Annotated in this window: 50 protein-coding genes and 1 pseudogene (2 of these 51 running past the window's edge); 30 read left to right on the top strand and 21 right to left on the bottom strand. The window is 72.6% G+C overall.

Annotated elements, in window-relative coordinates:
• Together LQ326_RS03065 and LQ326_RS03060 are read left to right on the top strand one after the other, a co-directional pair.
• Window positions 1-1,447: the end of a multifunctional oxoglutarate decarboxylase/oxoglutarate dehydrogenase thiamine pyrophosphate-binding subunit/dihydrolipoyllysine-residue succinyltransferase subunit gene (locus LQ326_RS03065; RefSeq protein WP_308401848.1), read on the top strand. It extends 1,454 nt beyond the left edge of the window; the window shows 1,447 of its 2,901 coding nt (coding positions 1,455-2,901); its start codon lies beyond the left edge, outside the window; the stop codon is at window positions 1,445-1,447.
• Between the two features lie 1,183 nt (window positions 1,448-2,630).
• Window positions 2,631-3,635, top strand: a complete 1,005-nt coding sequence (locus tag LQ326_RS03060; RefSeq protein WP_234532064.1) for a GlxA family transcriptional regulator — start codon at window positions 2,631-2,633, stop codon at window positions 3,633-3,635.
• A 72-nt stretch (window positions 3,636-3,707) separates the two neighbouring features.
• Here the strand turns inward: LQ326_RS03060 and LQ326_RS03055 are convergent, their stop codons facing one another.
• The gene (locus tag LQ326_RS03055) at window positions 3,708-4,112 is read right to left on the bottom strand and encodes a nuclear transport factor 2 family protein (RefSeq protein ID WP_234532063.1); all 405 of its coding nucleotides are present in this window, start codon (window positions 4,110-4,112) and stop codon (window positions 3,708-3,710) included.
• A gap of 580 nt (window positions 4,113-4,692) precedes the next feature.
• Between LQ326_RS03055 and LQ326_RS03050 the strand changes: the two genes are divergently transcribed.
• On the top strand, window positions 4,693-6,153 hold the full coding sequence (locus LQ326_RS03050; protein WP_234532062.1) for an MFS transporter: 1,461 nt from the start codon (window positions 4,693-4,695) through the stop codon (window positions 6,151-6,153).
• A gap of 409 nt (window positions 6,154-6,562) precedes the next feature.
• The gene (locus tag LQ326_RS03045; RefSeq protein ID WP_234532061.1) at window positions 6,563-7,012 is read left to right on the top strand and encodes a DUF6884 domain-containing protein; all 450 of its coding nucleotides are present in this window, start codon (window positions 6,563-6,565) and stop codon (window positions 7,010-7,012) included.
• A gap of 201 nt (window positions 7,013-7,213) precedes the next feature.
• Here LQ326_RS03045 and LQ326_RS03040 read toward each other — a convergent pair.
• Window positions 7,214-7,522, bottom strand: a pseudogene (locus LQ326_RS03040) (aldo/keto reductase); the annotation flags it as partial.
• Between LQ326_RS03040 and LQ326_RS03035 the strand changes: the two are divergent.
• From LQ326_RS03035 to LQ326_RS02985, 11 genes are all read left to right on the top strand, one after another.
• Window positions 7,431-7,865: a hypothetical protein gene (locus tag LQ326_RS03035; RefSeq protein ID WP_234532058.1), complete on the top strand. Its 435-nt coding sequence runs from the start codon at window positions 7,431-7,433 to the stop codon at window positions 7,863-7,865. The pseudogene LQ326_RS03040 and the gene LQ326_RS03035 sit on opposite strands and share 92 nt — an antisense overlap.
• On the top strand, window positions 7,858-8,217 hold the full coding sequence (locus tag LQ326_RS03030) for a zinc ribbon domain-containing protein YjdM (RefSeq protein WP_234532057.1): 360 nt from the start codon (window positions 7,858-7,860) through the stop codon (window positions 8,215-8,217). The genes LQ326_RS03035 and LQ326_RS03030 overlap by 8 nt, the downstream gene beginning before the upstream one ends.
• 289 nt (window positions 8,218-8,506) lie before the next feature.
• The gene (locus LQ326_RS03025) at window positions 8,507-8,926 is read left to right on the top strand and encodes an ATP-binding protein (RefSeq protein WP_234532056.1); all 420 of its coding nucleotides are present in this window, start codon (window positions 8,507-8,509) and stop codon (window positions 8,924-8,926) included.
• A 48-nt stretch (window positions 8,927-8,974) separates the two neighbouring features.
• Window positions 8,975-9,388, top strand: coding sequence for an STAS domain-containing protein (locus LQ326_RS03020; protein ID WP_234532055.1), 414 nt, complete (start codon window positions 8,975-8,977; stop codon window positions 9,386-9,388).
• 334 nt (window positions 9,389-9,722) lie between these two features.
• Window positions 9,723-10,067: an ArsR/SmtB family transcription factor gene (locus LQ326_RS03015; RefSeq protein WP_234532053.1), complete on the top strand. Its 345-nt coding sequence runs from the start codon at window positions 9,723-9,725 to the stop codon at window positions 10,065-10,067.
• A 138-nt stretch (window positions 10,068-10,205) separates the two neighbouring features.
• Window positions 10,206-10,739, top strand: a complete 534-nt coding sequence (locus LQ326_RS03010) for an NADH-quinone oxidoreductase subunit B family protein (RefSeq protein WP_234532052.1) — start codon at window positions 10,206-10,208, stop codon at window positions 10,737-10,739.
• Entirely contained in the window at window positions 10,736-12,769 is a 2,034-nt protein-coding gene (locus LQ326_RS03005; protein ID WP_308401847.1) for a proton-conducting transporter transmembrane domain-containing protein, read from the top strand. The genes LQ326_RS03010 and LQ326_RS03005 overlap by 4 nt, the downstream gene beginning before the upstream one ends.
• Before the next feature lie 10 nt (window positions 12,770-12,779).
• On the top strand, window positions 12,780-13,739 hold the full coding sequence (locus tag LQ326_RS03000) for a respiratory chain complex I subunit 1 family protein (RefSeq protein WP_234532048.1): 960 nt from the start codon (window positions 12,780-12,782) through the stop codon (window positions 13,737-13,739).
• Window positions 13,736-14,416, top strand: coding sequence for a hypothetical protein (locus LQ326_RS02995; RefSeq protein ID WP_234532047.1), 681 nt, complete (start codon window positions 13,736-13,738; stop codon window positions 14,414-14,416). Before LQ326_RS03000 ends, LQ326_RS02995 begins: the two co-directional genes overlap by 4 nt.
• Window positions 14,416-16,011, top strand: a complete 1,596-nt coding sequence (locus LQ326_RS02990; protein WP_234532046.1) for a proton-conducting transporter transmembrane domain-containing protein — start codon at window positions 14,416-14,418, stop codon at window positions 16,009-16,011. The genes LQ326_RS02995 and LQ326_RS02990 overlap by 1 nt, the downstream gene beginning before the upstream one ends.
• Before the next feature lie 4 nt (window positions 16,012-16,015).
• Window positions 16,016-17,497: a hydrogenase large subunit gene (locus tag LQ326_RS02985; protein ID WP_234532045.1), complete on the top strand. Its 1,482-nt coding sequence runs from the start codon at window positions 16,016-16,018 to the stop codon at window positions 17,495-17,497.
• Window positions 17,498-17,964: 467 nt separating this feature from the next.
• Here LQ326_RS02985 and LQ326_RS02980 read toward each other — a convergent pair whose 3' ends face one another.
• A complete protein-coding gene (locus LQ326_RS02980; RefSeq protein ID WP_234532044.1) occupies window positions 17,965-18,954 on the bottom strand; it encodes an SLAC1 family transporter in 990 nt (329 codons plus the stop codon).
• Between the two features lie 295 nt (window positions 18,955-19,249).
• Between LQ326_RS02980 and LQ326_RS02975 the strand changes: the two genes are divergently transcribed.
• The 3 genes from LQ326_RS02975 to LQ326_RS02965 are packed head-to-tail and all read left to right on the top strand — an operon-like array spanning window position 19,250 to window position 23,007.
• Window positions 19,250-21,043: an FAD-dependent oxidoreductase gene (locus LQ326_RS02975; RefSeq protein WP_234532043.1), complete on the top strand. Its 1,794-nt coding sequence runs from the start codon at window positions 19,250-19,252 to the stop codon at window positions 21,041-21,043.
• A gap of 3 nt (window positions 21,044-21,046) precedes the next feature.
• Window positions 21,047-22,102, top strand: a complete 1,056-nt coding sequence (locus tag LQ326_RS02970) for a maleylacetate reductase (protein ID WP_234532042.1) — start codon at window positions 21,047-21,049, stop codon at window positions 22,100-22,102.
• Window positions 22,099-23,007, top strand: a complete 909-nt coding sequence (locus tag LQ326_RS02965) for an intradiol ring-cleavage dioxygenase (protein ID WP_234532041.1) — start codon at window positions 22,099-22,101, stop codon at window positions 23,005-23,007. Before LQ326_RS02970 ends, LQ326_RS02965 begins: the two co-directional genes overlap by 4 nt.
• Window positions 23,008-23,019: 12 nt before the next feature.
• On the opposite strand, the gene LQ326_RS02960 is transcribed toward LQ326_RS02965, so the two are convergent.
• Both LQ326_RS02960 and LQ326_RS02955 read right to left on the bottom strand, forming a co-directional pair.
• A complete protein-coding gene (locus LQ326_RS02960; RefSeq protein ID WP_234532040.1) occupies window positions 23,020-23,964 on the bottom strand; it encodes a helix-turn-helix domain-containing protein in 945 nt (314 codons plus the stop codon).
• Window positions 23,965-23,993: 29 nt separating this feature from the next.
• Window positions 23,994-24,881, bottom strand: a complete 888-nt coding sequence (locus LQ326_RS02955) for a LysR substrate-binding domain-containing protein (RefSeq protein WP_234532038.1) — start codon at window positions 24,879-24,881, stop codon at window positions 23,994-23,996.
• 83 nt (window positions 24,882-24,964) lie between these two features.
• On the opposite strand from LQ326_RS02955, the gene LQ326_RS02950 reads away from it, so the two are divergent.
• From LQ326_RS02950 to LQ326_RS02940, 3 genes are read left to right on the top strand one after another with little or no spacing between them, the layout of a single operon-like run.
• Window positions 24,965-26,167, top strand: coding sequence for a thiolase family protein (locus LQ326_RS02950; RefSeq protein WP_234532036.1), 1,203 nt, complete (start codon window positions 24,965-24,967; stop codon window positions 26,165-26,167).
• Window positions 26,164-26,835 (top strand): 3-oxoacid CoA-transferase subunit A, encoded by a 672-nt coding sequence (locus LQ326_RS02945; RefSeq protein WP_234532034.1) that lies wholly within the window; start codon window positions 26,164-26,166, stop codon window positions 26,833-26,835. The genes LQ326_RS02950 and LQ326_RS02945 overlap by 4 nt, the downstream gene beginning before the upstream one ends.
• Window positions 26,832-27,506 carry a 3-oxoacid CoA-transferase subunit B gene (locus LQ326_RS02940; RefSeq protein WP_234532033.1) on the top strand — a complete coding sequence of 225 codons (675 nt, stop codon included), beginning with the start codon at window positions 26,832-26,834 and terminating at the stop codon, window positions 27,504-27,506. The genes LQ326_RS02945 and LQ326_RS02940 overlap by 4 nt, the downstream gene beginning before the upstream one ends.
• A gap of 129 nt (window positions 27,507-27,635) precedes the next feature.
• On the opposite strand, the gene LQ326_RS02935 is transcribed toward LQ326_RS02940, so the two are convergent.
• From LQ326_RS02935 to LQ326_RS02920, 4 genes are all read right to left on the bottom strand, one after another.
• Window positions 27,636-28,328 carry an alpha/beta fold hydrolase gene (locus tag LQ326_RS02935; protein ID WP_234532031.1) on the bottom strand — a complete coding sequence of 231 codons (693 nt, stop codon included), beginning with the start codon at window positions 28,326-28,328 and terminating at the stop codon, window positions 27,636-27,638.
• A 351-nt stretch (window positions 28,329-28,679) separates the two neighbouring features.
• Window positions 28,680-29,645 (bottom strand): quinone oxidoreductase family protein, encoded by a 966-nt coding sequence (locus LQ326_RS02930; RefSeq protein WP_234532029.1) that lies wholly within the window; start codon window positions 29,643-29,645, stop codon window positions 28,680-28,682.
• Between the two features lie 219 nt (window positions 29,646-29,864).
• Window positions 29,865-30,788 carry an AraC family transcriptional regulator gene (locus tag LQ326_RS02925; RefSeq protein WP_234532027.1) on the bottom strand — a complete coding sequence of 308 codons (924 nt, stop codon included), beginning with the start codon at window positions 30,786-30,788 and terminating at the stop codon, window positions 29,865-29,867.
• Window positions 30,789-31,056: 268 nt separating this feature from the next.
• On the bottom strand, window positions 31,057-32,307 hold the full coding sequence (locus tag LQ326_RS02920) for an NAD(P)/FAD-dependent oxidoreductase (RefSeq protein WP_234532025.1): 1,251 nt from the start codon (window positions 32,305-32,307) through the stop codon (window positions 31,057-31,059).
• Window positions 32,308-32,680: 373 nt separating this feature from the next.
• Between LQ326_RS02920 and LQ326_RS02915 the strand changes: the two genes are divergently transcribed.
• On the top strand, window positions 32,681-34,054 hold the full coding sequence (locus LQ326_RS02915; protein ID WP_234532824.1) for a cryptochrome/photolyase family protein: 1,374 nt from the start codon (window positions 32,681-32,683) through the stop codon (window positions 34,052-34,054).
• A gap of 141 nt (window positions 34,055-34,195) precedes the next feature.
• On the opposite strand, the gene LQ326_RS02910 is transcribed toward LQ326_RS02915, so the two are convergent.
• The 7 genes from LQ326_RS02910 to LQ326_RS02880 form a co-directional block, all read right to left on the bottom strand.
• The gene (locus LQ326_RS02910; protein WP_234532023.1) at window positions 34,196-35,203 is read right to left on the bottom strand and encodes a MerR family transcriptional regulator; all 1,008 of its coding nucleotides are present in this window, start codon (window positions 35,201-35,203) and stop codon (window positions 34,196-34,198) included.
• A 153-nt stretch (window positions 35,204-35,356) separates the two neighbouring features.
• Window positions 35,357-35,953: an RNA polymerase sigma factor gene (locus LQ326_RS02905; RefSeq protein ID WP_234532021.1), complete on the bottom strand. Its 597-nt coding sequence runs from the start codon at window positions 35,951-35,953 to the stop codon at window positions 35,357-35,359.
• A 124-nt stretch (window positions 35,954-36,077) separates the two neighbouring features.
• Window positions 36,078-38,216, bottom strand: coding sequence for an MMPL family transporter (locus tag LQ326_RS02900; protein ID WP_234532020.1), 2,139 nt, complete (start codon window positions 38,214-38,216; stop codon window positions 36,078-36,080).
• A 193-nt stretch (window positions 38,217-38,409) separates the two neighbouring features.
• Complete coding sequence (locus LQ326_RS02895; protein WP_372496715.1) at window positions 38,410-38,994, bottom strand: MarR family winged helix-turn-helix transcriptional regulator; 585 nt, start codon at window positions 38,992-38,994, stop codon at window positions 38,410-38,412.
• 261 nt (window positions 38,995-39,255) lie between these two features.
• Window positions 39,256-39,702 carry an ATP-binding protein gene (locus LQ326_RS02890; RefSeq protein ID WP_234532019.1) on the bottom strand — a complete coding sequence of 149 codons (447 nt, stop codon included), beginning with the start codon at window positions 39,700-39,702 and terminating at the stop codon, window positions 39,256-39,258.
• A gap of 87 nt (window positions 39,703-39,789) precedes the next feature.
• On the bottom strand, window positions 39,790-40,149 hold the full coding sequence (locus LQ326_RS02885) for an STAS domain-containing protein (protein WP_234532017.1): 360 nt from the start codon (window positions 40,147-40,149) through the stop codon (window positions 39,790-39,792).
• 475 nt (window positions 40,150-40,624) lie between these two features.
• Window positions 40,625-41,059, bottom strand: coding sequence for a MarR family transcriptional regulator (locus LQ326_RS02880; protein WP_234532820.1), 435 nt, complete (start codon window positions 41,057-41,059; stop codon window positions 40,625-40,627).
• A 197-nt stretch (window positions 41,060-41,256) separates the two neighbouring features.
• Between LQ326_RS02880 and LQ326_RS02875 the strand changes: the two genes are divergently transcribed.
• Window positions 41,257-42,429 carry a PP2C family protein-serine/threonine phosphatase gene (locus tag LQ326_RS02875; protein ID WP_234532016.1) on the top strand — a complete coding sequence of 391 codons (1,173 nt, stop codon included), beginning with the start codon at window positions 41,257-41,259 and terminating at the stop codon, window positions 42,427-42,429.
• Between the two features lie 96 nt (window positions 42,430-42,525).
• On the opposite strand, the gene LQ326_RS02870 is transcribed toward LQ326_RS02875, so the two are convergent.
• The 3 genes from LQ326_RS02870 to LQ326_RS02860 form a co-directional block, all read right to left on the bottom strand.
• Window positions 42,526-43,050, bottom strand: a complete 525-nt coding sequence (locus tag LQ326_RS02870) for a MarR family winged helix-turn-helix transcriptional regulator (RefSeq protein WP_234532015.1) — start codon at window positions 43,048-43,050, stop codon at window positions 42,526-42,528.
• 141 nt (window positions 43,051-43,191) lie between these two features.
• The gene (locus LQ326_RS02865; RefSeq protein ID WP_234532014.1) at window positions 43,192-43,419 is read right to left on the bottom strand and encodes a DUF5133 domain-containing protein; all 228 of its coding nucleotides are present in this window, start codon (window positions 43,417-43,419) and stop codon (window positions 43,192-43,194) included.
• Between the two features lie 69 nt (window positions 43,420-43,488).
• Window positions 43,489-43,974 carry an ATP-binding protein gene (locus tag LQ326_RS02860; RefSeq protein WP_234532013.1) on the bottom strand — a complete coding sequence of 162 codons (486 nt, stop codon included), beginning with the start codon at window positions 43,972-43,974 and terminating at the stop codon, window positions 43,489-43,491.
• A 209-nt stretch (window positions 43,975-44,183) separates the two neighbouring features.
• On the opposite strand from LQ326_RS02860, the gene LQ326_RS02855 reads away from it, so the two are divergent.
• The 7 genes from LQ326_RS02855 (at window position 44,184) to LQ326_RS02825 (ending at window position 54,183) form a co-directional block, all read left to right on the top strand.
• Window positions 44,184-44,564, top strand: a complete 381-nt coding sequence (locus tag LQ326_RS02855; protein WP_234532012.1) for an STAS domain-containing protein — start codon at window positions 44,184-44,186, stop codon at window positions 44,562-44,564.
• A 302-nt stretch (window positions 44,565-44,866) separates the two neighbouring features.
• A complete protein-coding gene (locus tag LQ326_RS02850; RefSeq protein ID WP_234532011.1) occupies window positions 44,867-48,592 on the top strand; it encodes a HAMP domain-containing protein in 3,726 nt (1,241 codons plus the stop codon).
• 266 nt (window positions 48,593-48,858) lie between these two features.
• Window positions 48,859-51,288 carry a SpoIIE family protein phosphatase gene (locus LQ326_RS02845; protein WP_234532010.1) on the top strand — a complete coding sequence of 810 codons (2,430 nt, stop codon included), beginning with the start codon at window positions 48,859-48,861 and terminating at the stop codon, window positions 51,286-51,288.
• Between the two features lie 44 nt (window positions 51,289-51,332).
• Complete coding sequence (locus tag LQ326_RS02840; protein ID WP_234532009.1) at window positions 51,333-51,689, top strand: PRC-barrel domain-containing protein; 357 nt, start codon at window positions 51,333-51,335, stop codon at window positions 51,687-51,689.
• A gap of 27 nt (window positions 51,690-51,716) precedes the next feature.
• Window positions 51,717-51,890, top strand: a complete 174-nt coding sequence (locus LQ326_RS02835; protein WP_234532007.1) for a hypothetical protein — start codon at window positions 51,717-51,719, stop codon at window positions 51,888-51,890.
• Between the two features lie 68 nt (window positions 51,891-51,958).
• Window positions 51,959-52,426 carry a MarR family winged helix-turn-helix transcriptional regulator gene (locus tag LQ326_RS02830; protein ID WP_234532005.1) on the top strand — a complete coding sequence of 156 codons (468 nt, stop codon included), beginning with the start codon at window positions 51,959-51,961 and terminating at the stop codon, window positions 52,424-52,426.
• Entirely contained in the window at window positions 52,423-54,183 is a 1,761-nt protein-coding gene (locus tag LQ326_RS02825; protein ID WP_372496713.1) for an MFS transporter, read from the top strand. The genes LQ326_RS02830 and LQ326_RS02825 overlap by 4 nt, the downstream gene beginning before the upstream one ends.
• On the opposite strand, the gene LQ326_RS02820 is transcribed toward LQ326_RS02825, so the two are convergent.
• A complete protein-coding gene (locus LQ326_RS02820) occupies window positions 54,161-56,248 on the bottom strand; it encodes a xanthine dehydrogenase family protein molybdopterin-binding subunit (protein ID WP_234532003.1) in 2,088 nt (695 codons plus the stop codon). The two genes, LQ326_RS02825 and LQ326_RS02820, sit on opposite strands and share 23 nt — an antisense overlap.
• Before the next feature lie 13 nt (window positions 56,249-56,261).
• Window positions 56,262-56,856 carry the 3' portion of an FAD binding domain-containing protein gene (locus LQ326_RS02815; RefSeq protein ID WP_234532001.1) on the bottom strand. Its footprint extends 401 nt past the window's final position, so only the last 595 of its 996 coding nucleotides appear in the window; the start codon falls outside the window, past its right edge — the gene reads right to left on this strand; it ends in the stop codon at window positions 56,262-56,264.

Here is a 56,856-nt window from a genome sequence, read left to right as displayed (position 1 = left end):
TCTGGTCTGCTACCGGCGCCACGGCCACAGCGAGGTCGACGACCCGTCCATCACGCAGCCGGTGATGTACGACCGCATCGATGCCAGGGCGTCGGTGCGCACGCTGTACGCCGAGGCCCTGGTGGCACGCGGCGACATCAGCGAACGGCAGGTGGAGGGTGCCCGCCGCGACTACCAGGACCACCTTGAGAGGGCCTTCGCCGAAACCCGGACGCTGCCCGCGGCCCACCCCGCCCAGGACGTTCCCGGCTCCGGCACCGGTGCCGGGCAGGGCACCGCGCCGCGCGCACCACGCCGGGCGGCGACCGCGATCGGCGAGGCGACGATGCGACGGGTGATCGCCTCGCAGGCCGACCTGCCGCGGGGTTTCACCGTGCACCCGCGCGTCCTGCCGCAGCTCCACCGGCGTACGCGGACACTCGGCACCGGCACGGTCGACTGGGCCACCGCGGAGCTGCTGGCGATCGGTTCACTGCTGCTGGACGGCGTCCCGGTGCGGCTGGCCGGTCAGGACTCCCGGCGCGGTACCTTCGGCCAGCGCCACGCCGTCCTGACCGACCGGCGTACGGGTGCGGAACACACGCCGTTGCACTCCCTCGGTCCGCGGGCCGCAGGTTTCGCACCGTACGACTCGATGCTGTCCGAACTGGCGGCGCTGGCCTTCGAGTACGGCTACGCGCTGGCCCGCCCCGAAGCCCTGGTGCTGTGGGAGGCCCAGTTCGGGGACTTCGCCAACGGCGCGCAGACGGTCGTCGACGAGTACATCGCCTCGTCCGAGCAGAAGTGGGGCCAGCGCTCGGCAGTGACGCTGCTGCTGCCCCACGGTCTGGAGGGCCAGGGCCCGGACCACTCCTCCGCCCGGATCGAGCGCTTCCTCCAACTGTGCGCGCAGGACAACATGACCGTGGCCGTGCCCTCCCTGCCGGGCAACTACTTCCATCTGCTCCGGCAGCAGGCACTGGACGGCCGCAGGCCGCTGGTGGTCTTCACCCCGAAGTCGATGCTGCGGTCGAAGGCGGCCACCTCCGCCCCGGCCGAGTTCACCCAGGGCGGCTTCCGCCCGGTCCTGCCGGACGACACCGTGGACCCGGCCCGGGTCACGCGCGTGCTGCTGTGCTCGGGCAAGGTCTACTACGACCTCGATGCCCACAGACACGCCTCGGGCTCGACCGACACGGCGATCGTGCGCGTGGAGCGCCTCTACCCGTTCCCCGACGAGGAACTCGAAGCGGAACTCGCCCGCTTCCCTTCGGGCGCTGACGCGCGGTGGGTGCAGGAGGAGCCGGAGAACCAAGGCGCGTGGTCATTCGTCGCGGCGCGTCTGCACCGGCTGGCGCGGCGCGCTGTGGAGTGCGTGAGCAGGCCCGAGGCGCCCGCGCCCGCGGTCGGCTCGGCCCGCCGGCACGGTGTGGAGCAGAAGGCTCTCGTGGCGTCGGCCTTCCGGTGACCAGCGGCTCGCGCGGGCGATTTCCAGACCGCCATGTCGCGGCCACGGGAGCCGTCCGGGGCCCCACCTCGACGTCGTGGAACTGACCCCGGCACCGCATCGGGCCTTCGGCTCCCCGCGCGACCGGCCGCTGCGGGACGTCGGGCACGGGCCTGCGTCCGCGAGGCGGCACCACCGGCAGCAACCAGCCGCCGAACGCCGCGTCCGGCATGAAACGGTGCCGTGTGATCATCAGATACAGAATCGTGCAGGGGGCGGCACCCGGCACCGTTCAGGCCGACCACGGCACCCAGGCCACGTCCACCGCCGCACGTCCACCGCCGCACGTTCTCCGGTCAGCCGCCGGCCGAGCAGGGGCGCCCCGGCCCCCACGGTCGGCAGCGCCATCGGCGGCGCCCCGACGAACTGGGCCAGTACCGGATCACCGGCATGCGCCCGCAGTGTCCGCTGTCCGGCGGGGCTGCCGGCGAGCACGCTCAGCAGCAGCGCGGTCCCCGCCCGGACCGCGGTGGCGGCCTCGCCGAGCCCGGGGAGGCCGCCGCCGCGGCGACGATCCCCGTGCCCGTGACGGCCGGGAACCAGCCGGGACCGAGCCGGCCCCGCTCGCTGCCGTTCGCCTCCGCCGGCTGGTCGTGGACATCCACGGACGGTCTCCGGGCCGGGCCGGCCCGGGAGGGGACCGCTCGGCCGGTACTGGGGTGGGGTGTCACGGCGCCGAGTGCCTTTTCTTCTCGTGTCGCATTCGTCAGCGCCCACGGTCAGCGACGGTGACCGGCCGACCGGCCGGGCCGCACCCCGGCAGCTCACGGGACGCGGCCGAGACCGTCGGCCCGTCGGCGCCTTTGACGCAGTGGCGAAGCACAGCTCCCGCCGCAGAACAGCGCGCGCCATGACGCCCTCGCACCACGGCATCGAGCACCGTGCAGGCCCGCTGCCGCGTGCCGGCGGATGCCCCGATGTCCTTGTCGGAGCGTGTTGTGGCCGCATATGCGGGCATGACGAGACGGCAGGCGACCGCTGAACACGGGTGAGGCGCCGAAACCCGACGCCTCCATCCACACAACGGAACGCAGCATCATCCCGCGGAGACGCGGACGGCACCCGGCACGGGCGCGGGCGGGACGTCGCCGGGCGGATGATGGTGTCTTCCGCCGCAGGCCCCGATCCGTCCGGGAGGCGCACGATGAAGGACCCGCAGGCAGGCAGGAAGCCGCTCCTGGTGACCGTACTGGTCTTCCCCGGCGTACGCCTGCTCGACGTCACCGGCCCGATCGAGGTGTTCGCGACGGCCAACGAATTCGGCGGCCGCTACCGCGTGCGCACGGTCTCCCCCGACGGCGCCGACGTGGCCACCGCAGCCGGCACCGGACTGCGCGTCGACCTGGCTGCCGCCCAGGTGCGGGAGGCCAGCGACGTGGTCGTCATTCCCGGCGGCCCGGAGTGGCCCTCCCTCATCAAGGACGACGCCCTGCTGGACGCCATAGGGGCGCTCGACGCGCTCAGCGGTCGCACCGCGTCCATCTGCACCGGAGCCTTCCTCCTCGCCGCGGCCGGACTGCTCGACGGACGCAGAGCGACCACGCACTGGCGCTTCGCCGACCAGCTCGCTCTGCGCTACCCGCGGGTGACCGTGGAGCCGGACGCTCTGTTCGTGCGCGACGGTCACATCATGACCTCCGCGGGCGTCAGCTCGGGCATCGATCTCTCGCTCGCCCTGGTCGAGGAGCACCTCGGCGCCGATGCCGCCCGCGCCGTGGCCAAGGACATGGTCGTGTTCATGCAGCGACCGGGAGGCCAGTCGCAGTTCAGTGTCCGTACCCACACCCCGCGCGCGAGGCAGGAGATGCTGCGCCGGGTCCTGGACGCGGTCGCCGAGGACCCGTCCGCCCCGCACACCCTTGCCGCCATGGCACGCCGGGCGGGTGTGAGTGCCCGTCACATGACACGCCTGTTCCACGACGAGATGCACACGACCCCGGCCCGCTACGTCGAGCAGGTCCGCATGGAAGCAGCCCTGGCGATGCTGGAGGACAGCGACGACCCCATGGCCACGGTGGCCCGGCGCACCGGCTTCGGGTCGCCAGAGTCGCTGCGCCGGGCCTTCACGCGCAGCCTCGGGATCACGCCGGGGGCCTACCGGGCTCGCTTCCGTACCACGCACACGACAGGCGATGGCCGGCACGCCTGATGCTCCTGAGATATCCGGCCGGCACAGGCAGTCGCCGAACTCCGGCAGGCGGACCGTGCCGGACGAGGCCGATCAGGCCTCCGCGATGGTCCGCCCCGGCATCGGCTCTGCGAGCGCGACCCGCCACGCGGGCGTGCCGAAGGGACCGGCGAAGTACTGTGTCTCGTGCACGACCTGCCGGTCGGCGAACTCCATGACACTCACCGAGTACGACGGCACACCGTCGTAGGTGATGACACATTCGCTCACCCATACATCCGCGTGACCGGTGATGCGCAGGACGGTGAAGTGCCGGTCGGCCGGGTGCCCGCCGCGTTGCGCCGCGATCGTCTCACGGCCCCGGAAGCGTTCGCCCGACTGCGGATAGTCCAGCATCGCGTCCGCAGCGTAGATCGCGTGCTCGGCCTCGACGTCGCCTCGTTCCGAGGCCCGCCAATGCTCCTCGATCGCGGCCCTGATCTGGGACTCGGCGTCCACGGCACAGCCCCTTCCGTAATAGTGACAGCCTAGACATCTCCGACCGCAGCCGCCCGGGCGCCTTTGCGGACCATCTACCGCTGCCGTTCGCGGAACCGGGGGAGCCATCGCCCCCGAGTAGATCTCGATGACACCAACGGTGCCCGAGTGACGCCTGCCGCGCCCAGGCACAGCTGGGGACCGGGGATTGCTTCCGGGCGGGCCGAGGTGGGGCAACCGATCATCTCGACCACTGCACGCCACAACTCGTCGTCATGCCGTCCACGTCGCCGGGCTTCAGCAGACGGGGACGGCCTCCCGTCGACCGGGGGCCGGTGAGGCCGGGCCGGTCTCGTCGAACCGGTGGATCTCGTGGCACGAGGCGTCCTCATCCGACGGCGCGAATCCGGAGATCGGCGAAAAGCCTGCAGCGAAGACCTGATGTGCGCCTTCGCTGTCCTTTTCCGCGGCCACACACACCCGGGGCCTGCGAGTTGAACACCTCAGGAAAGTCCGTGGGCCGGGCAGGCTCGCGCCCTCGCCTCTCAAGGCGGTGTCCAGGGGCACGACGGCGGCCCGACCGAACAGAAAGCGATCAGTGATGACTCCGATCAGTCCCACCCCCGAACCGGATCCGCGCAGGTGGCGCGCGCTCGGGATCATCTGTCTGGTCCAGGTGATGCTGCTCCTCGACGTGACCGTGGTCAATGTCGCGCTGCCTCCCATCCAGCACGATCTCGGCTTCACGACCACGGGCCTGGCATGGGTCGTCAACGGCTACACCGTCACCTACGGTGGGCTGCTGATGCTTGGCGGGCGCCTCGGTGATCTGCTCGGCCGCAGACGCCTCTTCCTGACCGGCTTGGCGATCTTCGCGCTGTCGTCGGCGAGCGCCGGAGTGGCCCAGCAACCCGGTGTACTGGTCGCCAGCCGCTTCATACAGGGTGCCGGTGCGGCACTCGTCAGCCCGGCAGCCCTGTCTCTGGTGACGCTGCTGTTCACACAGCGGCAGGAAAGGGCACGGGCCATGGCCATCTGGAGCGGCCTGGCCGGAGTGGGCGTGGCCCTGGGAGTCGTGCTCTCGGGCGTCCTGACCACCATCGCCTCCTGGCGTTGGATTTTCTTCATCAATCTGCCCATCGCCGCCTTCGCGTTTCTCGCCACCTTCAAGCTCGTCTCAGAAAGCCGGGCCACCAAGCGCGGTCGGCCTGACGTCCTCGGCGCAGTGGCGGTCACCCTCGGTCTGCTCCTGGTCGTGTTCGGCCTCCTGGAGAAGGACAGCCACGCGTGGCTCTCGTTCTCCGTCCTGGGCCGCGTCGGGATCGGCGTGCTCTGCTTGATCGGCTTCGTGCTGGTGGAGGCCCACGTGGCGCAGCCCCTGATGCCCCTCGCGTTCCTGCGCTCACGCAACCGGAGCATCGCCAACGTCGTCCGCATCTGCTACTACGTCGGCTTCGCCACTCTCTTCTTCTCGCTGAGTCTGTATGTCCAGCACATACTGCGCTTCTCCGCGCTCGCGACCGGATTCGCCTTCGTACCGTTCGGGTTGGTCATTCTTTTCAGCGCCACCGTGATGGCGCCGCGCCTGCTTCCCCGGTTCGGTCCGCGGGCGCTGAACGGAGGAGGGCTTGCGGTCACCACGGTCGGCTACCTTCTCCTTGCCGGGCTGAGCAGTCACGGCACCTATGTGGCCGACGTGCTGCCCGGACTGATCCTGGTGCCGCTGGGAGGCGGCCTCGTCCTCGTCGGATCCACCGTCGCCGGAGTGGACGGCGCCACCGGTGAGGACGCGGGCATCGCCACCAGCATGAACAACGCGTCCATGCAGGTCGGCAGTGCCATCGGGCTGGCTGCCCTGGTCTCGCTGGGCACCGGCCACGCCGCCGTGCTGCAGCGTGCGGGCGCCGACCCGGCGACCGCTGCCGCGCACGGTTACGCCTTCAGCTTCACCATCGCCGCCGGCGTGACGGCCTTCGGCGCGTTCCTCGGCTTCCTCGGGATCCGCCCGACGCCGGCCGAGACTCCGACGGTGAGGGCCGACGCCAGGCAGCGCGTGGTCTGACTTGCCGCCGGCGGCCGAAGCGAGAGTCCGGGCCACGACGGACCCGGCGGAACGGCGCTGCCGCCGCTTGTCAGGGGGCAGAACGGGTCCACGCTCGAAGAGGCCGAGTGTGGACCGGGTGTTCGTGCGGCGGCTGCCCCGCCGGCGTGTGAGCTCCCGTCGGCTGCCTCTCCTGGCTCCTGGGGATCTGCGTGGACCTCGTCCTGCGGCACCGGCGGTGCTCGCGTACGAAACGGCGCCGGCTCTTCTCACGGGGGGCCGGGCCGGTCCGCCCCCGCTCTTCTCGAACTGCCGCTCCGCATCGCCGTCCCCCCACCCGGCCGCCCGGCAGGCGGGTGTCCACCAGGACACACCAGGCGCGCACCGGACCAGTACCGCTCACACCACAAGCGCAGACAGGACGACAGGCATGACCGCAAACGACCATCTCGACCACTTCACGCCACAACTCGTCGTCATCCCGTGCGGCAGCCGCAAACTGGGCTCGCCCGCACGCGCGGCGGACATCTACGTCGGCTCATATCACCGGGCATGCCGCAGGGCGGCCGACGCACTGCACCCCGACCGGCTGCTCATCCTCTCCGCACGCCACGGGCTCCTCGACCTCGACGACGTCATCGAGCCGTACGACACACCCCATGGCGCAGCCGACGCAGTAACGAGCCAGGTCCTTCTCGAACAGGCAACGACGCGGAACATCGTCCACCTCGACCCCGTGGTGGCCCTCGGCGGCGCACGGCACATCGACCTCCTGCGCGCCGTCTGGCCGCACGTCCGCACACCGCTGGCCGGAGCACGCGGCATGGGCGAGCAAATGGCCCGGCTTGCAGCAATACGCGACGGACGGGACTACACCTGACATGACGCCAGGTGCCGCGGCCGCACGGCCAGTCGACCTGGCAGCGGCCGCGGAACCGCACCGGCGTGGGCCAAGGCGGCGCGAGGACCAACCCCTGATGGCGATCTCCACGGCTCGGGAGACCTCGGCCGGCAGTGCGGTGTGACCTGCGGCCGAGTCGCGGTCTCCGTGGAACTCGCCGTGGCGCAGACCGGACGTGCGCCGCTGGGTTCTCGGCTGGGTTTCGCGGATGATCCAACGCCGCGAGCCACCAAGCTGGTTGGGGTCGTCCTGGTCCATCGGCATGACGAACTCGGTCGCCGGGAACACGTCCTCGCGACGGTCCTTGAGCGCCTTGCCGACGATCTCCTCCGAGACGCCGCCGGAGTAGACGTCGGCGGTGTCGACGAAGTTGATGCCGGCGCCGAGAGCGCGGTGGATGATCCGGATCGAGTCGGCTTCGTCCTCGTCGATGGTGCTCGCGGTCGGATTCCTGTCCGAGACCGAGCCCCGGCGAGGCCGCTTCGACATCGCCGGGGCAGCTCCGGCGACACGGGGTTCGACCCCGCTGGTTCTCGGCGTCGTGGACGCCGCCGGCTTCGGCTGGACCGCCCCCCGCACTTCGGTGCCGCTGGTGGCCGGCGTAGTGCTGGTCGGGCTCTTCGTCCGGGTGCAGCCGCGGCCGCGCGGCCGATCGTGCCGCTGCGGCTGTTCGCGAGCCGGGAGAGAGGTCCGGCGCCGGCCTCCCCGGCTGCTCTGTTTCTGTCTCGCCGTCCAGGTGCCCCGGCTCCTCCAGCGGGCCGCCCGGCCGCTGGTGCCGCTGCGCCCGGGCCTCCGGCCCGGGCAGGGCCGGATACGCTGGCGGAATGCTTGAGAATCCTCCTCCCTGCCCGAAGTGCTCCTGCGAGTACACCTACGAGATGAACGCCCTGGTGGTGTGCCCGGAGTGCGGCCACGAATGGGTCCCGGCCGAGACCGGCGCCGAAGGCGGCCACGGCCCCGGGGAGCGCGTCGTCAAGGACGCCGTCGGCAATGTGCTGCAGGACGGCGACACCGTGGTGGTCGTCAAGACGCTCAAGGTCAAGGGCAGCCCCACGGGACTCAAGGCCGGGACCAAGGTGCGCGGCATCCGGCTGGTCGACGGGGTCGACGGCCATGACATCGACTGCAAGGTCGACGGGTTCGGGGCGATGCAGCTCAAGTCGAGCGTGGTCAAGAAAGCCTGACAAGCCTGACCCGCGCCCCCCTGCCCCGGCCGGGCTGTCCGAGCCGTAGACTGATGCAGAATTGCATAATTTCGCAATTGCTTAGATGCTGGGTTGACCGTGCTCGCAGGTAGTCGCGGGTTCAGTCGTTCGTGTCCGCCCCCGGGGTGGGGCTCGCAGAGGAAACCGAGGGGCCGTGTCCGTTGCGCCGTATCAGGCCGAGGCCGGGGCCACAGCGCCGCCGTGCCGGAGACCTCCGGCATCCGCCCGGGCCATCGCCGGTTTCCGCCTCGTCCGACTGGAGGCATGAGTGTCCACGCGGCTCGCGGCCCTGCCGCACCGGCACGTGCTCACGATGCCCAATGACCCCACCGCCGTACGGGTGGCCCGCGAAACGGCCGAGCAGGTCGTGCTCGAATGGGGCATCGGACTGCGCCACCCCGCCGTGGACCCGGCCCTGCTCATCCTGAGCGAACTGGTCACCAACAGCGTTCGGCACGCCGCCGGCCTCTCTCCGCAGGTCACCGTGATCTACGCGGCGGGCACCGACTGCCTGGCCTTCGCCGTCCACGACCGCCACCCCTCCCAGCCGCCGCTGTCCGGGGCGGTCACCGGCGCCGGCGGCCTGGGCACCGTCATGGAGCTCGTCCTCACCCTGGGCGGCACCGCGGTCATCCGGGCGGACGCCGACGGCGGCGGCAAGAGCATCTGGATCACTCTCCCCCTCTGAACCGGACCACGGCCCCGACCGGCCATCCTCACAAGGAAGTTGACCATCATGACCATCGACTGGCGCTACACCGTCGAGGAGAACTTCGGCGTCCTGTCCGTCGCCGGCTACCTCGGGGCGGACGCGGTGCGCCGCTTCTCCGGCGCCGTCGGCTGGGCGCTGGCCCGCGGTACCGGCCCGGTCATCGTCGACCTGACCGAGCTGCGCAGCTGGTCGGCCGAGGGTCAGCTGGCCATCACCGAGGCCGCCCGCCGTCTCGCCGAGGCGGGCCGCGGCCTGGAACTGGCCGCCATACCCGCCGACGGGTCCCTTGTCCCAGCCGGCGACTGCCCGCCCATCCCGGTCCACGCCGACCTGCCCGCCGCCCTCGGCGCGCACAGCGCGCACCACGGGGAACGCGCGCAGGGACGCACGGGGTGGCGCACCACCGGATGGCCGGCCGCCGAGCAGACAGACAGCTGACTCCTCCGGCTCACCCGCGGCGCGACAGCGCCGTCACCCTCGGACACGGGCACGAGAGCGCAGGCGTCCCCCTCCGCGGTGACCGGACGACGCCGAAACCCGCGCAAAGCGTGATTCTCACGCGAACCTCCCTCACATGAAGTCAGTAATTGCTAACGTTGGCAATTACTGAGGTCATCACTGCTGAAACCAGTGGCTCTCGTCCCCGGTGCGGGTCCGGCCTGGCCGCTGCCGCAGGTGAGGACGGGCCGCATGTTGTCGCGAGTGGGTGGATTGGATGCGCCGAGGCCGGGCAGGGCGGGCCGTGCTGCTCCACGGGGGAGGAGACGCCCCGGTGAGCACGCCGCCGTACCGCCTGAAGGCCGGGTTCTTCGAAACCCTCGGGCACCCCGCGCGCATCCGCGTCCTGGAGCTCCTGAGCGAGCACGCGGTCGCGGAGATGCCGCCCGAGGTGGGCAGCGAGGCCGCACACCTCTCGCAGCAGCCGGCCGTTCCGCGCCGCGCGAACCTGGTCGTGACCCGCAAGGAGCGCTCGACCGTGCGCCACTCGCCGGCCGGCCCGCATGTCGCCGAGCCGCTGCGGGGCGCCCGCAGCATCCTGTCCGGCGTACCGGCCGGCCAGGCTGACCTCCCCGCCGGCCTGCGCGCGGCCCGGACCGAGCGGAAACCGCCGTCGTGACGACGGCCGTCGTACGGCGGCCGCCTCCCTCGGAGTCGACAGCGCTCCGTGGTACGGGAAACGGCCGCCTTCCCACCCCGGCGGAGATCCGCCGCCAAGGCAAGAGCACCAGGAAGACGCCGTAACTCCAGTCGCGGGGTGACCCACCAGGTCACCTGCGGACATGTCCTCACCGTCAGGGAAGGGCTCATGGGCCTGTTGCGCAAGATCCGCACCACCGGCCGGGTGGCCGAGCCGGCCCCGCCGCGCCCCGAGGCGGAACAGCCCTTGGCGGCCGGGGAACTGCGCGGGTCCGTGCAGGTGCGGTGTGTCGACGCCGGCTCCTGCAACGGCTGCGAGATCGAGATCGCCGCCGCCTTCAACCCGCTGTACGACGCCGAGCGGTACGGCGCCCGTCTGGTGGCCTCGCCCCGGCACGCAGACGTGGCGCTGGTGACCGGGCCGGTGACCCGGAACATGGCCGAGCCGCTGCGCCGCACGGTCGCCGCCATGGGCGAGCCGAAACTGGTGGTCGCGGTCGGGGACTGCGCGATCGACTGCGGGGAGTTCGCGGGCGGTTACGGCGTCGAGGGCGCCGTCGCCGATGTCCTGCCGGTGGACCTGGCCGTGCCCGGATGCCCGCCGGAACCGGACCAGATCGTGGCGGCGCTCAGGAGGGTGACCGGACGGTGAGCGTGATCCCGGCCGCCCTGGCGGCGGCCGCCGTACTGGCCGGGGCGGGCGCGCTGGCCGGGATCGTGCTGCCGTACCGGCTGCGGATCCCCGCCGTCGGAGTGCTGACCGCGGGCGTGGGGGTGGGCGGTGGCACGGCGGGGGTGGCCGCACTGGGCGGCAGCGGCTGGGCGGGCACCTTCCCCGGGGTGCTGCCGCTGGCCGGGGCGGCCGCGGCGGTGGACGCGCTGGCAGGGCTGTTCATAGCCGTGGCGGGGGCCGTCGTAGCGGCGGTCGCGGTGTACGGCATCGGTTATGCGGCCGGGCACGGGCCGCACGGGCTGGGCTCACGCACGGCGCAGGCGGTGCTGCCGCCCTTCGCCCTTACTTTGGTGCTGGTCCCGGTGGCGGCGTCGGTGTCCACGTTCCTGGCGCTGTGGGAGCTGATGGCCCTCGGCTCGCTGCTGCTGGTGCTCGCCGAACACCGGGAGCGGGCCTCGGTACGGCAGGCGGGCGTCTGGTACGCGGTGATGACGCATCTCGGCCTGGTACTGCTGCTCGCCGGGCTGGCGCTGTTCGCGGCCGGGGCGGGCGGGGAGACCTTCACCGCCCTGCGGGCAGGCGCGCACACCGTCCCTCCCGCGGTCCGGGGGCTGGTGTTCGTGCTGGTGGCGCTCGCGTTCACGTCGAAGGCGGGCGCGCTGCCGCTGCACGCCTGGCTGCCCCGGGCCCATCCCGAAGCCCCCAGCCCCGTCTCGGCGTTGATGAGTGCCGCCATGGTCAACCTCGGAATCTACGGCCTGGTGCGCACCGGCCTCGACCTGCTCGGCGGCGGACCCGCCTGGTGGTGGCTGGGGCTGATCGCGGTGGGCGGCACCAGCGCGGTGTACGGGATCCTGCAGGCCGCGATGGCCTCCGACCTGAAGCGGCTGCTGGCCTACTCGACCAGCGAGAACATGGGCCTGGTGCTGATCGGGGTGGGGGCGTCCGGGCTGTTCGCCGCCTACGGTGACCGGCCGCTCGCCGCACTGGCCCTGTGCGCGGCCCTGCTGCACGTGGTCAACCACTCCGCGTTCAAGGCCCTGTTGTTCTGCGCGGCCGGCTCCGTCCTCCGGTCCACCGGCCTGCGGGACCTGGACCGGCTGGGCGGTCTGCGCTCCCGGATGCCCGTCACCGCCGCCTTCTTCGCGGTGGCCGCGCTCGGTGCCGTGGCGCTGCCGCCGGGCAACGGGTTCATCAGCGAGTGGCTGCTGCTGCAGTCCCTGATCCACGGCCTTGCGGTGCCGGGCGTTGCGGTGGCGGTCGTCCTGCCCCTGTCGGTGGCGCTGATCGCCCTGTCGGCCGGTATCGCCGCCGCCGCGTTCGTCAAGGCGCTCGGGGTCGGCTTCTTCGCCCGGCCCCGCAGCGACCGGGCCGCCTCGGCCGAAGAGGCGCCCATCCTGATGCTGGCCGGGATGGGGCTGCTCGGGGCGGCGTGCGCGGCACTGGCGCTGGTGCCCGGGCTGCTGGGCGGCAGCCTGGACCGGGCCGTGGGCGCCACGGGGCTGCCGGGCGGCGGCGCGGTGTCGGGAGGCGGGCTGGAGGTGCGGCTCACCGGCATCTCCGCGGCGCTGTCGCCGGTGTGGGTGGTGGCCGCCCTTACCGTGGCGCTGATGGCGGCCGTCGGCCTGCCCCGGCTGTACGGGCGCAGAAGGCGCCGGGTGAACGCCCGGCTGTGGGACTGCGGTGGCGGCGCGCCGACGCCGCGCATGGCGTACACGGCGACCTCGTTCGCGGAGCCGTTGCAACGGGTCTTCGACGACGTCCTCGCCCCGGAGCAGGACCTGGACGTCACACCGGTGCGGGAGTCGGCGTACCTGGTGGAGCGGGTGCGTTTCCAGCGCCGGGTGTCCGACCGGATCGAACACCGGCTGTACGAACCGGTGTTGCGGGCGCTGAACACGGCCGGGCAGTCGGCCCGGAGGCTGGCGGGCGGCAGCGTGCACCGCTATCTCGGCTACGGCTTCGCCGGCCTGGTCTTCCTGCTGTTGGCATTGGCGGTGGGCTGGTGAGTGCGGACTGATGAGTGCTGCTGTCGGATACGCGGCCGTGGCCGGGCAGGTCGTCGTGGTCGGCGCCGGTGCGCCGCTGCTGACCGGGTGGATGCGGCAGGTCCGCGCCCGGCTGGAGGGCCGGGCCGGGGCGGGGGTGCTCCAGCCCTGGCGGGACACGCGGAAGCTGCTGCGCAAGGAGCCCGTCACCCCCGTCGGGACCGGGCCCGCCTTCCGGGCCGCCCCCGCCCTGCTGGTGGCGACCACGGTGGTCGCCGCCGCCCTGGTGCCGCTGCTGTCCACCGACACCCCGGTCAGCTCCCACGCGGACCTCATCGTGGTGGTGTCGCTGATCGCGCTGGGCACCCTGGCGCTGGCCCTGGCCGGGCTGGACACCGGCACCGCCTTCGGCGGGATGGGCGCCTCCCGGGAGATGACGGTGGCGGCGCTGGTGGAACCGACCATCCTGCTGTCGGTGTTCGCGCTGTCGATTCCGGCCGGCACCACCAACATCCCGGCCATCGTCACCGGCGCCGTCCACGAGCCGGCCCGTCTCACCTCCCCCGCGGGTCTGCTGGCCACCGCCGCCCTCGCGGTCGCCGTGCTCGCGGAGACCGGGCGGATCCCGGTCGACAACCCCTCCACCCACCTCGAACTGACCATGATCCACGAGGCGATGGTGCTGGAGTACGCGGGTCCCGACCTGGCGCTGGTCGAACTCGGCTCGCAGCTGCGGCTCACCCTGCTGCTCGGCCTGCTGTCCTCGCTGTTCGTGCCCTGGGGCATCGCCACCAGCGCCTCGTGGGCCGGCCTGGCCGTGGCCCTGGTGCTGTTCGCGGCGAAGCTGGTCCTGCTGGGCGCGGTGCTGGCCGCGGCCGAGGTGTTCTGGGCCAAGGTCCGGCTGTTCAGGGTGCCCGAACTCCTCGCCGGATCCTTCCTGCTGGCGGTCCTCGCGGTGGCCTCCTCGTACTTCCTGAGCGGAGCGTCATGACCGGCGGCCTGTTCACCCAGCTCCTCGACCTGGCGTGCGGCGCCTTCCTGCTGGCGGCCGTAGTGGTGCTGTGGCGGCGCGAACTTGCCGCGATCGTGCGGTACTTCGCCCTGCAGGGGGTGGCGCTCGCCGCGCTCGCCGTGCTCCTCGGCAGCCACGAGGCGCGCTGGGACCTGGTCGGTGTCGGGCTCGGTATCGGGGTGCTGCGGGCGGGTGTCCTGCCGTATCTGATGCGCCGTGCGCTGTCCGCGCTCAGCGCCGACGGCGTGCACAGCGAGGAGGTACGGGAGACCCAGCCCCTGGTCAACGTCGCCGCCTCCCTGCTGACCGCCGCGCTGCTGACCCTGCTGGCCTACGCCGTCGCCCGCCCGCTGACCGAACTGGACCCCACCCCGGCGACCCGCGCCCTGCCCGTCGGCCTCGCCGTGGTGCTGATCGGTTTCTTCGTGCTGGTCACCCGCAGGCGCGCCCTGGCCCAGGTGGTCGGCTTCCTGCTCCTGGACAACGGCATCACCGCCACCGCGTTCCTCGCCACCTCCGGGGTGCCGCTGATCGTCGAACTCGGCGTCTCCTTCGACGTGTTGCTGGCGGTACTGGTGCTGCAGATCCTCACCGCCCGGATGCGGGTGGCGTTCGGCACCACCGACATCGACGACCTGCGGGAGCTGCACGACTGATGAACGCCACCGCCTCCGCCCTGCTGCTGACCGCGCCCGCGGCCGTTCCGCTGCTGGTCGCCGGGGCGTACGCGCTGCCCCGGCCGCGCACCCGCCCGACCGTCGCGGCGCTCCCCGCGCGGCTCGCCGAGGCCCGGCCGGGGGTGTCCCCGCAGGGCGCCGTCCTGGTCGCTGAGGCCCCCGAGCCAGGTCAGGTGCCTCAGCGGCACGGGTGGGACCGGGCCGGTCTCGTCTCACCCGTCGCGATCCTCACGTGCGGGAGCCTGCTCGCCGCCGACGTCGTCGGGAACGGGCCGCGGACGGCGTACTCCGGCCTGCTGCGCGCGGACGCGCTGACCGCCTGGATGCTGCTGGTGGTCGGCGCCGTCGCCCTGATCGCCTGCGGCTCGGCACCCGCGTATCTCGCCGGTGAGCGGGCCGCCGGACGGGCGGCCGGGCGGACCGCGTGGCACTACCACGCGCTCGTCCACTCCTTCCTGGCCGCGATGTGCCTCTCCGTGGTGACCGCCAACCTCGGTGTGCTGTGGGTCGCCGTCGAGGCCACGACGATCGTCACCGCCTTCCTCGTCGGCCACCGCCGCACCCGGACGTCCGTGGAAGCCGCCTGGAAGTATGTGGTGATCTGCTCGGCCGGCATCGCGCTGGCCTTCCTCGGCACCGTCCTGATCTACTACGCGGCCCGGCAGGCCGGCATCGCGGAGGCGTGGGCGCTCGACTGGCCCACCCTCGTCTCGCGCGCCGACCGCCTCGACCCGGCCGTGACCCGGCTCGGCATCACCCTGGTCGTGCTCGGCTTCGGCACCAAGGCCGGGCTGATCCCCTTGCACGCCTGGCTGCCCGACGCCCACAGCCAGGCCCCGGCACCGGTCTCCGCGCTCATGTCGGGCGTCCTGCTGTCCGTGGCCTTCGCCGCGATCCTGCGCTACCGGGTCATCGCCGACGCCGCCCTCGGCCCCGGCTTCATCCGCGTCCTGCTCGCCGCCGTCGCCCTGCTCACCCTCGCCCTCGCGGCCGGTCTGCTGCTCGCCCAGCGCGACTACAAGCGGATGCTGGCCTACTCCAGCATGGAACACATGAGCCTGATCGCGCTGGCCGCGGCGATCGGCAGCCCGCTCGCCCTGTCCGCCGCGCTGCTGCACATCGCCGGACACGGACTGGCCAAGTCGGTCGCCTTCTGCGCCTCCGGCCGCATCCTGCAGATCACCGGCACGGCGCGGATCGGACGGGTACGCGGGCTGCTGGCCAGAGCTCCCGCGACGGCCGGAGCGTTCGGGCTCGCGGTAGTCGCGCTGATGGCGTTTCCACCCTTCAGCCTCTTCGCCTCCGAACTGGGCATCGCACGTGCCGGGTTCGCGGCCGGTGCCGGCCTCGCCTGGGCCACCGCGGCGGCCCTGCTGCTCGTCCTGGTCGCTTTCGCCGCGCTGGCCGCCCGCACGGCCCGGATGCTGCTGGGGCCCGGATCACCGGGCGAGGAGAGCCCGTCCGCTGTCGGGCCCCTGATGCTGGGCCTGGCCGCCTGCGCCGCCCTGGGCGTCACCCTCGGCCCGCTCACCGGTCTGCTGCACGACGCCGCCCACGCGATCGGAGGCCGGTGACGCGATGCGCGAGAGCCACCAGAGCAGCGCCGCCGCCCTGCCCCGGCATGCCGAGGACCTGCTCGCCCGGGGCCACCGGCTCGTGCTGGTCGCCGCGCACGTCGACCAGGACGGGCCACGTGTGGTGTACCTGTTCGCCTCCGGCCCGCCCGACACGCGGGTGGAGCTGAACGTCCGACTCGACCCCGACCGGCCGGAAGTGCCGTCGCTGGCTCATCTCTCCTTCGCGGCGGGCCGGTTCGAGCGGGAGATGCGCGACCTGTTCGGCATCGTCCCCCGGGACCACCCCCTCCCGCGCCGTCTCGTCCGGCACTTCCACTGGCCGCGCGGCTGGTACCCGATGCGCCCCGACGCCGGGCCTCCGCCCGCCTTCGGCGAGCAGGAGGGCCCGTACCCCTTCCTGGAGGTGGAGGGCGACGGCGTGTACGAGATCCCGGTCGGCCCGGTGCACGCCGGGCTGATCGAACCGGGCCACTTCCGCTTCTCCGTGGTCGGCGAGACCATCCTCAAGCTCAAGGCCCGCCTCTGGTTCGTCCACAAGGGCATCGAGAAGCTGTTCCAGGGCCGCAGCGTCGCCGCCGGCCTGCCGCTGGCCGAGCGCATCAGCGGGGACACGGCCGTCGGACACGCCCTGGCCTACTGCCTGGCCGTCGAGGAGGCCACCGGCACCGAGGTCCCGGAAGAGGCGCAGCGCGCCCGCGCGATGCTCCTCGAACTGGAACGGATCCACAACCACGTCGCCGACCTCGGCATGCTCTGCAACGACGTCGGACACGGCATCCTCAACGCCCACGCCCAACGGGTGCGCGAACAACTCCTGCGCCTCAACCGGGACATCACTGGACACCGGCTGCTGCGCGGCGGCGTCGTCCCGGGCGGCGCGGCCCTGCGCGCCCTGCCCGACCCTGCCCGGCTGAAGGCGATCGGTGCGGACATCCGCGAGATCACCGGCCTCGCGCTCGGTCACTCCACCGTCCGCGACCGGTTCACCGGCACCGCCACCCTGCACACCGCCGCGGCCCGGGAGATCGGCTGCCTCGGCTACGTCGCCCGCGCCAGCGGCATCGCCGACGACGCACGCGTGACGCACCCCTTCACCGCGTACGGTGAGCAGTTCGAGGTGCCCGTCCACGACGGCGGCGACGTGCTGGCCCGCTTCCTGGTCCGCGCCGAGGAGATCGACGTCTCCCTCTCCCTGATCGAGCACTTCGGCGACGGGCTCGCGGCCCCCATGGCCCTGCTGGCGCCCCCACCGGCGCCCGGCGCGGGCCCCCGCAGCGGAGTGGGCCTCGTGGAGGGCTGGCGCGGCACCATCGCCACCCGTGTCGAACTCGCACCCGACGCCACCCTGACCCGGGTCAAGCCCGTCGACCCGTCCTTCTTCAACTGGCCCGCTCTGCCGGTCGCGTTGGCGGACACGATCGTTCCGGACTTCCCGCTGGCCAACAAGAGCTTCAACCTCTCCTACGCGGGCAACGACCTGTAGTGGTTCACGCCCTGCGGGGTCGAATCGGGATCGAAACGCGGGGCGGCCGACGAGACACCGTGCGCCCGCGCAGCCGGTGGGCGGGCATGCGGGAGAAGCATGAGCGCAACCGGGACGCGCCGTTCCACGCCGGGTCGTTCGTGCGATAGCGAGGTACGTTGCCGTCGGCAACGGTGGTGACGGAGGGCTCGTCGCCCCTGTTGGCCCACGGGCCGCCGGGCACTCTCCGGTGCGGCGTCCGGCAGCGTCCCGGCATCCGTGTCGGGGCAGCGGGTGACGGAGTCGTGCGGGCCGGCCCCCGACGGACCGTCACGTCCCGCGCGCGGCCCGAAGCGTCTTGTCCCGGATCCGCGTCGGCCCCATGGAACGGCTCCCCCGCTCGGCCGCCGCTCCGCCCTCATCGGCGCGGTCGCCGCGTGAGGCCTGCCGAGCCGTCCGACGACGCCCGACGACGCCCGACGGGGACGTCAGCCGACGGGAGCCGGCACGGCAGCAGCAGCCGCCCTCGGAAGGAAGCTGCGCCGCGTCAGGCCGAGGACCGTGCGGGCCGCGAGAGCGGCCAGCGCCAGGGTGGCGACGGCCAGAGCGAGGTAGGTCAGCTCCTTCTGGCCGCGGACGTGCTCGACGTCCAGCCAGTGGACGCCATCGGTCAGGACCGCCGCGTACGAGAAAGAGAAGGCCCAGTGGCCGGGCCCGAAAGGTACGCGCAGATAGGTGCTGGTCAGTCCGATCTGCACCAGAACCATCAGGACCGCGTACCCGGCGAGGATCTCGGCGCCGAGATCGAGCCGGCCGCCGTTCATGGCGAACCACGCGTTGCCTGCGACCACGGGCGGCGCGACTTCGATCGCCATGGTCGGCAGGAGGGGAGTGGCCAGCATGGGCTGGGTGAAGAGCCGGAGCAGGAGGATCGATCCGAGGACGAACCAGCAGATCAGTCCGTAACCGAACATCACGTGTGCCAGCGTCGCCCACCCCAGGGCAGCGCTGCAGGCAGCCGCGACGAGGCCGCCGGCGACCGTGGGCAGGAAGTATCCGGGATGCCATTGCTGGAGTTGGGTGTCCGAGCGGATCCACAGACTCGTCAGCCACCCGCCCAGGGCCACGGTGAGTACCAGACTCACCGTGAAGACCACTTCGCCCGCGACTCGCGCGTGCGGTGCGAGGGCGACTCCCAGCATCATGGGCACGATCACGATCAGGGCGGTGAAGGGGCCGGTGGTCGGGTCCGCCACCTCCGTGCGCAGCCGCCCCTGGGAGACCACGTTGCGCAGATATGCCGCCAAGGTCACCAGCCAGGTCAACGCCGCGAGTATCCACAGGAATTCCGCCGGCCAGGCCGGTGCGGCAACGGTGTCCGCCGCAGTGCTCCACAGCTGGGCCAGGCCGGCGATTCCGAAACCTATACCGAAGAGATTGGGCGCAAGCCGGTACGGAGAGGCCTTCGTGCTCGTCATGGTGCCCCACTTCTTCCGGTGGGCTCCCTGACCGCGCGTTCGCTTCATGAGAGGCCGCGACGTGACAATACCTTCCTCACATGACTCCTGGCACCACGGCTGAGCCGCCGGGAGCAGCCGCCGCGCTCTGCGTCCGGGACCGCGGTGAAGGCGCCGCGAGCGGCCGCTTCTTTCACCGATCCGCCATGCCTTGGCGTTCCCGCCGACCTGAGCACCGAACCGTTCCCCGACGGCCCGGCCGATCCCACACTGGCATCGCCGGCGACGGGGCCGGTTCGATGAAAGGCTTCGCACGATGCCCATGTTCAACGACGGGATCTCCGAGACCGAACTGCCCACCGACGCGGTCGTGACCACCGACGTCGTGGTCGTCGGTTCGGGTCCCGCGGGCGCGTCCGCCGCGCTGCTGCTGTCCACCCTCGGCGTCGGCACGATCATGATCACGAAGTACCGGTGGACGGCCAACACCCCCCGCGCGCACATCACCAACCAGCGGACCATGGAGGTCTTCCGCGATCTCGGCATCGAGGAGCAGGTGCTGGCGGACGCCACCGAGCACGGCCTGGTCGGTGACACCGTCTTCTGCACGAGCATCTCCGGTGACGAGATCGGGCGGATCCACACCTGGGGCACCCGCCCCGACCGGGAGGCCGACTACCGGCTCGCCTCGCCGTGCCTGACCGTCGACATCCCGCAGACCTACCTGGAGCCGATCCTGGTCCGCAACGCGGCCCAGCGCGGCGCCCAGACGCGGTTCTCCACCGAGTACCTCTCCCATGTCCAGGACGCCGACGGCGTCACCGTGCAGGTGCTGGACCGGCTCACCGGCCAGGAGTACAGCATCCGCGCGAAGTACCTGATCGGCGCGGACGGGGCCAGGTCCAAGGTCGCGGCGGACATCGACCTGCCGTTCGAGGGCGCGATGGACATCGCCGGCTCGATGAACATCACGTTCAAGGCCGACATCACCCGTTACGTCGCCCACCGGCCGTCCGTCCTGTACTGGGTCATCCAGCCGGGCTCCAACGTGGGGGGCATCGGCGCCGGGCTCGTGCGGATGGTGCGTCCGTGGAACGAATGGCTGATCGTCTGGGGCTACGACATCGCCGAGGAGCCCCCGGTCGTCGACGAGCGGACCGCCAGGCAGATCGTGCGCAATCTGATCGGGATCCCGGATCTCGAGGTGGAGATCACCGGCACCAGCCTGTGGGGCAACAACGAGATGTACGCCACGCGCCTGCAGTCGGGCCGGGTCTTCTGTGCGGGCGACGCCGTCCACCGGCACCCGCCGAGCAACGGCCTGGGCTCCAACACCTCCGTCCAGGACTCCTACAACCTCGTCTGGAAGATCGCCGCGGTGCTCAAGGGGCACGCGGGACCCGGCCTGTTGGAGACCTACACCGCCGAGCGGGCACCGGTCGCCGAGCGCATCGTGAAGCGGGCCAACAAGTCCAGCCGTGAATTCGTGGACATCTTCGCGGCGTTGGGCGTCCTGGATGCCGAGACCGAGGCCGAGATGGCTGCCGCCATCGAAGAACGCAAGGCCAACACTGCTGCTGGCGCCGCCAAGCGGGCGGCTCTCGTACGGGCGATGGAACTGAAGAACTACGAGTTCAACGCCCACGGGGTCGAACTCGGCCAGCACTACACCTCGGCCGCTGTCCTCTCCGACGGTGCCGAACCGCCCGCCCCGGCCCGCGACGCCGACCTCTACTACGAGATGTCCACCGTCCCCGGCGCGCACCTGCCGCACGCCTGGGTCGGCGACAACGTCCACCGCCACGCCCTGATGGACCTGGCCCCCTACGACCGCTGGACCCTGCTGACCGGCATCGCGGGCGAGGCGTGGCAGGACGCCGCCGAGAAAGTCGGCCACGAGCTCGGCATCCCGCTGGGCGCCGTGGTCATCGGCCCCGGCCGGGAGGTCACCGATCTCTACTACGACTGGGCCAAGCTGCGCGAGATCAGCGAGAGCGGTGTCCTGCTGGTCCGGCCCGACAAGCACATCGCCTGGCGGGCGGCGGAACTGCCCGAGAGTCCCGCCGACGAACTGCGCAAGGCCCTGCTCTCGCTCCTGGGAAGGAACTGACCCGTGCGGTTCGTACATGAAACGCTGCCGCAGCGGGTGCGGTTCGCCTCCGGCGCCGCGGCCGAGGAGCTCGCCGCCGAAGTCGCCACGCTCGGCGCGCAACGGGTGATGGTGATCGCGGGGACGGCCGAGGCGGAACTGGCCGACCGCGTCACCGCCGGCCTTCCCGTCGTCCACCGGCACCACGACGTCGCCATGCACGTCCCGGTGGAGGTGGCGCGGCGGGCGCGGGCCGCCGCCGTGGAGCGGGAGGCGGACGCCCTGGTCAGCGTGGGCGGCGGCTCGACCACCGGCCTGGCCAAGGCGGTCGCGCTGACCACCGGGTTGCCGATCGTCGCCGTACCCACGACGTACGCCGGCTCGGAGGCCACCGCGGTCTGGGGTCTGACCGAGAACTCGGTCAAGACCACCGGCTCCGACCCGAAGGTCCTGCCCCGCGCGATCGTCTACGACGCCGCGCTGACCCTCGGCCTGCCCGTCGGACTGAGTGTCGCCTCGGGCCTCAACGCCCTCGCGCACTGTGTGGACTCCCTGTGGGCCCCGCGAACCGACCCCGTCAACCAGGCCCTGGCCATCGAGGGCGCCCGGGCCCTGCGCACCGGTCTGCCGCTGGTCGCCGCGAGACCGGACGCGCCGGCGGGCCGGGAGAAGGCACTGTACGGCGCCTACCTGTCCGCGGCGGCCTTCGCGTCGGCAGGCTCCGGTCTGCACCACAAGATCTGCCATGTGCTGGGCGGCATGTTCAACCTGCCGCACGCCCAGACCCATGCCGTCGTCCTGCCGCACGTCCTGGCCTTCAACGCTCCCGGTGTTCCGGACGCCGAACGGCGTCTGGCCGCGGCCCTGGACGCGCCCACCGCGACGGAGGGGCTGGCGCGGCTGTATGACGAGCTGAAGGCCCCGCACTCGCTGCGTGAGCTCGGCATGCCTGCCGACGGCATCGTCGAAGCAGCCCGGGCGGTGCTGGCGGCGGTCCCCGCCGGCAACCCCCGGCCTGTCACCCTTGATGTGATCACCGACCTCGTACGCAGGGCATGGGAAGGAGCCGAACCCCGATGACCGACGTCACCACCCCCGGCACCCCGGTATCCGCCGCGCAGCTGGAACGGGAGGCCGACATCACCCGCCGGGTGCTCGAGTCCTTCGACGGCTGCGCGGATCCTCGGCTGCGGCAGGTCCTGCAGTCCCTGGTCCGCCACCTGCACGCGTTCGTCCGGGAGGTCCGCCTCACTGAGCGGGAATGGGACACGGGCATCGAGTTCCTCACCCGCACCGGGCACATCACCGACGAGCGCCGCCAGGAATTCATCCTGCTCTCCGACGTGCTCGGCGCCTCCATGCAGACGGTCGCCGTCAACAACGAGGCCTACGGCGACGCCACCGAAGCCACCGTCTTCGGACCGTTCTTCGTCGAGAACAGCCCCGAGATCGCCCAGGGCGGCGACCTCTCCTTCGGCGCGGCCGGACAGCCGTGCTGGGTGGAAGGCACCGTCACCGACACCGCCGGAAAACCGGTGCCCGGAGCGCGGATCGAGGTGTGGGAGGCCGACGAGGACGGCTTCTACGACACGCAGTACGGCGACGAGCGGGTGGCCGCGCGAGCGCACCTGTTCACCGACGCCGAGGGCCGCTACCGCTTCTGGGGGCTGACGCCGACGCCGTATCCCATCCCCCACGACGGGCCGGTCGGGGGGCTGCTGGAGGCGACGGGCCGCTCGCCGATGCGGGCTTCGCATCTGCACTTCATGGTCAGCGCTCCCGCGCTGCGCACCCTGGTGACGCACATCTTCGTCAGCGGTGACGAACTCCTCGACAGCGACTCCGTGTTCGGTGTGAGGGAGTCGCTGGTGAAGGACTTCCACGAGCAGCCGCCGGGTACGCCCGCGCCGGACGGACGGGATCTGGGCGACCGGTCGTGGTCCCGGGTCCGGTTCGACATCGTGCTGGCGCCCGACGGAGGCTGAGAGGGCCGGGCGTCAGTCTCCGGCCCGCGCCCGGGCCTGACGGAGCACGTCGGTGGCGCGCAGTCCGAAGTGCTGCCGGAACCGGTGGGAGAAGTGGGAAGCCGAGCCGAAACCGCAGCGCGCCGCGACTTCGGCCACGGTCGTCCCACCTCCCCTCTGCAGCAGCGTCCGGGCGCGCTCGAGTCGACGGTGGAGGAGGTACTGGGGGACGGTCGTCCCGCCCGAGGCGAAGACCCGGGAGAGGTGCCGCTCACTGATTCCGACTCCCCGGGCGACGCGGCCCGCCGAGAGAGCCGGATCGGTCAGGTGCTCGTCGATGTACGCCTTGGCGACGGTCAGATGGACAGCTGTGAGGGACGGTGTCCGGCCGGTCACCACGGCGGCGAGCAGGTCCAGCAGGACGTCCTCGTCCACCCCGGCGGAGGTCTCCGGGCGCAGCGCCTGGGCGGCCAGGGTGGCGAGGGTCCTGGTCTGGGCGACGCCCTCGTCGACGACCAGCGGCTGCGGCAGGGACGCCGGCCCGCCGAGGGCGCGCCAGACGTCGTGGGGGACCTTGACCGCCAGCTCCTCCAGGCCGTGCGAGAAACCTCGCATGAACGGCCGGTCGGCGTCGCACACGAGCAGTTGCCCGGGATGCAGCAGCCGGACGCCGTCGTCGTGGTAGAAGAACGCGTCGCCGGCCACTGTCAGGTAGCAGGCCACGGCGTACGACGGGACGCGGCGGATCTCCGCTCGGGGCCGCTCGACGACGTGCGGGCTGCCGCTCACCCTGGCCACGTGCACCCTGGGGAGCTGCAGATTGATCTCCGTCGCGTCCAGGGCGGTGTCCTGCAGGGCACGGCAGCGCAGCCCTATGAGGGCCGTCGCGTTGTGCTCTTCCCACAGGGCGATGCGTTCGGCCTCGGGAAGACCGGCGGTACTGAAGCGCGCCGGAACCCCTGTCATCCCGCTCGTCATCCCCCCAGGGTAGGCATCGGGCGCTCGGATTACTCCGGGTCGTGGGCGCATCGTTCGATCACGGCGGAGACCTGCTCGACTGCGGGGGTGCTGCCCCGGGCGCGGCCGGCGAGCACCAGGTCGACGGATTCGTCCTCGGTGATCGGCACGTAGGCCACGCTGCCGAGGCTGAGGCTCTGGACCGACGCGGGGACGAGGGCGACGCCGTGTCCCGCTGCCACGAAGACGACCAGGGTGGCCGTCTCGCCGACTTCCATCAGCGAGGAGGGCTGGAATCCGGCACGCCGGCACGCGGCCAGGACCCGGTCGTACATGGAGGAGCGAGCGGGGTGGATGACGAAGGGTTCGCCGGCCAGGGCTTTCAGCGAGATGCTTCGTCGGTCCGCGAGCCGATGGTGGGAAGGCAGCACGGCCACCAGCGATTCGGAGCGCAGCAGCGTGGTGCGGATGTCCTCGTGGCCGGCCGTGCCGCGCAGGACGGCAAGGTCGTAGGTGCCGGCGCTCAGGCCTTCGACCAGGTCGGGGGTGAGGAGTTCGCCCCGGAGGTCCATGGTGATCCCCGGTAGTCGGGCGTGTACCGTACGTGCGACCCGCGGCAGCAGGTCGTAGGTGGCCGTGCCGATGAAGCCGATGGAGACGCGGCCCGCGCGGCCGGTGGCCAGTTCCGTCATGTGCCGTCGGGCCCGTTCCTCCTCGGTGGTCAGGAGGCGCGCGTGCTCGACGAGGTGCCGGCCCGCCTCGGTGAGTGCCACGTGCCGGGTGGAGCGGACGAAAAGCGCGACACCCAGGTCCTTCTCCAGCTGTTTGATCTGCTGCGAGAGCGCGGGCTGCGCCACGTGCAGGCGGGCGGCCGCACGGCCGAAGTGGCATTCCTCTGCCAGTGCCAGGAAGTAGCGGATCTGCCGTAGCTCCATCATCAGCTCATTTTATAAGCCACCGTTATCAAACGATCGTCATTAGGTCTTGGACTGGCTGTCGGATGGGCTCATAAGGTGACGATGTGAGCGACAGTTACCTCTATTCGGCGGCCCGGACTCCCTTCGGACGGTTCTCGGGCGCGCTCGCCCGGGTCCGGCCCGACGACCTCGCGGCCCACATCATCAGCGGAACGCTGGCCACCGTGCCGGACCTGGATCCGGCGGAGATCGACGACGTCGTCTGGGGCAACGCCAACGGCGCCGGCGAGGACAACCGCAATGTCGGCAGGATGGCCACCCTGCTCGCGGGACTTCCCACCTCGGTGCCCGCCACGACCGTCAACCGCCTGTGCGGATCGTCCCTGGACGCCGCCCTCATCGCCTCGCGCGCCATCGAGAGCGGCGACATGGACATCGTCCTCACCGGCGGCGTCGAGTCGATGACCCGGGCGCCCTGGGTGCTGCCCAAGCCCGAGCGCGCCTTCCCGGCCGGGGACACGGCCGCGGTGTCCACGACGCTCGGATGGCGCCTGGTCAACGAGCGCATGCCCAAGGAGTGGACGGTCTCCCTGGGCGAGGCCAACGAGCAGCTGGCCGACCGTTTCGCGATCTCCCGCGAGCGCCAGGACGAGTTCGCCGTCCGCTCCCACCGTCTCGCCGACGAGGCCTGGAACGAGGGTTTCTACGACGGCCTGGTCGTCCCCGTCACCCACGCGGACGGCACCGTTCTGCAGCGGGACGAGGGAATCCGGCCGGGGTCCTCCACGGAGAAGCTCGCCGCGCTCAAGCCGTCCTTCCGCACCGACGGCGTCATCACCGCGGGCAACGCCTCTCCGCTGAGCGACGGCGCCTCGGCGGTGCTGCTCGGCTCGGACTCCGCCGCGGACCGCATCGGCAGCGCTCCCCTCGCCCGCGTCGCGGGCCGCGGCGTGTCCGCGCTGGACCCGCAGATGTTCGGCTTCGCCCCCGTCGAGGCGGCGAACAGGGCACTCAAGCGTGCCGGCGTCTCCTGGTCCGACGTCGCCGCCGTCGAACTCAACGAGGCCTTCGCCGTCCAGGCGCTCGCGTGCATCGACGCCTGGGACGTCGATCCGCAGATCGTCAACACGAAGGGCGGAGCCATCGCCCTCGGCCACCCCCTGGGCGCGTCCGGAGGCAGGCTGCTGGGGACTCTCGCCCGCCGTCTGCAGGAATCCGGGCAGCGGTGGGGGGTCGCGGCCGTCTGCATCGGCGTCGGCCAGGCGCTGGCCGTCGTGCTGGAGAACGTCGCCGGGAGCAGCCGATGACCGCGCGGCTGTGCGCCGACGCCGACGACGCGGTCGCGGGTGTCCGCGACGGCTCGACTGTGCTCGTCGGGGGCTTCGGCATGGCCGGTATGCCCGTGGCACTGATAGACGCCCTGATCCGGCAGGGCGCCAAGGACCTCACCGTCGTCTCCAACAACGCCGGCAACGGCGACACCGGCCTCGCCGCGCTGCTTGCCGAGGGGCGGGTCCGCAAGGTGATCTGTTCCTTCCCCCGCCAGGCCGACTCGTGGGTGTTCGACGGTCTGTACCGGGCCGGAAAGGTCGAACTCGAGGTCGTTCCGCAGGGCACCCTCGCGGAACGGCTCAGGGCGGCCGGAGCCGGTATCGGCGCGTTCTTCTGCCCCACCGGCGCCGGCACCCTGCTCGCCGAGGGCAAGGAGACACGCGAGATCAACGGCCGCCTTCACGTACTGGAGTACCCCATCAACGGAGACGTCGCACTGATCAGCGCCCACCGGGCCGACGGAATGGGCAACCTGGTCTACCGCAAGACCGCCCGGAACTTCGGGCCCGTGATGGCCACCGCGGCCACCACCGTGGTCGTCCAGGTCCGCGAGACCGTCGAGACCGGCGCGATCGACCCGGAGACCGTCGTGACGCCGGGCATCTACGTCGACCGTGTGGTCAAGGTGGCTGATCACGCATGAGCCACACATCTTCCCGGGCACCTGGGCAGGGCCCGCTGAGCAAGCACGACATCGCCGCGCTGATCGCTCGCGACATCCCGCACGGCTCCTACGTCAACCTCGGTATCGGCCAGCCGACCCTGGTCGCCGACCATCTCTCCCCCACCGCCGGCGTCGTTCTGCACACCGAGAACGGCATGCTCAACATGGGACCCGCCGCCCACGGGGACGAGATCGACCCGGACCTGACCAACGCCGGCAAGGTCCCCGTCACCGAACTGCCCGGTGCCGCCTATTTCCACCACGCCGACTCCTTCGCGATGATGCGCGGCGGCCACCTCGACATCTGCGTGCTCGGCGCCTTCCAGGTCTCCGCACGCGGTGACCTGGCCAATTGGCACACCGGCGCCCCCGACGCCATCCCGGCGGTGGGCGGGGCCATGGATCTGGCGATCGGCGCGAAGCAGGTCTTCGTGATGATGGACCTTTTCGCCCGGGACGGAACGCCCAAGCTGGTGTCCGAGTGCAGTTACCCGCTCACCGGGCTCGCCTGCGTGAACCGCGTCTACACGGACCTGGCGGTGTTCGACATCACCGAGCACGGTGTGAGCGTGCGGCAGACCTTCGGCATCGAGGTGCACGACCTCGCCGACCGGCTGGGCCTGCCGCTCCTCACCGGATCGCCTCGGTAGCCCGCCTGAGCCGCGGCGGCCCGCTCGACAGCGGACAGGCCGGCCCGGCCTTGGAACGCCTCCCCGCCGCCGCACACCGGCCCCGGCCACGAAGCGGTCGAGTGCGGCGGCTGGGGGCGTTCCCCCGGTTCAGTCCAGGATCGCGACAGCGATCGTCTCCGCCAGCTCGGCCGGCATCGACAAGAACGCCGAGTGCCCCGACGGCAGCTGATAGGTCCTGCCCGCCCGCGCCGCCATTCCCTGCTGGAATGCCGGCGGGATCGCGTTGTCCGACTCACAGACGATGTAACGGGATTCCACGTCCTTCCAGGACGTGGCGGTCAACGGCTCGCTGAACGACCTGATGCTCTGCGGCACGAGCCGCTCGGCCGCCCAGGCCGCGTCGTCGTCCGTCACCCCGTTGTAGAAGTACTCCCGGTGCCCGGGATCCGGGGGCAGGGTGCCGGTGTCGCCGGCCGGAAGGGCACCGCCGGACTGGCCGGCCAGCGAGTCGCCTTCCTCGAACTGGAACGCGGCCAGGTACACCAGGTGGGAGACGTTGTCCGCGGCGGCGGCCGCCTCCGTCGCGGGGATCCCGCCGTAGGAGTGCGCGACAACGGCCACGGGCCCGGGGATCGCCGAGAGCGTCTCGCGGATGACGCGAGCGTCGTCGTACATGCCCGCGGTCTGCTCGGCCTGTGCCGACGCGCTCGGAAGGTCGACCGTCGCGACGTCCCACCCCCGCGACTCGAGTTCGGGGACCAGCTTCTCCCAGCACCAGGCACCGTGCCAGGCCCCGTGTACCAGCAGGATGGTGGGCTGACTGTAGGTGTCAGCAGACATGCGTCGTCCCCTCGGGTCGCTATTACCTGACGAATTCCATGAATCCGGCCGAAAGGATCCGCGTCAGTCATCGCCCGGCAGGCTTCACGAAGCGAATGCTGCGCCACATGGGGCGGCATCCTTCCAGCACTGGCCACGCTAGAGGGCCACGTGTGCTCCGTACATGCTCAGGAGTCCGCACCACATGTGCGTGCGTACCGGCCGACCGGCGGCGATCCACCAGGGGCCGCCCTGCGGTCCGCACACGCTCGGGCAGCCCGCCAGGAGCCGGACACGGCAGTGCGGAACGACGCCACCCGCCCGCCCCACCTGCGATGCGCGTCCGACGACTGCCTGCCGGGCAGGACGCCGTCACTCCGAGGTGATCCGCACGACGGTCTTTCCCGGGGCCGGGGCCGTCTGCCGGGAGATCATCTCGGGCACCTCCCGGAAGTCGTACACGCGGCCCACCGGTGTGCTCAGCGCACCCCTGTCCGCCAGGTCCGCCAGACGCTGCCAGACGACTGCTTCCGCTGCCGGGCTGCCAGGGGTGGCGAGGACACCCACGGCCGAGTAGTTGCGGAGCAGCATGTCCATGGAGTCCAGTGGCACCGGCTTCCCACTCGCCACGCCGATGAGCACCACTCGCCCGTTGCGCGCGATCGCCGCCAGCGCGGCAGCGGCCGTCTCGCCGCCCACCGGGTCGAAGACGACGTCCGCTCCGCGGCCACCGGTGATGTCCGCGACGCGGGCCGGCAGATCACCGGACCGGTGGTTCAGGACGTGGTCGGCACCATGGCGCTTGCAGAAGTCCAGCTTCTCCTGGCTCCCGGCGACAGCGATCACCGTCGCCCCGAGCGCTTTGCCGAGCTGCAGAGCGGCACCGCCGCTGCTGCCGGCGGCACCCAGCACCAGCAGCACCTCCCCGGCTTCGATCGGCGCTCGGTCCACCAGCCCCGCGTACGCCGTGCGGAACGCGATCGGGAATCCGCCCGCCTGCTCGGTGGTCATCCCCGCTGGGATCCGGATGGTGGATTCCTCGCGGAGATACGTGTACTCGGCGTATCCTCCCCAGCCGTCGAGAAACCCGGTGATGCCGGTCACTTGGTCACCGACGGAGAACCGTGAGCCTGACGGCACGGCGACGACCTCCCCGGCGGCCTCTTCGCCGAGGCCGAAGGGCGGATCCCCCATCAGCGGGAAATGACCTGCGGCCATCATCGCGTCCGGATATCCGGCCCCGGCCGCGTGCACGCGTATCAGCACCTGCCCCGGTGCGGGCTCGGGCCAGGTCATCCGCTGGAGTTCGACGGAGTCCGCCGGTGCGCCGAATCTCACCAGACGCCATGCTCGACCAGAAAACATCTTCGCGATCATCCCTTTTGCTCGTTCTTCCGGCATCAGCATCACACGACGCCGACACCTTCCTCACCGATTCCGTCCGCCGAATCAGATATACGGACGTACGGACACGAATTCCGGAGGAACAAGCATGTTCAGGAAAATCGTTGCCGCCGCTCACCGTCCCGCCCGCGGGAGTCCTTCGCGGGCGGGAAGTCACGGCAACCGGGCTTGCCTGTGATAACGGCCCGGGGCCATGCCGATGACGCGTTTGAACGCGTGGCTGAAGGCGCTTTCCGAACCGTAGCCGTAGCGCGCCGCGAGAGCGGCGACCGTGGGGTTGCCGGTGCGCAGTTCCCGTGCCGCCGAGCGGATCCGCCAGGTGGCGAGGTACTCGAGAGGCGGGGTGCCGACGAGGTCGCTGAACCGGGCCGCGAAGTGCGATCGCGACATACCTGATCTGGCCGCCAGTTCGGGCACGGTCCACGGGCGGGCGGGGAATTGATGCATGAGGGAGAGCGCGGTGCCGATGGCGGGATCGGCCAGAGCGGTCAACCATGCCCGGCCGGTGGGGCCCTGGGCCTCGACGTAACTGCGCAGCACCTGAACGAGAACGATGTGCGCCAGCCGTTCGACGATCAGGAGACTGCCGATCTTCGGGACGGCGGTCTCCTGACGGAGCATGCTCAGCGCGGTGCGGATGGCTCCGGCTTGGTCCGATTCCGCCGGAACGTGCACCAGTGGCGGCAGCACATCGAGGAGGACCGCCGCGTTCGCGGCGTCCAGGTGAAACCCGCAACCGGCGACAACCGAGTCCACGAGGCTGTCCGAAGGCCCGACACGAACGGTGTCGCCTTCCCTGAAGCCGGCGAAGACGTCACCGCTCGGTTGTGCCGGGACCGCGGGATCGCTGGAGAGACGGTACGGACGCCCGTTGCCCAGCAGATAGCAGTCGCCTTCCACCGCTCGGACGGGCGAGGCTCCTTCGGTCTCCACCCAGCACGCGCCCTCCAGGACGGCTCCCAGTTTGATGTGCCGATATCCGGCGAAGGAGATCCCCCACGCACCTACCGCTTCCAAGCGCGCGAAGTCGGCGCTGCGCATGTCCAGAAGTGCGAGGACATCGTTGAGGGGGTCCATCGGTTCCCTTGTCGGCGTGCGGCGGAGCCTCGGCGATGAGACTTCGAAGGAGGTGGGCAGGGACAGTCGGACAGGATATGCCAGTAGCGACTCCCGGCGATCCGACGGAAGACCTGAGCGGGAGAAATCAGTCGGACAATGCGCGGGGCTCCACGATGTGTGCGCCGTCGTCCGAACTCATCCGGGAGCCAGCCAGAAGTACCCATGAGGAATTCGGTACGAGGGACTGAGAGGGAACACGCGATACGGTGAGAGCCGCGTTTCGCGCTCAGCTTCCGCCGAAGTCCTCCAGTACCTCGCGGGCCGCCCGCGCGCCGGAGGCCAGCGCGCCCTGGACGGAACCCGTGCCGCGGTGGTCCCCGCAGACGTAGCGGCCGGGCCCGGTGCGGCAGGTCCGGGTCAGCGGCCAGGGCGGCGGCATGGCGGGCAGCGCGTTCTCCACGGTGCGCGCGACCAGCAGGTCCCAGGCGCCGGCGTCGGCACCGTACATCTCGGACAGGGCCGCGACCACGGCCGCCCGCACCGGCTCGGTGCCGCCGCCCAGCACCGAGGTGGCGACGAGGGCGCTGCCGCGCGGGGCGTACTCGGGCGCGACGTCGCTGAGGACACAGGTGTTCAGTACGCGGCGGCGGGTGTCGACCAGCAGGACGGGAGAACCCAGTGGGGAGCGCGGGGCGACGTGGTAGTACGTGGTGACCGTGCGGTGGCCGGGGACGGCCAGGCCGGGCAGCAGCCGCGCGGCGGCGCCGGCCCCGGTCGCCACGACGACGGCACGCGCCGGCAGCTCCGTACCGTCTGCCGTGACCACCCCCCGGCCGGCGAGCCGGGCCACGGGTGTGCCGAGCCGCACGGTGCCCTCGGGCAGGGCCGCGGCCAGGGCGCGCGGGACGCACTGCACCCCGAAGGCCGGCAGGCACAGCGCACCGCGCAGCATGCTGCGCCACACCAGGTGGAACACCCGGCTGGAGGTCTCCAGCGAGTCCTCCAGGAAGACGCCGGAGAGGAACGGCCGGAAGAAGCCCTCCGTGAACGGAGCGGAGAAGCCGGCGTCGGCCAGGGCGGCGCGGGTGGTGCGTTCGGGCGCCTGCTTGAGCATGCGGGCCGGGGCGAGGGCGTCGCGGGCGCCGAGCACGGCCAGGGCCGCCAGGTCGCGCGGCCGGGCGAACCGCCCGGACAGCAGCGACGCCACCGCGTCGGGGCGGCGGCGCGGGTCGGCCAGCAGCACCCGCCGGTCACCGGTGTGCACCAGGACGCCCGGCAGGAAGGGGCGCGGGTCGAGGAAGCGGGCGGGCAGACGGCGGCGCAACTGCGGGTAGGCCGGGTTGACGACCTGGAAGCCGCGGTCCACCGTGAAGCCGTCCAGGCGGTCGGTCCGCATCCGCCCGCCCACCGCGTCGCCCGCCTCCAGCACCCGCACGCGGAGCCCGGCGGCGGCGAGGTCGCGGGCACATGCCAGCCCGGCCACCCCGGCACCCACCACGACGACGTCCGCGACCACGGATCCGTCCGCCACGGTCACCACCTCTCCTCGCTCCTCAAGGGCCTGCCGCCCTGTCGCCCTGTCACCCGGTGGCGCCCGCCGCGCCGGGCGCCACCGGCCGTCCCGGAGGTGCGTCACTCGCCACGCCGCCCGCAAGCCCTCGTACGCCCGGCCGGGGGCTCGGGGCGGCGCGCCCGAGCGCCCGACGGATTACGCGCGGACCGTCGGCCAGGTGGCGACGCCGCCTCACGCACCGGCGCCCGACGCCTTCCCCGAAGTGCTTCCCCGTCGGGCGCCACCGCGGATGCGCTCGCACCCGAACGGGGGACTGTCGGCGACCGGCCGCATCCGGCACCGGCCGACGGGCCGAAACCATCCGAGAGTGACCCCACCCGAAGCGGAAGTGAGCCCTATGCAGACCTCGGTCGTCGTCTTCACCTGCGATCTGCGCCTGTCGGACCACCCGCCGCTGCGCGCGGCCCTGCACGGAGGAGGCCGGGTGGTGCCCCTGTTCGTGCGTGACCGGTCCGTGGACGGAGCGGGCTTCGCCGCGCCGAACCGGCTCGCGTTTCTCGCCGACTGCCTGCGGGACCTGGACGCACGGCTGCGGGAGCGGGGCGGCCGGCTGGTGCTGCGCGAGGGCGACACGGTCACGGAGGTGTGCCGGGTGGCCGCCGAGGCGGACGCCGACGAGGTGCACATGGCGGGCGACGTGAGCGCCTTCGCGCACGCGCGCGAACGGCGGCTGCGCCGGGCGTTGGAGGCCGCCGGGCGGCGCCTGTACGTGCACGACACGGTGTGCACCGCCGTGGCGCCGGGCGCGGTGACACCGGCCTCCTCCGACCACTTCGCGGTGTTCACGCCGTACTACCGTCGCTGGTCCGTACAGGCCCTGCGGGACGTGCTGGACGTGCCGCGCGCGGTCACCGTGCCGCAGGAGGTCGGCTCCGCCCCGCTGCCCGAACGCGGCGGCGTGAGCGGGGTGTCGCCGGGGCTGTGCGCGGGCGGCGAGACGGAGGGACGGCGCAGGCTCGCCGCATGGCTGCGCTCCGGCGTGGACGCCTACGAGGAACGGCACGACGACCTGGCGGGCGACGCCACCTCCCGGCTCTCCCCCCACCTGCACTTCGGCACACTGTCACCGGTCGAGGTGGTGCACCGGGCCCGCAGGGCCGGCGGCGCGGGCGCGGAGGCGTTCGTACGGCAGATCGCCTGGCGCGACTTCAACCGCCAGGTGCTCGCCGCCCGCCCCGAAGCCGCCGCACGCGACTACCGCACCCACCGCGACCGGTGGCGCGTCGGGAAGGACGCGGAGGCGGACGCCGAGGCGTGGCGGGCGGGCCGCACCGGCTACCCGGTGGTGGACGCGGCGATGCGGCAGCTGCGCCACGAGGGCTGGATGCACAACCGGGGCCGGCTGCTGACCGCGAGCTTCCTCACCAAGACGCTGTACGTCGACTGGCGGGTGGGCGCCCGGCACTTTCTGGACCTGCTGGTCGACGGGGACGTGGCGAACAACCAGCTGAACTGGCAGTGGATGGCGGGCACGGGCACCGACACCCGGCCCAACCGGGTTCTCAACCCCGTCGTCCAGGGCAGGCGGTACGACCCGGACGGAGCATATGTGCGGCGCTGGGTGGAGGAACTGGCGGACGTGGCAGGGGCCGTCGTGCACGAGCCGTGGAAACTTCCGGCGCTGGAGCGCGCGAGGACCGGCTACCCCGAGCCGGTGGTGTCCCTGGCTGAGGGCCTGGCCCGCTTCAAGCGGGCCCGGGGGCGCTCCTGAAGTCCGCGCGGGGGACGTTCGCCGGGCCGCCGGCACCACACGCGACGCCTCGTGCATTCCGTGCGGCGCGGGGCGCCGCGTCCCCCGCCGAGGACAGCCCGCGGTGGAAGGCGGGGCAAGGACGGGGAGACGCCCATTCGCTCACCCCGCGGTGCACAGCGCGCGCAGCGCTTCCACCGCCTGCGCCAGTCCGGCCGGCCTGAGCACTCCGTCCGGCTGAGACCTGCTCCAGCCGGGGCCGCCCAGCAGCACCGCCGGACCGCGCCGCGCCCCCTTCATGCCCCAGCGCAGCCCGGCGACGTGCCGGGCCAGGGCAGGGGCCGCCCGCGCGCGCTCCTGGGCCCACAGCACGACCGCGACCGGGCCGAGCCGGCGCACGGCCGCGTCCAGCGCCTCGAAGGGCACCGCGGCTCCCAGCATGCGTACCGGCAGACCCTCACGAGCGAGCGCCGCGTGCAGTGCCTCCAAGGGGAGCGTGTGCTGTTCGCCCGGCACGCAGGCGAGCAGGACGCAGCCGGCCGCCGGGGCGGCCACCGGGGCGGCGGGCGGCGCGCTGCGGCGCAGCACGGTGGAGACATGCCAGGCGAGCAGGTGCTCCACCTCCACGTACCGGTCCTCGGACGAGGCCCAGCGGCGTCCCACGGCGTGCAGGGTGGGAACCATCACCTCCTGCCAGGCGACCACGACGCCGTAGCGCTGGACGGCGGCGGTGAGCTGCTTGTCGAGGGCCGGCGCGTCCAGCCGTACGGCGGCGCGTGCCAGCCCGCGGCACTCCTGGCGCACGTCACCGAGGGGCAGCGCACCGGCGACCCGCGACCGCCCCGCGGGCGGTGCGGGTGCTGAAGCAGCGGCGACGTCCGCCGCGGGGAGCGGGCCGGCGGCGAACGCACGGGCGGCGCGGGCCGCATCGGCCGGCGGGACGCCGGTCGCGGTCAGGCGGCACATCTCCTCGACCGTCGCCACGTCCGCCGCCGTCCAGCGGCGGTGCCCGCCCTCGGTGCGTGCGGTCGGCCCGATGCCGTAGCGGCGGTCCCATGAACGCAGGGTCATGGGGGAAACACCGAGGCGGCGGGCCAGCACCCCCGTGGTCAGACCGGCGTCACCCGCTACGGCGGGTGGCTTCGGCGACGGCTGCGCGGCGGAGTTCACGGCGGTTCGGACATTCCCTTCCTTCTGATCTTCCTGATCCTCCTGGTCTTCCTGGTCTTCCTGGTCTTCCTGGTCTTCCTGGTCCTCTCGTCTTCCCGGTCTCCGGCGAGCCGGAGCAGGCTTCCCACGCTCGACTCGCCCTCGAACGGCCGGTCAGCGTGCTCGCTCCGCGGCCTCGAAGTCCAGGCTCCGCCCCAGGCGCAGCAGGCCGCGCCGGGCATGACTCTTGACCGTACCCAGCGGCCAGCCGGTGACGTGGGCGATCTGGGGCTGCGTCAGGTCACCGTAGAAGGCCAGGCACAGCACGCGCCGCTGGGCCTCGGGAAGGCGGCCCAGTTCCCGGGTGACGTCCACGCGGTTCAGCACCGCGTCCTGCGCGCACGACGGGTCCGGCGAGCGGACCGGCTCGCGCGCCGCCGCGGCGGCGGCGTCCGCGCGCCGGGCGCGGGCGGACAGCGCGTCGGCGATCTTGCGCCGGGCGATGCCCACGAGCCAGGCGGGCAGCGGCCCCCGGCCCGGACGGTAGCCGTGGCGGCCGCGCCAGGCGGCGAGGAACACCGTCTGGGTGACGTCCTCGGCCTCCGCGCCGTCGCCCAGCGACTGCCGCGCGAGGGACAGGACGAGGGGAGCCCAGCGGCGGTAGACCGCCTCCAGGCCGCCCTCGTCGCCTGCCGCGAAACGCAGGGCCAGATCGTCTTCCGGGTCCGGCACGGGCACGGGCGGGACTTCGGTCACGGCGAACGCGGTCATGCGGCTGCTCCTTGCGCGGGCTGGCTCCCTCCCCGTCACCGTCCGCCCGGCACCCCGGCGGCCTCAAGTCGCATCGGATCTGCATCGATTCTCGCACCGGGACCCTCTGCCTGGTCGGCGGCCGTCAGGAGCCGCCCTCCCGCCGGAGGACGGCCCGGCGGCGCCGGCCCTGAGCCAGTGAGCGGCCGTCCGGCGCCTCGGGCCCGGCGCCGGGCCGGGTGGGCCACCACACGCGGTCCCCGGCGTCCCGCACGAGCGCCGGCACCAGCAAGGAGCGCACCACCAGGGTGTCCAGCAGCACGCCGAAGGCGACGATGAAGGCGATCTGCACCAGGAACGCCAGCGGAATCACACCCAGCGCGGCGAAGGTGGCGGCGAGCACCACCCCCGCGGAGGTGATGACCCCGCCGGTGGTGACCAGCCCGCGCCGGACACCTTCGCGGGTGCCGTGCCGCAGGGTCTCCTCGCGGACCCGGGACATCAGGAAGATGTTGTAGTCGACGCCGAGGGCGACCAGGAAGACGAACCCGTACAGCGGCACGGACGGATCGGTGCCGCTGAAGCCGAACAGGCCGTGGAAGACCAGCGCTGCCACGCCGAGGGTCGCGGTGAAGTTGAGGGCCACGGTCAGCACCAGCAGGACCGGCACAGCGAGGGAGCGCAGCAGCAGCACGAGAATGGTCAGGATGACGGCGAGCACCACCGGGACGATGACGGTGCGGTCGCGTTCGGCCGCGCGCAGGGTGTCGTACTGCTGCGCGGTGTAGCCGCCGACGAGGGCGTCCGCGCCGGGCAGTGCGTGCAGCGCGGTGCGCAGCCGGGCCACGGTGTCGCGGGCGGCCCGGGTGTCGGGAGCCGCCTCGGCGGTCGCCTCGAACCTGACCCGGCCGTCCACCGCGTGCGGATCCGCCGCCGGGCGGCCCTGGGCACCGGTCGCGGTCACCGCCGCGACGCCGGCGGTGTCGCGCACGGTGCGCTGCACGCGGTCCCCGGAGGCCGCGTCGGCGAGGACCACCACGGGGGTGCCCGCGCCGGCCGGGAAATGCCGGGCCAGGGTCTGCTGGGCGGCGACGGACGGCACGTGCCGTACGAACGTCTCGTCCAGCGGCACGCCCCGCAGGTCCAGGGTGAGGGCGCCCGCCGAGCAGACGAGCAGTCCGGTCAGGGCGAGCGCCCACACCCGGCGCGGCGCCCGGTCGACCAGGCGGGCCACGCGCTGCCACAGTTCGGTGGCAGCGGCCCCGCTCTCGGGTCTGGCGGGCCAGTAGGCGCGGCGGCCGAGGAGGGCCAGGACGGCCGGCAGGAAGGTGAGCGCGCTCAGCACGGCGCAGACGATCCCGACGGCTCCGACCGGACCGAGGGCCCGGTTGTTGGTGAGGTCGCTCAGCAGCAGGGCGAGCAGACCGAGGGCGACGGTACCGGCGCTGGCGAGGACGGCCGGAGCCGAGCGGCGCACGGCGGCGCGGGCGGCGGCGTAGCGGTCCCGGCCCGCGGCCAGTTCCTCCCGGCAGCGGGCGGTGACCAGCAGCGCGTAGTCCGTCGCGGCGCCGATGACGAGAATCGAGAGGATGCCCTGCATCTGACCGTCGACGCGCACCAGGCCGTGGTCGGCCAGCGCGTAGACGACGGCACAGGCCAGCCCCAGGGCGAACACCGCCCCGGTGATGACGGCGAGCGGCAGCAGCAAGGAGCGGTAGACCAGCAGCAGGATGACGAGGACGGCGGCCAGGGCGACCGCGAGCAGCACCCCGTCGATGCCGGAGAAGGCGTCCGCCAGGTCGGCCTGGGTCGCGGCCGGACCGGCCAGCCGCACCCGGGTGCCGGGCACCTTCTCGGCCGCCGCCCGCACCCGTTCCAGGGTGGGTGCGAGCCGGTCGCCCAGATCGGGGCGCAGCGGCACGACGGCCTGGAGTGCGGCACGGTCCCGCGAGGGCAGGGCCGGGGAGGGGGATCCGGCCGTGCCGGGTGTGCCGGCGAGGGCGGCCACCGCCGCGGTGGCCGGCCGCCGCTGCCCGCTGACGTCCTGCCCGCCGTCGGCGGTCCACACCACGATCACCGGCAGGGTCTCACGCTGCTGGAACGCGGCTTGCTCGCGCAGCACGCGGGTCGACTCGGCGCTGCGCGGCAGGAAGGCGGCCTGGTCGTTGGTGGCGACTTCGCCGAGTCGTCCGGCGAAGGGTCCCAGCAGGGCCCCGACCACCAGCCATACGGCGATCAGAGCGAACGGGACGAGCCCACGGGTTCGGCGGTGCGGGGGCCTCATGTGACTCCTCAGAGCTCCTCGGGGCGGGCGACAGAAGAAAACTCGACGGTAAACAATCTCAATGATTGAGCTATGTGTACCGCCGGGCTGTCTCACCACTGCTTCTCCGGCCGCGGGCAGTCCGGATGCAGGTGTCACCGCTCTCGGTTGTCACCGCTCTCCGTTGCCGGCGCTCACGGTGCGGACGGCCGCCTCAGCGGCCGACGGGCTCCCCGGGTACCTGGGCGAGGGCGTCGTTCAGCGCGGTCAGGAAGCGCAGGGCCACGGCCAGCTCGTGGTCGTCGAAGTCCGCTCCGGCCCGGCGCAACGCGTCGGCGAGCGGGCGGAAGTGGGTACGGGCGGCGGCGCGCGCGTCGGCCGCGTAGTACAGGTGCACCACCCTGCGGTCGCTGTCCTCGCGCACCCGGCGGACGTGTCCGGCACGCTCCAGCCGGTCGACGCAGGCGGTGACCGCGCCCGAGGTGAGGCCGAGCAGCGCACGCAGCCTGGTGGGGGTCATCGGCTCGGGAGCGTCGAGGATGGCGGCCAGCGCCTGCACGTCCGTGGCGTGCAGGTTCTGCCGCGCCGCGTACTGCTGGATGACCCGGCCGACCTCACCGTGCATGCGGCGCAGCTGCACCGCGAAGGCCGGCAGGTCACCCGGAAAGGCGGGGAGGTCACCGGCGGAGGCGTCGGCGGCGGGGGGATCGGCGGCCACGGTGTGCGGGGCCGCGTGGGCCGCGCCCGCGGTTCCTCCGCGTCGCCGCGCCGGGTGCCCACCGCTCGTCTCCGTGCTCACCGGCGCATCGTACCGGGGTGCTTGCGGGTCACGACCGGGGCGCATCGGCATCGGTACGGCGGCCGGACACCGCGAAGCGAGGCGGAGCCGAGGAGACGACGGCGGGCTGATCCCGGTGCCCGGCGACCAGGGCCGACGGCCGCTTCGGGAAGGAGAGCGCCGCCGTCACGCAGCGCCCGGAGCGGCTGAGCCGCGAGAGACCGGCGGCCCCGGATGCTCTTCTGCCGGCTTGCCGCAGGGCCCCGGCGAGGGGCCCGGCCGCTACCTGTCGCCGCGCAGCTCCAGGAGGGCCACGACCCGTTTTCCCGGTGGTGCGGGAACGGTCCGCACCTGGCTGCACAGCCGTCGGACCAGACGCAGGCCGTGACCGCCCACCCGGGCCGGGTCGTCCTCGCGCAGGGCGGGCGGGGACGGCGAACAGTCGCGGACGGCGATCAGCAGGCGTTCCGCGCCGGGCTGCAGTTCCAGGACCAGGTCCGCCGGGCCGGGTGCGTGCCGCACCGCGTTGGTGACGAGTTCGCTGACCACGAGCTGGGCATCCTGGCTCGGCCGGTCCTCGGGACGGAGTCCGTGACGGGCCAGAAAGGCACGTACCGCGCATCGCGCATCGGCGACGGACGTGCGGGCTCCGCCCCACGCAACGCCGCACCGGCCCGGTCGTGCAAGGGGTTCTTCATCCGCTTCCTGCTTCCTGCTCGGGACGGCCATGGCTGTGTCTCCGGCGGGTGTGGTCCGTGTCGTGTGTGCACACCGGGTACCGCTGATTCCGGGTTCGACTACCCATGACGGCCTTCTTCATGAGGAATCCGCGCCGTCTCCGCCGGGACGGGCGTCGGTGACGGTGAACAGCTCCCGGGTGCCGCTGATCTCCAGGAGCCGGCTGACGGCGGTCTGCAGGGGGCCTACCAGCACCAGGGTCCTGCCGTCGGCCTGGTGGCGGTGGCGGGCCCGGATCAGCGCGTTGAGCAGCATGCTGTCGGCGAAGGTGACCTCGGCGAGGTCCACCGCCGTGACGGGCATCGCCGCCCGGTCGGCCGCGTCCCAGGCCCGCTCGAACTCACCGGCGTCGTCGTAGTCGACCTCGCCCCGCACGGTGACCACGAAGGTCTGCTCACGGCGGTCGACGCGCACGCTCAGACAGCGGGCCGAATGCATGGCGCCATCCTCACGTCACCGGTGCCGGACGGACGGACGGGGCCGGAGCGCGCGGCCGGGCCGCCTCGCACCGGCGTCGCCACGGGCGGGGCGGGGATCGTCATGCGGTCCGTCCCGGGGGGTATACGGATGGCTGCGAGACTCGCCGGCAGGCGCACGCCACCGTCCGAGGGCGGTGCGTGGCCGGCCGCCACGGTCGTGGGCCGGGACACCCTTGCGGTCACTTCCGGGGCGGTGGCGTTCGAGACGTACGGCACGGTCACCGCCGGCCGTGCCGACAGGAGGTGGCCGAGGGATGTGAGGGCAATCCGAAGAACAGTTGCCGTTTGACAACAATAGCCATGAGGCAAGAGAGTAGCCGCGTCGGACGTACACGGGGAAGGACCTGTAATGATCCGGTGGGCGGAGAACCGCTCCGAGCGCCGCCCGCCACCGTCGTGAAACGGTGGGGGGCACCGGTGCCGTGAACGCTCTTTCAGGCGGTCCGGCTGCCGGAGTCCGGAGCCTCGTCGGGTATCTGCGTGGCCGCGGTCGCGCAGAACGCCTCCAGGCCCTCCAGCAGGGCGACACGCTTGGCAACGGGCATGTCGGCCAGCACCTTCTGCAACTCGCTCTCCCGGCGGGCGCGCAGATCGGCGAGGAAGAAGCGCCCCCGGGCGCTGAGATGGAGCCGTACCTCGCGCCGGTCCTCCGGGCTCGCCACGCGCTCCACGAAGCCCGCGGCCTGCAGCCGGTCACACAGCCGGCTGGTTGACGGAGGGGTGGAGGCGAGGAACTCGGCGAGGGTGCGCAGATTGATGCCGTCGTGGTGCTCGAGGATGTGCAGCACCCGCAGCTGGGAGGCGGAGGTGGGCGCGGTCGAGGCCCGCCCCCAGACGACCTCCAGCAGCTCGACGGCCCGCGTGGTCACGCGTGCGACCTCGTCGGGCTCTGGGCGGCGGCGGAAGGCAGTCACGGTCACACTCTCGCAGGCACTGGGGCGCTTCTCAGCCTACTAGCAGCCGACGCCGGCCATGGACCCCCGGGACGACAGACGCGGCTCTTCGCGGAGCCCGGCCTCGGCCGGACCCCCACCTCGTCAGGAGAAGGAATGGTGCACTCACCGTCGTGAACAGATTCAAGACCGCCGAACACGCCCTGCGCACAGCGGCTCCCCACGAATTGCTGGACGCCGTCCGCGTCGTGCTGAGCGAGCGATACGACGTGAAGGACGTCGAGCTGTTCATGGCCGACTACGGCCTGACCGTGCTTCAGCCGGTGTCGGGAGCGGCGCACGACCTGGCATCGGTCCCGGTGCACGGCAGCCCGGCCGGCCGGGCCTTCGGCTCCCAGGTGCCTTACCGCGAGGACGGCCGGGGCCGGCCGGCACGGGTCCATCTGCCGGTGAGCGTGCGCGGCGACCGGCTCGGCGTGCTGTCCGTGACGCTGCGGGACGGCGAGGCGGCGCCCGACTGCGTCCCGGAACTCGCCGAGCTCGCCGACGCGCTGGCGCACGAGGTGGTGGTGGCCGAGCGCGACACGGACCTGTATCTCCAGGCCCGGCGCAAGGACCGGCTCACCCTGGCCGCGGAGATGCAGTGGCACCTGCTCCCCGGCCGCTCCTGTTCCCGGCCCGAGTACGACCTGGCCTGCCAACTGGAGCCGGCCTATGCCGTCTTCGGCGACAACTTCGACTGGTCCGCCACGGCCGACCGGCTGATGGTGTACGTCACGAACGGCATGGGCGAGGGGATAGAGGCCGCCCTGCTGACCAGCCTCGCCGTCAACGCCCTGCGCAACGCCCGGCGCGCCGGCATCCCCATCGCGGACCAGGCGGCCCTGGCCGACCAGGCCGTCTACGCCCACTACCAGGGCCGCAGCTACCTGTCCGTCCTGATGCTGGACCTCGACCTGGCGACCGGCCGGGCGAGCGTCGTGGACGCCGGCTCCCCGCGGTTGCTGCGGCTGCGCGGCGGCACCGTCGAGCACGTGCCCTTCGAAGCCCAGCTGCCGCTGGGCATGTTCGAGGAGACGGACTACGTGGCGCAGGACTTCACCGTCGAACCCGGGGACCGGCTCATCTTCGTCAGCGACGGTGTCCACGCGGTCCACTCGCCCAAGGGCGAGGCATACGGGGAGCGGGCGCTCGCCCGGGCCATCCAGTCCACTCGGCTGCTGCCCGCCGCCGAGGTGCCGCGCGCCGTGCTGCGCGAGCTGGCCGGTCACCGCGGCGAGGCCACCGCGGCGGAGGACGACGCGTTGGTCGTCTGCCTGGACTGGCGGGGGCGGCAGCCGTCGTGACCTGACAGCCGCCGGCCCGGGAGAGCCCAGGCCGGCGGTGCGGGGTGGCGCCGTGGGGGTACGGCCGTCTCGTCGCGGCCGGCACGGTACGGCACGTCAGGATCCGGTGCCGTCCTCTTTTCCCGTGCCGGCCTCCCGTTTCCCCGTCCCGGCGTCCTGCGCGTCGAGGAACCCCTGAAGACCTCGGCCGAGGGCCTCCCGCCCGGCCGGTTCCATGGCGCCGAGCACGGCGGCCAGTCTCCGTGACCGGCGCCACGCCACTTCCTCGAGCGCCTGCCGGCCCTGCCTGGTCAGGCGCAGTCGCACCACACGCCGGTTGCGCGGATGCGACTCCCGCTCCAGCAGACCGGCGGCCTCCAGCCGGTCGCAGAGCCGGCTGGCGGTGGGCGGCCCGATGTCCATGGCCCCGGCCAGAGCGGTCAGGTTGAGTCCCGGATCCCGTTCCAGGGTCTGCAGGGCGCGCAGTTGGTGCGGTGACAGCCGCGGACTCGCGCCCTGCGCGGCGGCCTCCCACAGGTTCGCGAGGCTCTCCACGGCGTCGGCCATCGTCCGGGCCAGCGCCAGGGGGCCGTCCCGCGGCCCGCCCCACGGGCCGTCCCCGGAACCGTTCAGACCAGTCACGAGGCATCGCCTTCAGACATCGCCCGCATGCGGGTACCACCCCCGTTCCCTCGCGGTACCCGGCCGGCGGCCGGACCAGCCCCCAGAGTCCTCGGCCTCCACAGCATCTGCACGGCCCTGTGCGCCCGCGCGGGCAGCCGGTCAGGCGGAGAGCAGCGAGTCGTCCTCGACGCGGGCGCCGGGCAGGCGGTACCGCGCCACGACGAGGGCGGCGTCGACGTCACTGGTACCGGTCGCCACACACAGCGTGTAGGCGATGTCGGCCATCCGGCGGCGTACGGTCTCGTCGCCCTGGTCAGCATGGAGGGTGCGCAGCGCCTCGTACTGCTCGATCAGGTCCGTCAGCACCGCGGGGTGCGCCATGAGCATCGCAAGCCTCCTGCATGTCAGTGGTTCACGTGGATCACGCAAGGGCCCGGCTGCCCCGGTCCGGGCGCTTCATTCCTTCGGCGGCCGGTGGCCCGGGGCCGCCCGGCCCCCGCCACGAGCCGGCCCGCCGAAACCGAGCAGCGGATCGTCGAAGAGCGCGAGCCGGGCGGTGACACACTTGCCCACGGGCTCACGGCGCGCCTCGAAGCCCTGCACCACCGCGAGCACGATCTCCAGACCGTGCTGGCCCACCCGTCCGGCGTCGGCGGCCCGGGCCAGCGGCAGCGTGGGCTCGCTGTCCCAGATCTCGATCTCCACCATGCCGTCGACGACGCGCAGGCGCAGCAGCACCGGTCCGGGCGCGTACTTCAGCGCGTTGGTGACCAGTTCGCTGACCACGAGCTGCGCCAGGTCCATGGTGCGTGCGGTGACCGGCAGCCCGTGGTCGGACTGGACCCTGGTCAGGAACTGCCACGTCCGGTCCCGCGCGCCGGCGATACAGCCGGCCGCCCCGTCCAGCGCGATGGTGACGTCGGCAGGTGCGGGATCCGGCATCCGGGAACACTCCTCGGGCGGGACAGGCTCCGCCCTGCCGATGACATGCGATACCCCGTTCATGGGCGCGCGTCTACCCGGTACTCGCGACCGTATGCCTGCGCCGCCGGAAGCCGGCCGGGGCGGCGGGTGCATCACCCCGGGAATACGGGGCAGCGTTGGCTACAGGAAGGGGGCACAAGCCCGGACCGAGGGTGTGAGGGACGGAAGTGGCAGACAACGCAGGCAACCAGGAAGCAGTGGAACGCGGCCAGTTGTCCGTGGTCCGCACGGATGTCGACGGCATCGTCGTGCTCGGCCTCCGCGGCGAGATCGACTACCAGAGCGTGGGCGCCCTGACGCGGGGGATGCCTCCCGTGGATCCCGCCACCGGCTCCGGCGCCCGGGTGGTCGTCGACCTGAGCGGGGTCACCTTCATGGATTCCAGCGGGGTCAACGCGCTCGTCGCCGCCCACCACGCCACCCGGGCCGCGCGGGGATGGCTGCGGCTGGCGGGCGCCCACGGCGCGGTACTGAGGACCATGCGGCTGGTGGGACTCGAGTCCGTCACCCCCTGTCACCCGACCGTCGAGGAGGCCCTCGCGGCGTGACGCCCGAGGCGTCCTGACCGGCGCGGTCCGCTCCCGCGTCGGCGCCGTCCCACCCGCGGGCGAAATTCGTTCGGGTACCCCTCCTTCGCCTTGTCATGCCGGTTGTTCCGGTGCTTTTCCGGCGGGCCGCGGCTTTCCGGCCGGGCTTTTGTTGTCGCACGACAACTGAGTTAGTCTGCGGTCGATTTCCCGTCGGCCGGAGCCGTCGAACGGCGTCGCCACCGGTGGTGGGGCCGCGCGGCGCCGGCCTGGTCCCGGGTCCTCGGGGCGCGGGGAGCCTGCGAAGCGGAACGAGGGTGGGGATGACCGGCACTGCGATGGACGCCCAGGTGCGGGGCGGCCCGCGCGAGCAGGAGCTCCGGCAACTGCTCGCCGGGCTGACGGCGGTACGCGACGGTGACTTCGGCACCCGCCTGCCGTCCGACGGATCGGGTCTGCTCGGGGACATCGCCACGGTGTTCAACGGCATGGTCGACCAGCTGTCCGTGTTCACCTCGGAGGTGACCCGGGTCGCGCGCGAGGTGGGCACCGAGGGCACGCTGGGCGGTCAGGCCGAGGTGCCGGGGGTCTCCGGCACCTGGGCGGACCTGACCGAGTCGGTCAACGCCATGGCGGGCAACCTCACCACGCAGGTCCGCGACATCGCCCAGGTGGCCACCGCGGTGGCCAAGGGCGACCTCTCCCAGAAGATCGACGTGCCCGCGCGCGGCGAGATCCTTCAGCTGAAGGAGACCGTCAACACGATGGTCGACCAGCTCTCCGCCTTCGCCGACGAGGTCACCCGCGTCGCCCGCGAGGTCGGCAGCGAAGGGCGGCTCGGCGGCCAGGCCCAGGTGCCCGGGGTCGGCGGTGTCTGGCGCGACCTCACCGATTCGGTCAATTTCATGGCCGGCAACCTCACCTCCCAGGTCCGCAACATCGCCCAGGTGACGACCGCGGTCGCGCAGGGCGACCTCTCCCAGAAGATCACCGTCGACGCCCGCGGCGAGATCCTCGAACTCAAGAACACCATCAACACCATGGTCGGCCAGCTCTCCGCCTTCGCCGACGAAGTCACCCGGGTGGCGCGGGAGGTGGGCACCGAAGGGCGCCTCGGCGGGCAGGCCGACGTCAAGGGCGTCAAGGGCACCTGGCGCGACCTCACGGACTCCGTGAACTTCATGGCGGGCAACCTCACCGCGCAGGTCCGCAACGTCGCCCAGGTGGCCACCGCGGTGGCGGGCGGCGACCTGTCGAAGAAGATCGACGTCGACGCCCGGGGCGAGATCCTGGAGCTGAAGACCACCATCAACACGATGGTCGACCAGCTGTCCTCGTTCGCCGCCGAGGTCACCCGCGTCGCCCGCGAGGTCGGCAGCGAGGGGCGGCTCGGCGGCCAGGCCGAGGTGGAGGGTGTCGAGGGCACCTGGAAGCGGCTGACGGAGAACGTCAACGAGCTGGCCGGGAACCTCACCCGGCAGGTCCGCGCGATCGCGGAGGTCGCCAGCGCCGTCGCCGAGGGCGACCTGACCCGCTCGATCACCGTGGAGGCCTCCGGCGAGGTCGCGGAGCTCAAGGACAACATCAACGCCATGGTGGGGTCGCTGCGCGAGACCACCCGGGCCAACCAGGAGCAGGACTGGCTCAAGACCAACCTCGCCCGCATCTCCGGTCTGATGCAGGGCCACCGCGAGCTGCCCGTCGTGGCCGAACTCGTCATGGACGAGCTGACCCCGCTGGTGTCGGCCCAGTACGGCGCGTTCTACCTCGCGGAGGACACCGAGCGCGGGCACGAACTGCGGCTGGTGGGCTCGTACGGGGCTCCGGACGACGCGGAGCGGCCGACCCGTATCCCGGTCGGCCGCTCCCTGGTCGGGCAGGCCGCGCGCAACCGGCGTCCCATCACCGTGGACGAGCTCCCGGAGGGCTACGTCACCATCTCCTCCGGCCTCGGGCAGGCGCTGCCCCGCGCCCTCGTGGTGCTGCCCATCGTGGTCGAGGGACAGGTCCTGGGCGTCATCGAACTGGCCTCGCTCACCCGGTTCACCCAGATCCACCAGGACTTCCTGGCGCAGCTCATGCCGACCATCGGCGTCAACCTCAACACCATCGTGGCCAACGCCCGCACCGACGAACTGCTGGAGGAGTCCCAGCGCCTGACCGCCGAACTGCAGTCACGGTCCGAGGAGTTGCAGGTACAGCAGGAGGAACTGCAGCGTTCCAACGCGGAGCTGGAGGAGAAGGCGTCCCTGCTGGTCGACCAGAACCGCGACATCGAGGCGAAGAACCTCCAGATCGAGCAGGCCAGGCAGGAGCTGGAGACCCGGGCGCAGCAGCTCGCGCTGGCCTCCAAGTACAAGTCGGAGTTCCTGGCCAACATGAGCCACGAGCTGCGCACACCGCTCAACAGCCTGCTGATCCTCGCGCAGTTGCTGGCACAGAACCCGTCGCGCAACCTCACTCCCAAGCAGGTCGAGTACGCGGGCATCATCCACTCGGCGGGCTCGGACCTGCTCCAGCTGATCAACGACATCCTCGACCTGTCCAAGGTGGAGGCCGGCAAGATGGACGTCGCTCCGGAGCGGGTCCCGCTGCGCCAGCTGCTGGAGTACGTCGAGGCGACGTTCCGGCCCATGACCTCCCAGAAGAGCCTGGACTTCGCGGTCGCCACCGCGCCGGGAACGCCCGCCGACCTGCTCACCGACGACTCCCGGCTGCGCCAGATCCTGCGCAACCTGCTGTCGAACGCGGTGAAGTTCACCGAGCAGGGCGGGGTGCGGCTGCGGATCGAACCGGCCGCCGACCGCGAGGTGCCGCCGGAGGTCCAGCGCGGCGGCCCCGTGGTGGCCTTCCGGGTCATCGACACCGGCATCGGCATCCCCCAGCACCAGCTGGAGACGGTCTTCGGCGCGTTCCAGCAGGCCGACGGCACCACCAGCCGCAAGTACGGCGGCACCGGGCTCGGCCTGTCCATCACCCGGGAGATCGCCCATCTGCTCGGCGGTGCCGTCACGGTCGACAGCACCCCCGGTCAGGGCAGCACGTTCACGCTGTATCTGCCCGTCGCGCGCGCCGACTTCGAGGAACTCCTGGAGGCCGGGGTCCGGCCGGTGGAACAGTCCCAGGACGGGGCCGGCGCCGAGGAGCCGTCGGCGCCGCGTGCGCCGGCCGCGCCCACGGCGGCCGCCGAGCCGCGCAGACGCCGGCTGCTGGTGATCGAGGAACGGCCGCGCGGGCTGCTCACACTGGTCGCCGAGCGGGCCGTGGCGGACATCGCGCAGGGCCCCGACGATCCGCACGGGGCGATCGACATCATCACCGCGGTCGGGGCGCAGGAGGCGGCGAGCACCCTGGCGGCGCAGGCCTGCCACTGTGTCGTCCTGGAACTCGGCATGCCCGGCCAGGAGGGTGCGGGCTTCCTGGAGGCCATGCGCGGTGATTCGGCGCTGGCCAGCGTGCCCGTCCTGGTGCACACCGGGCATCGGGTGGATCTGGCCCAGGAGCAGGGACTGCGGGCCCTGGCCGGTGACCGTCCGCTGGACTTCCTGTCCAGCCTGGACGAGCTGCGCGAGCGCATCACGCTGCACCTGTCGGCCGAGCAGCCCGGCGACGCGCTGTCCCTGGTGCGCGCCGAGGAACCGCACCACCCGGCCGCGCAGGTCGTGGACGACGCCTTCCTGGGCCGGACGATCCTGGTGGTCGACGACGACGCCCGTAACCTCTTCGCCCTCAGCGGGGTGCTGGAGCTGCACGGTTTCCAGGTGCTGCACGCCGACAACGGCCGCAAGGGCATCGAGATGCTGCTCGCGCACCCCGACATCTGCCTGGTCCTGATGGACGTGATGATGCCGGAGATGGACGGCTACGCCGCCACCACGGAGATCCGCGCCATGCCGCAGTACGCCGAGCTGCCCATCATCGCCGTCACCGCGAAGGCCATGCCGGGCGACCAGGAGAAGAGCCTTGCCTCGGGTGCCAACGACTACGTCACCAAACCCGTCGACACGGGTGACCTCATCGGCCGCGTCCGGCGCTGGCTGCCCGGGTGACCGCGCGTCACGGCCGTATCCGCCGCCAGCCGACCGCGTGACGCCCCGGGGCGTCCCAGCCGAGGAACAGACTGACCGTGAGTGATCTCCGTCAACCGCCCGAACCCGAGGGCGCGCGACTCCCGGCGGCCGCCCACCGCCTGCCATCGGAGACCGGACCGTCGGAAACCGGACTGTCAGAGACCCGACCGTCGGAGACCGGACCGGCCGGCCCGGGACCGGTCGATGTCGGCTCAGGCGGGCCCCCCGCCGGCGCTGGCGGCCTTGTGGACGGGGGCGCCGCCGTCACCGTTTCCGGCTCGGCCGTTCCTGCCGCCGACGCGACCGCGGGCACGGCCGGGTCCGGGGAGCCGAACCCCGTCGGCAGGCTCACCGCGACCGTGGAACGGCTGCGCCGGGAGGTGCGGGCGGCGCAGGCGGAGGCCGACGGACGAGCCCTGATCGAACTGGCGAAGGGCATCCTGGTCGAACGGCTGCGCTGCGGCCCGGCGCAGGCCGCCCGGCAGTTGGCCGAGCTGGCCGGACAGGCCGGGGTGACACCGCTCGAATTCGCGGTCGACGTCATCAACCAGGCGGCCCGCGACCGGCTCTCGGAGGTGACCGCGGCTTTCCTCGCGGCCACCGCCGCCGACTCCGGGGCCGGGGAACCGGCGGACGTCCGCACCTCGGCCGTACGGCTGCGGGAGGCCGAGAGCGGCGTGCTGGCCGCCCACGACACCCAGGCCGTCGCCGACTCGCTGCTGGAACACGCCCTGACGCCACTGGGTGCGCGAGCGGTGGCCATCTGGGCGCTGGGCTCCGACGGATCGCTCGCCCTGGCCGGCACCGCGGGATTCTCCGCCGCCGAGGCCGGGCGCTGGCGGCATGTGCCGCCGGGCGTGACCACCGTGGCCCGCCGGGGGCTGGCGGAGCGCGCGCACCACTGGATCCGCAGCCTGGCCGAGACCGGCATGCCGTCCATCGGCCAGCACGATCACCCGGAGGGCGGCCGGGTCGCCGTACCGGCCGGGACCGGCGGACGGATCCACGGTGTCCTGGAGATCGCCTGGCCCACCCCGCTGGACCACCCTCCCCCGCCCGTCGTCCGTCAGATCGAGGCGCTGGCCGAGCTGTGCGCACACACCCTGGAGGCCTACGACCCGCACGCCGCGGACGCTGCCGAGGGCCCGTGCGTCCTGCCCGACGTCACGGAACTGATGGACCTGGTCGACGGGCTCCACGACCCCGCCCTGGTGCTCGTGCCGGTGCTGGACGCCGACGGCGAACTCGCCGACTTCCGCATCCATCACGTCAACGGCCGCTTCCTGGACCCGGCCGGCCGGCCCCGGAGCGTCGTCAACGGGGCCCTGCTGCTGGAGACGTACCCGATGACCGCCGGTCACAGCGAGCTCTTCGAGCGGATAGAGCGGGTGCACGCCACCGGCGAGCCCTACCGTGCCCGCCGCATGCGGCTGACCGCCCTGGTCGGCGACGTCCCGCTGGCGGCGGTCGCCGACATCAGCATCAGCCGGCACGGGAGCTGCGTCCTGCTCGTCTGGCGCATCGAGGACGAGACGGCCCGCCTGGCCAGCCTGCTCCAGCACGCCCAGCGCCTGGGCCGCATCGGCGGTTTCGAGGAGAACCTGCTCACCGGCCGGATCACCTGGAACGGCCAGCTGTACCAGCTCTACGGCAGACCCGCCACCGCCACCCCGGTGGCGCTGGAGGAGCTGCCCGCGCATGCCCACCCGGACGACGCCGTGGCCATCGGACGGTTCCTGCGCACCCTGCTGCACCATCGCCGGGCCGCGTCCACGGCCTTCCGTCTCCAGCGGCCCGACGGGGTCACCCGGCACATCCGGGTGGTGGCCGAGCCGGTCCTCGACTCCGAGGGCGAGCTGTACGTCGTGCGCGGCGCCTACCAGGACATCTCCGCCCATCACTGGACCGAGGTCGCCCTCGCCGCCACCCGCGACCAGCTCGCCCACACCGAGCAGCAGGCCAGCGAACGCAACCGTCTCGCCCTCCAGCTCCAGCACGCCATCATGCCGCCCACCCACACCCCGCTGGCGGTGCCGGGGCTGGACCTCGCCGTGCGCTACCGGCCCGCGGAGACCCAGCATCTGATCGGCGGCGACTGGTACGACGCGGTCCTGCTGCCGTCCCGGCTGGTGCTGCTGTGCGTGGGGGATGTCGCCGGGCACGGCATCGACGCGGCCACCAGCATGGTCGTCCTGCGCAACGCGCTGCGCGGGCTCGCCGTGACCGGCGCCGGCCCGGGACAGTTGCTGTCCTGGCTCAACATGGTGACGCACCGCCTGGCCGGCTCCGTCACCGCCACCGCGGTGTGCGGACTGTACGACCCCGACCGCCGCACCCTGCGCTGGGCCCGGGCCGGCCATCTGCCGCCCGTCCTGGTGCGCGGTGCGGCGGCGGAGCCGCTGCCCCTGGTGCAGGGCCTGCTGCTGGGCGCCCTGCCGGAGGCCTCGTACCAGGAGCACGAGGTGCAACTCGCGGTCGGCGACACCCTGCTGATGTACACGGACGGTCTGATCGAACGCCGTGACCGGTCCGTGGAGGAGTCTCTCGCGCAGTTGCTGAAGGTCGCGCGCACGGTGCCGCCGGCCCTGGACCAGCAGGTGGACCGCCTGCTGGTGCACAGCCGGTCCGACACCGACGACGACACCTGCGTCGTGGGCATCCGCGTGACCCCATGACTGCCGGCGTCCGCGTCGGGTACCCGCAGGACGGGAGGTACCCGATGTTCGAAGCAACCGACATCCGAGAGTGGCGCGGTCACGACGTCGTCGACGCCGCCGGGCACCGGATCGGCGTCCTGGAGTCGGTCTACGTGGACACCACGACCGACAAGCCCCGCTTCGTCACCGTGACGGTCGGGCTGCCCACCCGCCGCCGGCTGGTGTTCGTCCCGCTCACCGAGGCGACCGTCGGCCCGGCCTATCTGAAGGTCGCGTACCGCAAGGACGTGGTCAAGAAGGCGCCGTCGATCGAGACCGACGGCGAGCTGCCCGCCGCCCGGGAGCCCGCGGTCTTCGCGCACTACGAACTCGACTACGTCCCGGGCGCGGGCGGCGAGCGCCGTCTGGCCCGCCGCTGACCCCACCGAGTCCGTCCGGGAGAGCCGATGACTCTGTTCCTGTTCCTGATCCTCGTGGCCCTCGTGCTGGGCATCGTCGGATTCGCCGTCCATGGACTGTTCTACCTGTTGGTCATCGGCGCCGTCGTACTCCTCGCCGACCTCTTCCTCGGCGGTGTCCGGCTGCGGCGCGGCGGCCGGCACCACCGCATCGCCCGCTGACACCGTCCGGTGATATTTACTAACGAGTGGTTGAGCAGTTCAGACTGATAAACCTACTGTTAGTACCTGTGAAGGCAGACCTGGCCGCCGAGGACGGCGGTATACGTGACCTGAGCGAAGCCACCCGGCTCGCGTCCGATCTGCGGCTCGCGGTGGGCCGGGTGACCCGGCGGCTGCGGCAGGCGCACGCCGTGGGAGACGTGTCGCTGTCGGGCGTGTCCGTGCTCGCGCGGCTCGCGGCCGAGGGCCCGGACTCCCCTACCTCCCTCGCCGAGACGGAACGGGTACGGCCGCAGGCCATGGCCAGCACCCTCGCCCGGCTCGAACAGCGCGGGCTGGTCCGCCGTACCCCCGACGCCACGGACGGGCGGCGGAGCATCGTGGCCGTCACCGAGGAGGGGCGGGCGGTGCTCGCCGAGCGGCGCTCCGAGTCGGTCCAGCGGCTCGCCGCCGTCCTCGACACCTTCTCCGACCAGGAGCGCGCGACGCTCGGGGCGGCCCTGCCACTCCTCGGCCTACTGGCGGAGCGGCTGTGAGCGGCCGCGGGTGGTCCGCCGCCCTGCGCCCGGCCCGCCATACGCAGACCCCGGCCGGGCCCGGTTACAAGTGGGTCGCGCTCTCGAACACCACCCTCGGCGTGCTGATCGCCATGATGGACGCGTCGATCGTGATCATCTCGCTGCCGGCGATCTTCCGCGGCATCGGGCTCGATCCGCTCGCGCCGGGCAACATCGGCTATCTGCTCTGGATGATCCTGGGCTATCTGCTGGTGTCCGCCGTGCTGGTCGTCGTGCTCGGGCGGCTCGGCGACATGTTCGGGCGGGTGCGGGTCTACAACCTGGGCTTCCTGATCTTCGCCTGCGCCTCGGTCGCGCTGTCGCTCGACCCGTTCCGGGCCGGGGCCGGCGCCCTGTGGCTGATCCTGTGGCGGATCGTGCAGGCCTTCGGCGGGTCCATGCTCACCGCCAACTCGGCCGCCATCCTCACCGACGCCTTCCCGGCCCGGCAGCGCGGCATGGCCCTCGGCATCAACCAGATCACCGCGCTGGCAGGGCAGTTCCTCGGCCTGCTGGCCGGCGGACTGCTCGCCGCCGTCGACTGGCGGGCGGTGTTCTGGGTCAGCGTCCCGGTCAGCGTCACCGGGACGATCTGGTCCTACCTGAGCCTGCGCGAGACCTCGGCGGGCCGGCCCGGCCGGATCGACTGGCTCGGCAACCTCACCTTCGCGGCCGGCGCCGGCATCCTGCTGGCCGGGATCACCTACGGCATCCAGCCCTACGGCGGCAGCGCCACCGGCTGGGGCAACCCGTGGGTGCTCACCGGCCTGACCGGTGGTGTCGCCCTGCTGCTGGCCTTCTGTGTCATCGAGACGCGGGTCGCCGAACCCATGTTCAACCTCGCCCTCTTCAGGAACCGGGCGTTCGCCGCGGGCAACGCGGCCGCCCTGCTGACCGCGATCGCGCGCGGCGGGCTGCAGTTCATGCTCATCATCTGGCTGCAGGGCATCTGGCTGCCGCTGCACGGCTACGACTTCGAGGACACCCCGCTGTGGGCCGGCGTCTTCATGCTCCCGCTGACGCTGGGCTTCCTGATCGCGGGGCCGGTGTCCGGCTACCTCTCGGACCGGTTCGGTGCCCGGTTCTTCTCCACCGCGGGACTGGTCGTCGTCACCGGGTCGTTCCTGGGGCTGCTGGCGCTGCCCGTCGACTTCGACTACGGGCTGTTCGCGGCGCTGCTGCTGCTCAACGGCCTCGGCCAGGGCATGTTCTCCGCCCCGAACACGTCCTCGATCATGGGCAGCGTGCCGGCCGAGTACCGGGGCGTCGCCTCGGGCATGCGCGCCACCTTCCAGAACTCCGGTACGGCGCTGTCCATCGGCGTCTTCTTCTCGCTGATGGTCTCCGGGCTCGCCTCCTCGCTCCCGGCGACGCTGCGCAGCGGCCTCATGGCACACGGCGTGCCGGCCGCCTCCGCCGCGCACGCGGCGTCGCTGCCGCCGGTGAGCACGCTCTTCGCGACGTTCCTCGGCGACAACCCCATCGAGCACCTGCTCGCCTCCGAGGGCGTCCTGGGCCAGGTCACCCAGGCCCAGCGGTCCGCCCTGACCGGCCACACCTTCTTCCCGCAGCTGGTCTCCGGTCCCTTCCACCACGGCCTGGCCGTCGTCTTCGGGGTGGCCGCCGGCATGGCCCTGGTCTCCGCGGTGGCCTCCGCCCTGCGCGGCGGCCACCGTCCCCAGGGCGAAGGGCGTCAGGCGCCCGCCACGAAGATCACCGCTCGGTCAGAGCGGTGAGGACCCGGTCCGGGGTCAGCGGCAGGGTCCGCAGGCGGGCGCCCGTGGCGTGGTGGACGGCGTTGCCGATGGCGGCGGGGGTGCCCACCACGCCGATCTCGCCGATGCCCTTGCTGCCCATGGGGTTGAGGTACGGGTCGTCCTCGTCGATCCAGTGCGCCTCGATGTCGGGGACGTCGGCGTGCACGGGGATGTGGTACGAGGCCAGGTCGGCCTCCGCGAAGTCGCCGAACGCCGCGTCCACCGTGCTGCCCTCGGTCAGGGCCATGCCCAGGCCCATCGTCATGCCGCCGACGAACTGGGAGCGGGCGGTACGGGAGTTCAGGATGTGTCCGGCCGCGTAGACGCCGAGCAGCCGGCGCACCCGGACCTCGCCGGTGACGGTGTCGACGGCCACCTCGGCAAAGTGGGCGCCGAACGCGTGGCGCGCGTGGGTGCTGCCGGCGTCGGCCCGCCCGCTGGTGTCCGCGCGGACACCGATCCCCCGCTCGGGCAGCGGGCCGGTGTGGCCGGCGAGCCGGTCCAGCAGCCGGGCGCAGGCCTCGTGCACCGCCCAGCCCCAGGAGGCGGTCCCGGAGGAACCGCCCGCCACCGGTGCCTCGGGCAGGTCGCTGTCGCCGATCTCGGTGCGGACCCGGTCCAGGGGTGTGCCGAGCGCGTCGGCGGCGATCTGGGCGAGCACGGTACGGGCGCCGGTGCCGATGTCGGAGGCGTTCACCCGGATCAGGTAGGTGCCGTCCGGCCGTGCCTCGGCGGTCGCCGTGCACGGGGAGACCATGACCGGGTAGGTGGCGGCGGCCACCCCGGTGCCGATCAGCAGCGGGCCCTCGGCGCGCCGCGCCCCGCGGGGCCACCCGAACCGGCGGGCGCCCTCGCGCAGGCACTCCACGAGGTGCCTGCTGCTGAAGGGCAGCCCGCCGGCCGGTTCCCGGTCGGGTTCGTTTCGGATCCGCAACTCGACGGGGTCCATGCCGAGTTCGCCGGCCAGCTCGTCCATCGCCGACTCCAGGGCGTACATGCCGGTCGCCTCGCCGGGCGCGCGCATCCAGGAGGGGCTGGGCACGTCGAGCGGGACGACATGGTGCACGAAGGACAGGTTCGGGGTGGCGTACATGACTCCGGAGGTCGTGCCCGCCACCTCCACGAACGACCGGACGGGCGAGGTGTGGGTGGTCACGTCGTGCAGGAGGGCGGTGAGCCGGCCGTCCGCCGTCGCGCCGAGCCGCAGCCGGCTGAGGGTGGGGGCGCGGTGGCCGACGACAGTCGGCAGGTGGCGGCGCGGGTAGGCGAGGGTGACCGGCCGGCCGGTGTACCGGGCCGCCATGGCCGCGAGGACCACGTCCGGGCGTGGGGAGCCCTTGGACCCGAAGCCGCCGCCGACGTGTTCGGCACGCACGGTGATCCGGTCGACGGGCAGGGCGAACAGCCCGGCGAGCACCCTGCGGACGTCGCCGGTGCCCTGGCTGGAGGTGTGCACCGTGAGCCGGCCGCGGTCCCAGTGGGCGGTGCTGGCATGGGGTTCCATCGGGTGGTTGTGCAGGGGCGGGGTGCGGTAGGTGACGTCCACGCGGACCGGGGCCGCGGCGAAGGCGGACTCCGGGTCACCGCGCCGGCAGCGGGTGGGCTGGCCGCCGTTGGCCTCCTCGGGCTCGTGGGTACTGGGGTGCCCCGGGGTGAGGACGACGTCGTGGTCGGCGGTGTCGTAGGTGATCCGTACGGCGGCGGCCGCGGCGCGGGCCGCCTCCGGGGTCTCGGCGACGACCAGGGCGACGCACCAGCCCCGGTGCGGCACCTCGGAGTCCTGGAGCAGGGCGAGGGTGGCGTCCTCGGGCTCGGCGAGGCGGGGGGCGTTCTCGTGGGTGAGGACGGTGAGGACGCCGGGGACGGCGCGGGCCGGACCGGTGTCCATGCCGGTGATCCGGCCGCGGGCCACACAGGCGGGCACGGCTCGGGCGTGGACGCGGCCGGGCAACGGGTGCTCGGCGGCGTAGCGGGCGGTGCCGGTGACCTTCTCGAGCCCCTCCCGGCGCTCGGCCGGGGCGCCGAGGGCGGCGGTGCGGGCCATGGGAACCTCCGGGTCACAGCGAGGCGGGGGCCGGGGCGAGCCGGGTCAGCACGTCCAGGGCGAGGTTGCGGGCGAGGGGCACCTTGTAGGCGTTGTCCGGCAGTGGGCGGGCGGCGGCGAGTTCCAGGTCGACGGCGCCGGCGAAGACCGCCGGCGTGGCCGCCTCGCCCAGCACGGCCGCCTCCGCGACCCGGGCCCGCCAGGGGCGGTGCGCGAGCCCGCCGAAGGCCAGGCCGACCTGGGTGACCATGCCGTCGGCGACGCGCAGCACGACGGCGGCGGAGGCGAGCGCGAAGGCGTACGACGCCCGGTCGCGGGCCTTGCGGTAGGCGGAGGGCGCGCCGGCCAGGGCGGCGGGCAGCAGCACCCCGGTGATCAGCTCGCCGGGGCGCAGCTCGGTGTCCCGTTCGGGATGGTTCTCGGGCAGCCGGTGGAAGTCGGTCAGGTCCACGGTGCGGGCGCCTTCGGGGCCGTAGAGCTCGACGCGGGCGTCGAGGGCGGTGAGGGCCACGGCCATGTCGGAGGGGTGGGTGGCGACGCAGTGCGGTGAGTGGCCGAGGACCGCGTGGTCACGGTGGACGCCCTTCAGGGCGCCGCAGCCGCTGCCG

It is taken from the genome of Streptomyces shenzhenensis, assembly GCF_021462265.1.
In the GTDB taxonomy this organism is placed as follows: Bacteria; Actinomycetota; Actinomycetes; order Streptomycetales; family Streptomycetaceae; genus Streptomyces; species Streptomyces shenzhenensis.
The sequence above is the reverse complement of the archived record's forward strand: the minus strand, read 5'-3'. Positions and strand labels throughout refer to the sequence as shown.

What these genes read in the sequence shown, in the direction of transcription:
- LQ326_RS03060 (WP_234532064.1), top strand. Translation starts at nt 2,631, where the DNA reads ATGAAGGACCCGCAGGCAGGCAGGAAGCCGCTCCTGGTGACCGTACTG.
- LQ326_RS03050 (WP_234532062.1), top strand. Translation starts at nt 4,693, where the DNA reads ATGACTCCGATCAGTCCCACCCCCGAACCGGATCCGCGCAGGTGGCGC.
- LQ326_RS03045 (WP_234532061.1), top strand. Translation starts at nt 6,563, where the DNA reads ATGACCGCAAACGACCATCTCGACCACTTCACGCCACAACTCGTCGTC.
- LQ326_RS03035 (WP_234532058.1), top strand. Translation starts at nt 7,431, where the DNA reads ATGATCCGGATCGAGTCGGCTTCGTCCTCGTCGATGGTGCTCGCGGTC.
- LQ326_RS03030 (WP_234532057.1), top strand. Translation starts at nt 7,858, where the DNA reads ATGCTTGAGAATCCTCCTCCCTGCCCGAAGTGCTCCTGCGAGTACACC.
- LQ326_RS03020 (WP_234532055.1), top strand. Translation starts at nt 8,975, where the DNA reads ATGACCATCGACTGGCGCTACACCGTCGAGGAGAACTTCGGCGTCCTG.
- LQ326_RS03000 (WP_234532048.1), top strand. Translation starts at nt 12,780, where the DNA reads ATGAGTGCTGCTGTCGGATACGCGGCCGTGGCCGGGCAGGTCGTCGTG.
- LQ326_RS02995 (WP_234532047.1), top strand. Translation starts at nt 13,736, where the DNA reads ATGACCGGCGGCCTGTTCACCCAGCTCCTCGACCTGGCGTGCGGCGCC.
- LQ326_RS02990 (WP_234532046.1), top strand. Translation starts at nt 14,416, where the DNA reads ATGAACGCCACCGCCTCCGCCCTGCTGCTGACCGCGCCCGCGGCCGTT.
- LQ326_RS02985 (WP_234532045.1), top strand. Translation starts at nt 16,016, where the DNA reads ATGCGCGAGAGCCACCAGAGCAGCGCCGCCGCCCTGCCCCGGCATGCC.
- LQ326_RS02980 (WP_234532044.1), bottom strand. Translation starts at nt 18,954, where the DNA reads ATGACGAGCACGAAGGCCTCTCCGTACCGGCTTGCGCCCAATCTCTTC.
- LQ326_RS02975 (WP_234532043.1), top strand. Translation starts at nt 19,250, where the DNA reads ATGCCCATGTTCAACGACGGGATCTCCGAGACCGAACTGCCCACCGAC.
- LQ326_RS02965 (WP_234532041.1), top strand. Translation starts at nt 22,099, where the DNA reads ATGACCGACGTCACCACCCCCGGCACCCCGGTATCCGCCGCGCAGCTG.
- LQ326_RS02960 (WP_234532040.1), bottom strand. Translation starts at nt 23,964, where the DNA reads ATGACGAGCGGGATGACAGGGGTTCCGGCGCGCTTCAGTACCGCCGGT.
- LQ326_RS02955 (WP_234532038.1), bottom strand. Translation starts at nt 24,881, where the DNA reads ATGATGGAGCTACGGCAGATCCGCTACTTCCTGGCACTGGCAGAGGAA.
- LQ326_RS02945 (WP_234532034.1), top strand. Translation starts at nt 26,164, where the DNA reads ATGACCGCGCGGCTGTGCGCCGACGCCGACGACGCGGTCGCGGGTGTC.
- LQ326_RS02940 (WP_234532033.1), top strand. Translation starts at nt 26,832, where the DNA reads ATGAGCCACACATCTTCCCGGGCACCTGGGCAGGGCCCGCTGAGCAAG.
- LQ326_RS02935 (WP_234532031.1), bottom strand. Translation starts at nt 28,328, where the DNA reads ATGTCTGCTGACACCTACAGTCAGCCCACCATCCTGCTGGTACACGGG.
- LQ326_RS02925 (WP_234532027.1), bottom strand. Translation starts at nt 30,788, where the DNA reads ATGGACCCCCTCAACGATGTCCTCGCACTTCTGGACATGCGCAGCGCC.
- LQ326_RS02915 (WP_234532824.1), top strand. Translation starts at nt 32,681, where the DNA reads ATGCAGACCTCGGTCGTCGTCTTCACCTGCGATCTGCGCCTGTCGGAC.
- LQ326_RS02905 (WP_234532021.1), bottom strand. Translation starts at nt 35,953, where the DNA reads ATGACCGCGTTCGCCGTGACCGAAGTCCCGCCCGTGCCCGTGCCGGAC.
- LQ326_RS02900 (WP_234532020.1), bottom strand. Translation starts at nt 38,216, where the DNA reads ATGAGGCCCCCGCACCGCCGAACCCGTGGGCTCGTCCCGTTCGCTCTG.
- LQ326_RS02890 (WP_234532019.1), bottom strand. Translation starts at nt 39,702, where the DNA reads ATGGCCGTCCCGAGCAGGAAGCAGGAAGCGGATGAAGAACCCCTTGCA.
- LQ326_RS02885 (WP_234532017.1), bottom strand. Translation starts at nt 40,149, where the DNA reads ATGCATTCGGCCCGCTGTCTGAGCGTGCGCGTCGACCGCCGTGAGCAG.
- LQ326_RS02865 (WP_234532014.1), bottom strand. Translation starts at nt 43,419, where the DNA reads ATGCTCATGGCGCACCCCGCGGTGCTGACGGACCTGATCGAGCAGTAC.
- LQ326_RS02860 (WP_234532013.1), bottom strand. Translation starts at nt 43,974, where the DNA reads ATGCCGGATCCCGCACCTGCCGACGTCACCATCGCGCTGGACGGGGCG.
- LQ326_RS02850 (WP_234532011.1), top strand. Translation starts at nt 44,867, where the DNA reads ATGACCGGCACTGCGATGGACGCCCAGGTGCGGGGCGGCCCGCGCGAG.
- LQ326_RS02840 (WP_234532009.1), top strand. Translation starts at nt 51,333, where the DNA reads ATGTTCGAAGCAACCGACATCCGAGAGTGGCGCGGTCACGACGTCGTC.
- LQ326_RS02835 (WP_234532007.1), top strand. Translation starts at nt 51,717, where the DNA reads ATGACTCTGTTCCTGTTCCTGATCCTCGTGGCCCTCGTGCTGGGCATC.
- LQ326_RS02820 (WP_234532003.1), bottom strand. Translation starts at nt 56,248, where the DNA reads ATGGCCCGCACCGCCGCCCTCGGCGCCCCGGCCGAGCGCCGGGAGGGG.